At 62.8% G+C, this 55,399-nt stretch carries 59 protein-coding genes and 2 pseudogenes (2 of these 61 cut by a window edge); 22 read left to right on the plus strand and 39 right to left on the minus strand.

Translation table 11 applies throughout. The features are described from left to right. The 3 genes from modB to RNZ50_01725 all read right to left on the minus strand — a co-directional run. On the minus strand, positions 1–27 hold the 5' portion of the coding sequence (modB, locus tag RNZ50_01715; GenBank protein ID MDT8853768.1) for a molybdate ABC transporter permease subunit. It extends 642 nt beyond the left edge of the window; the window shows 27 of its 669 coding nt (coding positions 1–27); the start codon lies at positions 25–27; its stop codon lies off the left edge, out of view. 3 nt (positions 28–30) lie between these two features. Continuing rightward, a complete protein-coding gene (modA, locus tag RNZ50_01720) occupies positions 31–813 on the minus strand; it encodes a molybdate ABC transporter substrate-binding protein (GenBank protein MDT8853769.1) in 783 nt (260 codons plus the stop codon). Positions 814–879: 66 nt separating this feature from the next. Beyond that, on the minus strand, positions 880–1,398 hold the full coding sequence (locus tag RNZ50_01725) for a LysR family transcriptional regulator (protein ID MDT8853770.1): 519 nt from the start codon (positions 1,396–1,398) through the stop codon (positions 880–882). A gap of 207 nt (positions 1,399–1,605) precedes the next feature. On the opposite strand from RNZ50_01725, the gene RNZ50_01730 reads away from it, so the two are divergent. From RNZ50_01730 to RNZ50_01775, 10 genes are all read left to right on the plus strand, one after another. Beyond that, complete coding sequence (locus RNZ50_01730; protein ID MDT8853771.1) at positions 1,606–1,983, plus strand: metalloregulator ArsR/SmtB family transcription factor; 378 nt, start codon at positions 1,606–1,608, stop codon at positions 1,981–1,983. Further along, positions 1,980–2,423 (plus strand): arsenite efflux transporter metallochaperone ArsD, encoded by a 444-nt coding sequence (gene arsD / locus RNZ50_01735; GenBank protein ID MDT8853772.1) that lies wholly within the window; start codon positions 1,980–1,982, stop codon positions 2,421–2,423. Before RNZ50_01730 ends, arsD begins: the two co-directional genes overlap by 4 nt. A 72-nt stretch (positions 2,424–2,495) precedes the next feature. Next, positions 2,496–4,247, plus strand: coding sequence for an arsenical pump-driving ATPase (gene arsA, locus RNZ50_01740; GenBank protein ID MDT8853773.1), 1,752 nt, complete (start codon positions 2,496–2,498; stop codon positions 4,245–4,247). A 21-nt stretch (positions 4,248–4,268) separates the two neighbouring features. Continuing rightward, positions 4,269–5,345 carry an ACR3 family arsenite efflux transporter gene (arsB, locus tag RNZ50_01745; GenBank protein ID MDT8853774.1) on the plus strand — a complete coding sequence of 359 codons (1,077 nt, stop codon included), beginning with the start codon at positions 4,269–4,271 and terminating at the stop codon, positions 5,343–5,345. 330 nt (positions 5,346–5,675) lie between these two features. Beyond that, positions 5,676–5,966 (plus strand): metalloregulator ArsR/SmtB family transcription factor, encoded by a 291-nt coding sequence (locus tag RNZ50_01750; protein ID MDT8853775.1) that lies wholly within the window; start codon positions 5,676–5,678, stop codon positions 5,964–5,966. After that, positions 5,963–7,027, plus strand: a complete 1,065-nt coding sequence (locus RNZ50_01755) for a permease (GenBank protein MDT8853776.1) — start codon at positions 5,963–5,965, stop codon at positions 7,025–7,027. Before RNZ50_01750 ends, RNZ50_01755 begins: the two co-directional genes overlap by 4 nt. Before the next feature lie 11 nt (positions 7,028–7,038). Further along, a complete protein-coding gene (locus tag RNZ50_01760; protein MDT8853777.1) occupies positions 7,039–7,269 on the plus strand; it encodes a thioredoxin family protein in 231 nt (76 codons plus the stop codon). Positions 7,270–7,280: 11 nt separating this feature from the next. Beyond that, positions 7,281–7,739, plus strand: a complete 459-nt coding sequence (locus tag RNZ50_01765; GenBank protein ID MDT8853778.1) for a rhodanese-like domain-containing protein — start codon at positions 7,281–7,283, stop codon at positions 7,737–7,739. Between the two features lie 128 nt (positions 7,740–7,867). Continuing rightward, positions 7,868–8,272, plus strand: a complete 405-nt coding sequence (locus tag RNZ50_01770) for an OsmC family protein (GenBank protein ID MDT8853779.1) — start codon at positions 7,868–7,870, stop codon at positions 8,270–8,272. A 3-nt stretch (positions 8,273–8,275) separates the two neighbouring features. Continuing rightward, the gene (locus RNZ50_01775; protein MDT8853780.1) at positions 8,276–9,169 is read left to right on the plus strand and encodes a cation diffusion facilitator family transporter; all 894 of its coding nucleotides are present in this window, start codon (positions 8,276–8,278) and stop codon (positions 9,167–9,169) included. 271 nt (positions 9,170–9,440) lie between these two features. Here the strand turns inward: RNZ50_01775 and phnE (RNZ50_01780) are convergent, their stop codons facing one another. From phnE (RNZ50_01780) to RNZ50_01810, 7 genes are all read right to left on the minus strand, one after another. Continuing rightward, positions 9,441–10,250: a phosphonate ABC transporter, permease protein PhnE gene (phnE, locus tag RNZ50_01780; GenBank protein MDT8853781.1), complete on the minus strand. Its 810-nt coding sequence runs from the start codon at positions 10,248–10,250 to the stop codon at positions 9,441–9,443. Beyond that, positions 10,247–11,056, minus strand: coding sequence for a phosphonate ABC transporter, permease protein PhnE (gene phnE, locus RNZ50_01785; GenBank protein ID MDT8853782.1), 810 nt, complete (start codon positions 11,054–11,056; stop codon positions 10,247–10,249). Before phnE (RNZ50_01785) ends, phnE (RNZ50_01780) begins: the two co-directional genes overlap by 4 nt. Next, positions 11,056–11,874 carry a phosphonate ABC transporter ATP-binding protein gene (gene phnC, locus RNZ50_01790; protein MDT8853783.1) on the minus strand — a complete coding sequence of 273 codons (819 nt, stop codon included), beginning with the start codon at positions 11,872–11,874 and terminating at the stop codon, positions 11,056–11,058. Before phnC ends, phnE (RNZ50_01785) begins: the two co-directional genes overlap by 1 nt. Before the next feature lie 67 nt (positions 11,875–11,941). Next, complete coding sequence (gene phnD / locus RNZ50_01795) at positions 11,942–12,889, minus strand: phosphate/phosphite/phosphonate ABC transporter substrate-binding protein (GenBank protein MDT8853784.1); 948 nt, start codon at positions 12,887–12,889, stop codon at positions 11,942–11,944. 255 nt (positions 12,890–13,144) lie between these two features. Then, a complete protein-coding gene (locus tag RNZ50_01800; GenBank protein MDT8853785.1) occupies positions 13,145–14,302 on the minus strand; it encodes an MFS transporter in 1,158 nt (385 codons plus the stop codon). Positions 14,303–14,336: 34 nt separating this feature from the next. After that, positions 14,337–15,386: a permease gene (locus RNZ50_01805; GenBank protein MDT8853786.1), complete on the minus strand. Its 1,050-nt coding sequence runs from the start codon at positions 15,384–15,386 to the stop codon at positions 14,337–14,339. Between the two features lie 54 nt (positions 15,387–15,440). Further along, positions 15,441–15,758 (minus strand): metalloregulator ArsR/SmtB family transcription factor, encoded by a 318-nt coding sequence (locus RNZ50_01810; protein MDT8853787.1) that lies wholly within the window; start codon positions 15,756–15,758, stop codon positions 15,441–15,443. Positions 15,759–15,841: 83 nt separating this feature from the next. Between RNZ50_01810 and RNZ50_01815 the strand changes: the two are divergent. The 3 genes and pseudogenes from RNZ50_01815 to istB (RNZ50_01825) all read left to right on the plus strand — a co-directional run bounded on the left by RNZ50_01815 (position 15,842) and on the right by istB (RNZ50_01825) (position 18,996). Next, positions 15,842–16,285, plus strand: a pseudogene (locus RNZ50_01815) (IS5 family transposase). A gap of 398 nt (positions 16,286–16,683) precedes the next feature. Further along, positions 16,684–18,222, plus strand: a complete 1,539-nt coding sequence (gene istA, locus RNZ50_01820; GenBank protein ID MDT8853788.1) for an IS21 family transposase — start codon at positions 16,684–16,686, stop codon at positions 18,220–18,222. 12 nt (positions 18,223–18,234) lie between these two features. Next, positions 18,235–18,996, plus strand: a complete 762-nt coding sequence (gene istB / locus RNZ50_01825) for an IS21-like element helper ATPase IstB (GenBank protein MDT8853789.1) — start codon at positions 18,235–18,237, stop codon at positions 18,994–18,996. A 112-nt stretch (positions 18,997–19,108) separates the two neighbouring features. Here istB (RNZ50_01825) and RNZ50_01830 read toward each other — a convergent pair. The 6 genes and pseudogenes from RNZ50_01830 to RNZ50_01855 all read right to left on the minus strand — a co-directional run bounded on the left by RNZ50_01830 (position 19,109) and on the right by RNZ50_01855 (position 25,816). Then, positions 19,109–20,248: pseudogene (locus RNZ50_01830) on the minus strand (IS256 family transposase). Positions 20,249–20,553: 305 nt separating this feature from the next. After that, on the minus strand, positions 20,554–21,597 hold the full coding sequence (locus RNZ50_01835; protein MDT8853790.1) for an IS5 family transposase: 1,044 nt from the start codon (positions 21,595–21,597) through the stop codon (positions 20,554–20,556). A 29-nt stretch (positions 21,598–21,626) separates the two neighbouring features. Next, positions 21,627–22,010: a hypothetical protein gene (locus RNZ50_01840; protein ID MDT8853791.1), complete on the minus strand. Its 384-nt coding sequence runs from the start codon at positions 22,008–22,010 to the stop codon at positions 21,627–21,629. 69 nt (positions 22,011–22,079) lie between these two features. Further along, on the minus strand, positions 22,080–22,895 hold the full coding sequence (gene istB, locus RNZ50_01845) for an IS21-like element helper ATPase IstB (GenBank protein ID MDT8853792.1): 816 nt from the start codon (positions 22,893–22,895) through the stop codon (positions 22,080–22,082). Continuing rightward, positions 22,892–24,400, minus strand: a complete 1,509-nt coding sequence (gene istA / locus RNZ50_01850; GenBank protein ID MDT8853793.1) for an IS21 family transposase — start codon at positions 24,398–24,400, stop codon at positions 22,892–22,894. Before istA (RNZ50_01850) ends, istB (RNZ50_01845) begins: the two co-directional genes overlap by 4 nt. Positions 24,401–25,114: 714 nt before the next feature. Beyond that, complete coding sequence (locus RNZ50_01855; protein ID MDT8853794.1) at positions 25,115–25,816, minus strand: hypothetical protein; 702 nt, start codon at positions 25,814–25,816, stop codon at positions 25,115–25,117. A 77-nt stretch (positions 25,817–25,893) separates the two neighbouring features. On the opposite strand from RNZ50_01855, the gene RNZ50_01860 reads away from it, so the two are divergent. Beyond that, positions 25,894–26,937: an IS5 family transposase gene (locus tag RNZ50_01860; GenBank protein MDT8853795.1), complete on the plus strand. Its 1,044-nt coding sequence runs from the start codon at positions 25,894–25,896 to the stop codon at positions 26,935–26,937. A 112-nt stretch (positions 26,938–27,049) separates the two neighbouring features. Here RNZ50_01860 and RNZ50_01865 read toward each other — a convergent pair whose 3' ends face one another. The 3 genes from RNZ50_01865 to RNZ50_01875 are packed head-to-tail and all read right to left on the minus strand — an operon-like array spanning position 27,050 to position 29,459. Beyond that, positions 27,050–27,943 (minus strand): TniQ family protein, encoded by an 894-nt coding sequence (locus RNZ50_01865; GenBank protein ID MDT8853796.1) that lies wholly within the window; start codon positions 27,941–27,943, stop codon positions 27,050–27,052. Further along, positions 27,940–28,941, minus strand: coding sequence for a TniB family NTP-binding protein (locus tag RNZ50_01870; protein ID MDT8853797.1), 1,002 nt, complete (start codon positions 28,939–28,941; stop codon positions 27,940–27,942). The genes RNZ50_01865 and RNZ50_01870 overlap by 4 nt, the downstream gene beginning before the upstream one ends. Continuing rightward, positions 28,938–29,459 carry a hypothetical protein gene (locus RNZ50_01875; GenBank protein MDT8853798.1) on the minus strand — a complete coding sequence of 174 codons (522 nt, stop codon included), beginning with the start codon at positions 29,457–29,459 and terminating at the stop codon, positions 28,938–28,940. Before RNZ50_01875 ends, RNZ50_01870 begins: the two co-directional genes overlap by 4 nt. A 51-nt stretch (positions 29,460–29,510) precedes the next feature. On the opposite strand from RNZ50_01875, the gene RNZ50_01880 reads away from it, so the two are divergent. After that, positions 29,511–30,554 carry an IS5 family transposase gene (locus RNZ50_01880; GenBank protein ID MDT8853799.1) on the plus strand — a complete coding sequence of 348 codons (1,044 nt, stop codon included), beginning with the start codon at positions 29,511–29,513 and terminating at the stop codon, positions 30,552–30,554. Between the two features lie 173 nt (positions 30,555–30,727). Here the strand turns inward: RNZ50_01880 and drt3b are convergent, their stop codons facing one another. From drt3b to RNZ50_01945, 13 genes are all read right to left on the minus strand, one after another. Continuing rightward, positions 30,728–31,642: an antiviral reverse transcriptase Drt3b gene (gene drt3b / locus RNZ50_01885; protein MDT8853800.1), complete on the minus strand. Its 915-nt coding sequence runs from the start codon at positions 31,640–31,642 to the stop codon at positions 30,728–30,730. Further along, positions 31,635–32,861, minus strand: a complete 1,227-nt coding sequence (drt3a, locus tag RNZ50_01890; GenBank protein ID MDT8853801.1) for an antiviral reverse transcriptase Drt3a — start codon at positions 32,859–32,861, stop codon at positions 31,635–31,637. Before drt3a ends, drt3b begins: the two co-directional genes overlap by 8 nt. Before the next feature lie 476 nt (positions 32,862–33,337). Next, positions 33,338–36,292, minus strand: a complete 2,955-nt coding sequence (locus tag RNZ50_01895; protein MDT8853802.1) for a phage tail protein — start codon at positions 36,290–36,292, stop codon at positions 33,338–33,340. Between the two features lie 510 nt (positions 36,293–36,802). After that, a complete protein-coding gene (locus RNZ50_01900) occupies positions 36,803–37,363 on the minus strand; it encodes a hypothetical protein (GenBank protein MDT8853803.1) in 561 nt (186 codons plus the stop codon). An 18-nt stretch (positions 37,364–37,381) separates the two neighbouring features. Continuing rightward, the gene (locus tag RNZ50_01905; GenBank protein ID MDT8853804.1) at positions 37,382–37,969 is read right to left on the minus strand and encodes a hypothetical protein; all 588 of its coding nucleotides are present in this window, start codon (positions 37,967–37,969) and stop codon (positions 37,382–37,384) included. Beyond that, the gene (locus tag RNZ50_01910; GenBank protein MDT8853805.1) at positions 37,966–39,510 is read right to left on the minus strand and encodes a phage tail tape measure C-terminal domain-containing protein; all 1,545 of its coding nucleotides are present in this window, start codon (positions 39,508–39,510) and stop codon (positions 37,966–37,968) included. Before RNZ50_01910 ends, RNZ50_01905 begins: the two co-directional genes overlap by 4 nt. Beyond that, complete coding sequence (locus RNZ50_01915) at positions 39,501–40,196, minus strand: hypothetical protein (protein MDT8853806.1); 696 nt, start codon at positions 40,194–40,196, stop codon at positions 39,501–39,503. Before RNZ50_01915 ends, RNZ50_01910 begins: the two co-directional genes overlap by 10 nt. Before the next feature lie 203 nt (positions 40,197–40,399). After that, positions 40,400–40,594 carry a hypothetical protein gene (locus tag RNZ50_01920; GenBank protein MDT8853807.1) on the minus strand — a complete coding sequence of 65 codons (195 nt, stop codon included), beginning with the start codon at positions 40,592–40,594 and terminating at the stop codon, positions 40,400–40,402. Positions 40,595–40,635: 41 nt separating this feature from the next. Beyond that, entirely contained in the window at positions 40,636–41,073 is a 438-nt protein-coding gene (locus tag RNZ50_01925; protein MDT8853808.1) for a hypothetical protein, read from the minus strand. After that, positions 41,070–42,011 carry a phage tail tube protein gene (locus tag RNZ50_01930; GenBank protein MDT8853809.1) on the minus strand — a complete coding sequence of 314 codons (942 nt, stop codon included), beginning with the start codon at positions 42,009–42,011 and terminating at the stop codon, positions 41,070–41,072. Before RNZ50_01930 ends, RNZ50_01925 begins: the two co-directional genes overlap by 4 nt. A gap of 26 nt (positions 42,012–42,037) precedes the next feature. After that, entirely contained in the window at positions 42,038–42,454 is a 417-nt protein-coding gene (locus tag RNZ50_01935) for an acyl-CoA transferase (protein MDT8853810.1), read from the minus strand. Next, the gene (locus RNZ50_01940; GenBank protein ID MDT8853811.1) at positions 42,454–43,083 is read right to left on the minus strand and encodes a DUF6441 family protein; all 630 of its coding nucleotides are present in this window, start codon (positions 43,081–43,083) and stop codon (positions 42,454–42,456) included. Before RNZ50_01940 ends, RNZ50_01935 begins: the two co-directional genes overlap by 1 nt. Beyond that, positions 43,080–43,427, minus strand: coding sequence for a hypothetical protein (locus RNZ50_01945; GenBank protein MDT8853812.1), 348 nt, complete (start codon positions 43,425–43,427; stop codon positions 43,080–43,082). The genes RNZ50_01940 and RNZ50_01945 overlap by 4 nt, the downstream gene beginning before the upstream one ends. A 96-nt stretch (positions 43,428–43,523) precedes the next feature. Here RNZ50_01945 and istA (RNZ50_01950) point away from each other — a divergent pair, with 96 nt between their 5' ends. Further along, entirely contained in the window at positions 43,524–45,062 is a 1,539-nt protein-coding gene (istA, locus tag RNZ50_01950; GenBank protein ID MDT8853813.1) for an IS21 family transposase, read from the plus strand. 12 nt (positions 45,063–45,074) lie between these two features. Further along, positions 45,075–45,836 carry an IS21-like element helper ATPase IstB gene (istB, locus tag RNZ50_01955; GenBank protein MDT8853814.1) on the plus strand — a complete coding sequence of 254 codons (762 nt, stop codon included), beginning with the start codon at positions 45,075–45,077 and terminating at the stop codon, positions 45,834–45,836. 139 nt (positions 45,837–45,975) lie between these two features. Here the strand turns inward: istB (RNZ50_01955) and RNZ50_01960 are convergent, their stop codons facing one another. The 5 genes from RNZ50_01960 to RNZ50_01980 form a co-directional block, all read right to left on the minus strand. After that, positions 45,976–46,989 carry a major capsid protein gene (locus tag RNZ50_01960; GenBank protein MDT8853815.1) on the minus strand — a complete coding sequence of 338 codons (1,014 nt, stop codon included), beginning with the start codon at positions 46,987–46,989 and terminating at the stop codon, positions 45,976–45,978. A 47-nt stretch (positions 46,990–47,036) separates the two neighbouring features. Then, on the minus strand, positions 47,037–47,408 hold the full coding sequence (locus tag RNZ50_01965; protein MDT8853816.1) for a head decoration protein: 372 nt from the start codon (positions 47,406–47,408) through the stop codon (positions 47,037–47,039). Positions 47,409–47,414: 6 nt separating this feature from the next. After that, the gene (locus tag RNZ50_01970) at positions 47,415–48,551 is read right to left on the minus strand and encodes an ATP-dependent Clp protease proteolytic subunit (protein MDT8853817.1); all 1,137 of its coding nucleotides are present in this window, start codon (positions 48,549–48,551) and stop codon (positions 47,415–47,417) included. Between the two features lie 4 nt (positions 48,552–48,555). Next, a complete protein-coding gene (locus RNZ50_01975) occupies positions 48,556–50,028 on the minus strand; it encodes a phage portal protein (GenBank protein MDT8853818.1) in 1,473 nt (490 codons plus the stop codon). A 78-nt stretch (positions 50,029–50,106) separates the two neighbouring features. Next, complete coding sequence (locus tag RNZ50_01980; GenBank protein MDT8853819.1) at positions 50,107–50,322, minus strand: hypothetical protein; 216 nt, start codon at positions 50,320–50,322, stop codon at positions 50,107–50,109. Between the two features lie 65 nt (positions 50,323–50,387). On the opposite strand from RNZ50_01980, the gene RNZ50_01985 reads away from it, so the two are divergent. Then, on the plus strand, positions 50,388–51,281 hold the full coding sequence (locus RNZ50_01985; protein ID MDT8853820.1) for a DUF1186 domain-containing protein: 894 nt from the start codon (positions 50,388–50,390) through the stop codon (positions 51,279–51,281). A gap of 22 nt (positions 51,282–51,303) precedes the next feature. Here the strand turns inward: RNZ50_01985 and RNZ50_01990 are convergent, their stop codons facing one another. Both RNZ50_01990 and RNZ50_01995 read right to left on the minus strand, forming a co-directional pair. Then, positions 51,304–53,298: a phage terminase large subunit family protein gene (locus RNZ50_01990; GenBank protein MDT8853821.1), complete on the minus strand. Its 1,995-nt coding sequence runs from the start codon at positions 53,296–53,298 to the stop codon at positions 51,304–51,306. Then, positions 53,246–53,842 (minus strand): hypothetical protein, encoded by a 597-nt coding sequence (locus RNZ50_01995; GenBank protein MDT8853822.1) that lies wholly within the window; start codon positions 53,840–53,842, stop codon positions 53,246–53,248. The genes RNZ50_01990 and RNZ50_01995 overlap by 53 nt, the downstream gene beginning before the upstream one ends. Positions 53,843–53,955: 113 nt before the next feature. Between RNZ50_01995 and RNZ50_02000 the strand changes: the two genes are divergently transcribed. The 4 genes from RNZ50_02000 to RNZ50_02015 all read left to right on the plus strand — a co-directional run. Beyond that, a complete protein-coding gene (locus RNZ50_02000) occupies positions 53,956–54,174 on the plus strand; it encodes a hypothetical protein (GenBank protein ID MDT8853823.1) in 219 nt (72 codons plus the stop codon). Between the two features lie 14 nt (positions 54,175–54,188). Then, positions 54,189–54,503, plus strand: coding sequence for a hypothetical protein (locus RNZ50_02005; protein ID MDT8853824.1), 315 nt, complete (start codon positions 54,189–54,191; stop codon positions 54,501–54,503). Positions 54,504–54,576: 73 nt separating this feature from the next. Beyond that, entirely contained in the window at positions 54,577–54,801 is a 225-nt protein-coding gene (locus RNZ50_02010; protein ID MDT8853825.1) for a hypothetical protein, read from the plus strand. A gap of 87 nt (positions 54,802–54,888) precedes the next feature. Beyond that, positions 54,889–55,399, plus strand: partial view of a DUF3489 domain-containing protein gene (locus tag RNZ50_02015; protein MDT8853826.1) — the 5' portion only. The gene runs 56 nt beyond the window's last position; 511 of the gene's 567 nt are visible here — the first part of the coding sequence; the start codon lies at positions 54,889–54,891; its stop codon lies off the right edge, out of view.

The raw sequence follows: 55,399 nt of genomic DNA on the forward strand, positions 1-55,399 counted from the left end.
CGAAAGAAACAGCGATGTCCAGTCCAATTCTCACTCACCCGGCAGAACGAAGCCGTATTTCTTCATGATCTCGCGCGCGGCGGGGGCGTTGACGAAGGTGTAGAATTCTTCCGCGACCGGCCCGGCGCTTTTCAGCAGCACCATGCGCTGGTTCAGCGGCTGATGCCAGTCTGCCGGGATCAGTTCGTAGGTGCCCAGTTTCGACACGTCCGCCGCCAGGGCCAGCGAATAGGCGATGATGCCGCCCTGCGCATCGCCCGAGGTGGCGAATTGCGCGGCCTGGCTGACATTCTCGCCCAGCACCAGCCGGGGCTGCACCGCCTCCCAGATGCCCTTGTGCTGCAAAGCCTCCATCGCGCGCACGCCGTATGGGGCATGGTCGGGGTTTGCGATGGCGAAGTGCGTGATCCTGCCCGCCTCCAGCGCGGCCTTCAGGCTTTCCAGCGTGCCATCCGCCGTCAGCGGCGAGCCGTGCGGGACCATCATCACGATGCGACCCTGCCCATAAAGGGCGCCCTCGTCGCGGGTAAGGCCTTCTGCCGCCAGCGCGGCCACATAGGTTTCGTCAGCGGCCATATACATCTGGAACGGCGCGCCCTCGCGGATCTGCGTGGCAAAGTTGCCGGTCGATCCGAAGGTCACCTCAACCCTATTGCCGGTCTCGGCCTCGAACGCCGCCGCAATCTCGGTGACGGCGAACTTCAGGTCGGCCGCTGCGGCGATGACGGGCGCTTTGGCCTGGGCAAGGACGGTCTGGCCCGGCAGCAGGGCCAGCAGCGCGCTGGCGAGGACAAGGGCGCGGCGGTCGATCATCGAGGGGCTCTCCGGCTGATATGGTCAGCCGGAAATATCCCCTTGGGCGCCGCCCTGAGTCAACCGTTATTTTCCACCGGGAATATCCCGCATCAGGGCCTGCATTTCCGCCAATGGCCCGGCGCCGGCCGTGGCTGCCTGCGCCTCGAATGCACGGAAAAGCGCCAGAACCTGCTGCCCCGTCCCGGTCAGCACCGCGCCGCCGCCACCCGGCCCGCCCCGCGTGCTTTCGACCACCGGCGCGCGGAACATGGCGTTCAGCGTCTCGATCAGCATCCAGGCCCGCTTGTAGCTCATCCCCATCTCGCGCCCCGCGGCGGCGATGGACCCGGTGCGCGCGATCCGCTCAAGGAGTTCGGCCTTGCCCGGCCCCATCATCTCAGCTTCGCTGAAATGGATGCGGATACGCAGACGCGGACCGGGAGGGCGTTCGGTTTCCAAAGTCATATCGGCAGGTATTGCGGGAAACCGTCCTGCCTGCAAGTCCTCAACTCCCGACGGTGTTCCGGCCGCTGTGGCGTGGCGGAAACCACAGCAGGCCAACACACCGGCCAGTTCGACAACCGACTGGAACACGATCACCACCCCGGCCCCCTCGGCCAGGAATGTCGTGAAGCGATCACCGCGCAGTCGCCCGGCCCGGCGGGCGGGAGGTTTGGTTCCATGGCGGCGAGACGGCACCAGACCACACGGCACCTCGACGAAGATAGCCGTTTCATCAACCGATTTCCCTTGCATCGTCGCCGGACGATCAATATCTATCGGCAATCAACGATACACGGAGCGATCAAGATGCTCGACCAGACCGCCGTGCCGCTGCCCCCCTCGTTCGAGGCGGAGTCGATCGTGTCGCTTGCCAAGGCGCTGGCACATCCGGCGCGCGTCAGGATCATCGCGTTCCTACTGTCAAAACCCGGCTGCATCGGCGGGGACATCGTGGGCGAGGTCGGCCTCGCACAATCGACCGTTTCGGAACACCTGCGCATCCTCAAGGCTTCGGGTATCGTGACGGGCACGATTAACTATCCCCGGATCTGCTATTCGCTCGATCCCTCGGCCCTGACGCCGATGCGGGCGCTGATCGAAGCCATCGCCACGCGGCCGACCGAAGGCGGGGCCGCCTGTTGCTACACCCCCGAGGGCTGCATTCCAAAGGAGACCACCAGATGACCAACCTTGCTGTCTATGACCCGCCCATGTGCTGTTCGACCGGCATCTGCGGCGCACAGGTCGATCAGCGACTTGTCGATCTCGCCGCCGATCTGGACTGGCTGCGGTCGAAGGGCGTAGCCGTGCGGCGCATCAACCTGAGCCAGGAACCCGCCGAATTCGCCGCGAACGCCGCCATCCGCGACCTGATGCAGGCTTCCGAAGGAGACGACCTTCCGGCAATCCTGGTCGACGGCGCGCTGGTGTCGAAAGCGCGGTATCCGTCGCGTGCGGAACTGGCTGGCTGGGTCGGGCTCCCGGCGCCTGAACCGGGCATCGGCGGCATGGATGCATCAACATGCTGTGGCGCGGCACAGGACAAGCCTGCCGCGGCCACAGGCTGCTGCGGTGGTGGCGCGAAATCCGGGCCGGAAACGCAAGGGGCTGGCAACTGCTGCTGACGCAGCCCCGCGCCTGACCGCACCGGCCCGATCAGATGCGCCTGACCGCAACGAGCGGCGAAAGGAATTGCCATGTTCAACGATCTGCCCAGATTCGTCTTCCTCACCGGCAAGGGCGGCGTGGGCAAGACCTCGCTCGCCTGCGCCACCGCGGTCGGCCTCGCCGATGCGGGCAAGCGGGTGCTGCTTGTCAGCACCGACCCGGCCTCGAACGTCGGTCAGGTCTTCGGGATCGAGATCGGCAACCACGTGACCCCGATTGCCGCCGTCCCCGGGCTGGAGGCGCTGGAGATCGACCCCGAGGGTGCCGCGGCCGAATACCGCGAGCGGATCGTCGGGCCGATGCGCGGTGTCTTGCCCGAGAAGGCGCTGAAGGGGATCGAAGAGCAGCTCTCGGGCGCCTGCACCACCGAAATTGCCGCCTTCGACGAGTTCACGGCTCTGCTGACCGATGTCGCGGTGACGGGTGCCTACGACCACATCATCTTCGACACCGCACCGACCGGCCACACGATCCGGATGCTGAAGCTGCCCGGCGCCTGGAGCGGTTTTCTGGAAACGGGCGGCGACGCCTCGTGCCTCGGGCCGCTGGCCGGGCTGGAAAAGCAGCGCACGCGCTATGCCGCCGCGGTGGACAGCCTGTCCGACGCCGCCCGCACGCGGCTGATCCTTGTCGCCCGCCCCCGCGTCAGTTCGCTGGCCGAGGCTGCGCGCACCAGCCGCGAACTGGCGGATATCGGCATCGGCAACCAGCATCTGGCCATCAACGGGTTGATGCCGGATGACGACATGGGCGATGCGCTGGCGGCAAGCCTGATCGCGCGCGACCGTGCGGCGCTGGACGGCATGGACGCGCACCTGGCCGCGCTGCCGCAAACCCGGTTTGCGCTGCGCCCCGAGAACCTCGTGGGCCTTGATGCGCTGCGCCGGATGAACATGCCCGTGACCCTCGCTGCGGCCGTGTCTCGCGTGGCCGACGCCGACCTGCCGCCGCTTTCGGCGCTGGTCGACGGGATCGAAGCCGCAGGCCGCGGGCTGGTGATGACCATGGGCAAGGGCGGCGTCGGCAAGACGACCATCGCCGCCGCCGTGGCGGTGGAACTGGCGGCGCGCGGGCATGAGGTGTTGCTGACCACCACCGACCCGGCCGCCCATCTGACCGAGACGCTGGCGGGCGACGTGCCGCACCTGACCGTCAGCCGGATCGACCCCGAGGCAGAAACGCAGACCTACCGCGACCATATCCTGGCCACGAAGGGTGCCAGCCTCGACGCCCAGGGCCGGGCGATGCTGGAGGAAGACCTGCGCTCGCCCTGCACCGAGGAGATCGCGGTGTTCCAGGCCTTCAGCCGGGTGATCCGCGAGGCGGGGCGCAAGTTCGTGGTGATGGATACCGCGCCCACCGGCCACACGCTGCTGCTGCTGGATGCCACGGGGTCTTACCACCGCGATGTGCTGCGCCACGCGGGCGAGAATGCCAGCCACATGACCACGCCGATGATGCGGCTGCAAGATCCCGACAAGACCAGGATCCTGATCGTGACCCTGCCCGAGGTGACCCCGGTTCTGGAAGCGGCCCGCCTTCAGGAGGATCTGAAGCGCGCCGGCATCACGCCCTGGGCATGGGTCATCAACGCGAGCCTCGCCGCGACCGGGACCACGCATCCGGTGCTGGCCGCCCGGGCCGCGACCGAAGCGCCGGAAATCGCATCGGTCCGGGAAAAATTGGCCACCCGCCATGCCGTGGTGCCGATGCTGGCCGAAGACCCGGTGGGTGCGGAACGCCTGCGCGCCCTGGTCGGCCGCACGCCCGCGATGGCCTGAACCCAGGAGGACGACACCCACATGTCTGCATTTGAACGCTATCTTTCGATCTGGGTCGCGCTGGCGATCGTCGCCGGTCTCGCCCTTGGACAGATCGCGCCGGGGCTGGTGAACTTTCTGGCGTCGCTGGAATACGGCTCGGTCAATTTCGTCGTCGCCGCGCTGATCTGGGCGATGGTCTATCCGATGATGGTGGCTGTCGATTTCCGCGCGCTCGCGCGGGTGCATGAACGCCCCAAGGGGCTGATCATCACGCTGACGGTGAACTGGCTGATCAAGCCCTTCACCATGGCGGCCCTTGGGGTTCTGTTCTTCGACTGGATCTTTGCGCCGCTCATCGAGCCCGGCACATCCGGCCAGTATATCGCGGGCCTGATCCTGCTGGGGGCCGCTCCCTGCACGGCGATGGTGTTCGTGTGGTCGCAACTGACGAAGGGCGATCCGAACTACACCCTGGCGCAGGTGTCGCTGAACGATGCGATCATGGTCTTTGCCTATGCGCCGATCGTCGCGCTGCTGCTGGGGGTCACCGACATCACCGTGCCCTGGGCGACGCTGATCCTGTCGGTCGGCCTTTACATCGTGATCCCGCTGGCGGCCGGCATCGTGACGCGGATGCTGATGACGCGGGGAACCACGAGTCCCGCCGCCGCAGAGGCCGCGGTCGGCGCCTTCACGGCAAGGGTGAAACCGTTCTCGGTTGCGGGCCTGCTGGCGACGGTCGTCCTGCTGTTCGGCTTCCAGGGCTCCGTGATCCTGAGCCAGCCGCTGGTCATCGTGATGATCGCGATCCCGCTTCTGATCCAGTCCTACGGTATCTTCGCGATTTCATACTGGGCGGCGAAGGCCTGGCGCGTGCCGCATAACGTGGCCGCCCCCTGCGCGATGATCGGAACGTCCAACTTCTTCGAACTGGCCGTCGCCGTGGCCATCGGGCTGTTCGGGCTGAACTCGATCGCGGCGCTGGTCACCGTGGTGGGCGTGCTGGTCGAGGTGCCGGTGATGCTGAGCCTCGTGTGGTTCGCCAACCGGACAAGGGCCTGGTTCCCGGCCGAGGAAACTCCCATCCGCGCGCCCAAACCCAAGGAGCAAAGCTGAAGTTTCGCACCGCGTGCCACCCTGCCCTGTCCGAGGCGCGCATCGGTATCTCGCGTCGTCGGTCCGGGCCGCCAGAAGACGTGGCACCGGATCATCCCCGAAACGGCCCGCAGCGGGCACCGGCACAAGGCCACGCCGGGCCGGGCGCGCGGGCGGGTCATCATGCTGTTGCCTGAAGCCCTGCCGGGGGTGAGAACGGCGCCGGGAACGGGAAGCTGGCCCGGGTGCGATGCGCCATGCTGCGTCAGGATGTCCGGCCATCGCATTCCGATTGACGCATGTGTTCTGCGGGTATATTTGCGCCTTGACGCATAAGCGCAGGAGTATCTCATGCCCATCGCCGTTCTTTCCGCCCTGGCCGAACCGACCCGCCTTGGTGCGATCCGCATCCTTGCCGATGGTGGCGAGCATTGCGTCTGTGACCTGATGGCCCGGCTTGATGCGACGCAAAGCCGGATGTCGCGGCACATGCAGATCCTGAAGCAGGCGGGTCTGGTGACGGATCGGCGTGATGCGCAATGGGTGCGCTACCGGCTGAACCCCGCCCTTGCCCCCGCCTCTTGCGCCATTCTGGAGGCGGTGCTGGCCGCCGCCGCACTCGAAGAAAGGATTGCCGCATGAACGCGGACATGACCACGCCGTCCCATCCCGCTCCGCGCCGCGACTGGGTGTGGCACGTCGGACTTGTGGCCTTCGTCGCCGTCTGGTGGCTGGTCTATGGCCAGCTGGTCCCCGTTGCGGAATGGATCACGGCGCTGTTTCCGGTGGAGCGCGACAGCCATGCAGGCAAGGCGATCGCGTTTTTCCTTTACGACGTGCCCAAGGTGATGATGCTCTTGACGCTGATCGTCTTTGCCATGGGCGTGGTGCGCAGCTACTTCTCGCCCGAACGCACGCGCGCCATGCTGGCAGGCAAACGGGAAGGCGTCGGCAATGTTCTTGCCGCGGGACTGGGCGTGATGACGCCATTCTGTTCGTGCTCGGCGGTGCCGCTTTTCATCGGGCTGGTGTCGGCGGGCGTGCCGCTGGGTGTGACGTTTTCCTTCCTGATCGCGGCGCCGATGGTGAACGAAGTGGCGCTGGCGCTGCTGTTCGGGTTGGTTGGCTGGAAAGTCGCCCTGACCTACGCCGCCTTCGGCCTGATCATCGCGATCCTTGCCGGCTGGGTGATCGGCAAGCTGAAGCTGGAAGGCTGGTTGCAGGATTGGGTGCGCGACATCCACTCTGGTGCGACGGCACCCGACGCCGTCGATGACGCGCCCCGGACCATGGTGAACCGCTACCGCCTTGGCGTCGAGGCGGTGCGCGAGATCTTTGGCCGGGTCTGGATGTGGATCATCCTCGGCATCGGCATGGGCGCGCTGATCCACGGTTATGTGCCCGAGGCACTGATGGCCCGCATCATGGGGGCGGATGCCTGGTGGTCCGTGCCCGCCGCCGTCCTGATCGGCATTCCGATGTACACCAATGCCGCCGGGGTCATCCCGATCGTCGAGGCGCTTCTGGGCAAGGGTGCGGCGCTGGGCACCGTGCTGGCCTTCATGATGGCCGTGATCGCGCTGAGCCTGCCCGAGATGATCATCCTGAAACAGGTGCTGACCCTGCGCCTGATCGCGGTCTTCGCCGGCGTCGTGGGAACGGGCATCCTGGCCGTCGGCTATCTGTTCAACTTTCTGTTCTGAAAGGACAAACCATGGAAATCAAGGTTCTGGGCCCCGGCTGCGCCAAGTGCAAGGCGACGGCCGACATGATCACCCGCGTGGCGGCCGGGGCGGGCAAGGCCGTGGAGATCGAAAAGATCGAGGACATGCGCCAGATCGTCGGCTTCGGCGTGATGACCACCCCCGCCGTCGTGGTTGGCGGCAAGGTCGTGCACAAAGGCTCGGTCCCGTCGCATGACCAGGTGCTGGCATGGCTGACGTGAGGGAGGCCGCGATGAACGAAGTCACCCGGAAAGACCTGACCGAAGCGCGCGAGGTTTGCCCCACCTCGTCGCAGCGGCTGCTGAAGGCGGGCGCGCTGCTGGTCGATGTGCGCGAGCCGACCGAAGTGGCGCAGGTTGGCTTTGCGGGCTGCGAGGTGGTGAACATCCCGCTCAGCCAGTTCGAGGATCGCTGGCACGAGGTGCCGCGCGACCGCGACGTGATCCTGGCCTGTGCCGTGGGCGAGCGCAGCCTGAAGGCCGCCTATTTCCTGATGTATCACGGCTATACCCGCGTCACGAACATGCGTCCCGGCATCGGCCGCTGGGTGGATCGCGGCTTCCCGGTCACCGGCGCGGCAGGCGGCGTCTCATCTCCGGCGTCGGCTTCCACCTGCTGCGGCGACGATGCGCCCACCGCGACAGGGCCATCCTGCTGCGGCGGCTCGCCCGCGACCGGTAGCTGCTGCTGATGAAGGCCCTTGTCGGGGATAAGCATCGCGGCACATTTCGCACGGGGCGTTGATCCGGCCGGTGCGGATGGCTGGACCAGTCTGCCTTCGCCGATCTGAAACAGTCCGACACAGATGGAGTTCGAATGATGCTGGAATACCGCGTTTCCGCCCGCCGCATCGACAGCCACGGGTCCGAGGCCACCGCCAAACAGGCGCGCATCACGCTCGATACCGACATGGCCGGGCGGCCGGATGCCTTCAACCCGGCCGAGATGCTGCTCGCCAGCCTTGCCGCCTGCATCCTGAAGGGCACGGAACGGGTGGTTCCGATGCTGGAGTTCGATCTGCGCGGGATCGAGGTTACCCTGCACGGCATCCGCCAGGACAGCCCGCCGAAAATGATCCGCATCAGCTATGAAATCACGGTGGATACGGGCGAAAGCGACGCCCGCCTGAACCTGCTGCACAAGAACCTGCAGAAATACGGCACCATCTACAACACATTGGCGGGTGCGACCGAGCTTTCCGGCACGATCCGGCGGAAAGGCTGACCCATGGCACATGATCACGCGCACACCCCACCCGCCGACCTTGGCCCGGCCTTCCGCTGGGCCGTGGCGCTCAACACGGCCTATGTCATTGTCGAGGCGACGGCGGGGTTCATGACCGGCTCGCTCGCACTGCTGGCCGATGCTGCGCACAATCTGACCGATGTCGCGGGGCTGCTGATCGCCTGGGGGGCTGCGGTGCTGGCCAGGCGCGCGGGCAGTGCCACCTACACCTTCGGCTATGGCCGCGCCACGATCCTTGCCGCCATGCTGAACGCGGTGGCCATCCTGATCGGGGTGGTCGTGGTGGTCTGGGAGGCGGCGCACCGCTTCCAGACCGTGGTCGAGGTGCCGGGGCTGACGATCCTGCTGGTGGCGCTGGTCGGCATCGGGGTGAACAGCGGATCGGCGCTGCTGTTCATGAAATCGCAAAGGAACGACCTGAACGCCAAGGGGGCCTATCTTCACATGGCGGCGGATGCGGCGGTGTCGGGGGCGGTGGTGCTGGCGGCGGCGGGGATCATGCTGACCGGCTGGCACTGGCTTGACCCCGCGGTGGCAATCGCGGTCAGCCTGCTGATCGCAGTTACCGCCTGGGGCCTGCTGCGCGACTCGCTGCGGCTGGGGCTAGACGGCGTGCCCGAGGCCATCGACCGTCAGGCCGTGGCAGACTGGCTGGGCGCGCAGGCGGGCGTCAGCAACGTGCACGACCTGCACATCTGGGCACTATCCACCACCCGCACGGCGCTGGCGGTGCATCTGGTCTGGGATGGTGCGGATCCCGATGCCTTCCTCGATTACGTCACGGACGAACTGGAGCACGACTTCGCAATCGCCCATGCCACCGTGCAGCTTGAACGCGCGCCCTGCGAACGGGCGGGCACCTGCCTCGCCGCCTGACGTGAATGGCCGCCCCCAAACCGCCGAAAGCCATGTTTCCGGAAGCGCGTTCCGGTGATGCGGCCCGGCACCCATCGCTGATCGGATTTTTCTTCCACGGTCTCGTTTGCGCGGGTCGGGTCGCCCTGCAACAGGCGCGTCGTTCGAACCGCGCGCCGGATGCGCAAAGGCCCCCGCAGGCAGCGGCACCAGTGCCGTGGCACCGATCGGGGAAAAGCGTCTGGTCATTTTCCGCCTTCTGGTCGGGCCATGCAGGGGCATGGCGGGCCAGTCAGATGATGGCTTGGCGGACCCTGGCGGACACCCATTCCGACAGGATGACGGTGGCGAGGATCACCAGCAGGATCATGGTCACCTGCGGCCAGGCGAGCACGTTCAGCGAGCCCTGGAGTTTCAGGCCAAGCCCGCCCGCCCCCACAAGGCCGAGGATCGCGCTTTCGCGGATGTTGATGTCCCAGCGGAACACGGTGATGCCCCAGAAGGCGGGCAGCACCTGCGGCACGATGGCATAGTCAAGGATCTGCGCGCGGCCGGCCCCGGTGGCGGTGACGGCCTCGACCGGGCCGACATCGACTTCCTCGATCGCCTCGTAAAGCAGCTTGCCGATGAACCCGATCGAGCGCAGGCCGATGGCGATGATACCGGCCAGCAGGCCGGGCCCCATGATCGCCACCAGCAGCAGCGCCCAGATCAGCGAGTTGATGGAACGCGAGGCCACGATCACGAACAGCGCCACGGGCCGCAGCACCGCCGCCGAGGGCGTGGTGTTGCGCGCGGCAAGAAAGGCAACCGGCACCGCCAGGATCACGCCCAGCACGGTGCCGAGCGTCGCCATGTTCAGCGTGTCCCACAGCGGCACCATCAGTTCGGGCAGGTAGGACCAGCGTGGCGGCATCATTCGGCTGCCGATGTCGGCGGCCTGTCGCGGCGCGTCCCAGACAAAGGCCCAGATCGTGCCGCGGTTCATCACCTGCCAGCAGAAGACGAACAGCGCCACCAGCGCGAACCAGCCGGCCCAGATCAGCAGGGCCGTGCGCGGCGTGCGCCTGCGCCAGACGGCGGGAGGGGCGGTATCGGTCATTGCAGGAACTTCCGCAGGTAGGAGGAGCCGTATTCCGACACCATCACCAGAGCGATGATGATCAGCAGGATCGCCCCGGCGCTGTCATATTCATAGCGATCGATGGCGGTGTTCAGGGTGGCCCCGATCCCGCCCGCGCCGACGATCCCGATCACCGAGCTTTCGCGGAAGTTGATGTCGAGCCGGTAGAGCGACAGGCCGATCAGCCGCGGCATGACCTGCGGCTGGATCGCATAGTTGATCATCTGTGCCCAGGAGGCGCCGGTGGCGCGGATCGCCTCGGCCTGCGCCTCGTCGATGTCCTCGATATCCTCGGCCAGCAGCTTGGACAGGAAGCCGATGGTCCCGAAGGCCAGCGTCAGGAACCCCGCGAACGGGCCGAAACCGAACATGGCGACAAAGAAGATCGCCACGATGATCTCCTGCAGCGCGCGGCTGGCGGCGATGATGCCGCGGCAGATATAGTAGACCCAGGCCGGGGCCACGTTGCGCGCCGCCCCGATGCCGATCGGCACCGAGATCAGGATGCCCACCACCGTCGAGGTCAGCGTCATCGTCAGGCTTTCGACCAGCCCGTTCGAGATGTCCTTCCAGCGCGAGGTGAAATCGGGTTGCAGGAAGCCGCCGACGAACCGCATCCCGCGTTCCCAGCCCTGTGCGATCCGGGCCCAGTTGGCGTCGATGCTGCCAAGCGCCAGCACCAGATAGATCGCGGCCCCCCAGAACAGCACGACGCGCCACAAGGAGTTGGTGAATATCTGTGGCGGCCGTTTCCAGCGCGCGGGGTAAGCGGCGGGGGCGGCCATCAGAGGATCGTCGCCATGCGCCGGGCGGCGTCGCGGTCGGCGGCGGCGTCCTCGTCGCTGCCCTTGCGCATCGCGGCCCAGTCCTCGGCGCCGTAGATCGATGTCAGCGCCTCGTGCGTCAGCTGGTCGGACGTGCCGTCGAACACCACGCGGCCCGCGCGCAGGCCGATGATGCGCGCCACGAACTGCTGCGCCAGGGGCACGTCATGGATGTTGACGATGGCGGGCAGGCCGGCCTCGTCGCAGATCTCGATCAGCAGGCGCATGATCTGGCGGCTGGTCTTGGGGTCAAGGCTGGCGGTCGGCTCGTCCACCAGCAGCAGTTCGGGTTCCTGCGCCAGTGCGCGCGCGATGCCGACGCGCTGCCGCTGCCCGCCCGACAGCGCATCGGCGCGCTTGTCGGCCTGATCCATCAGGCCCACCCTGTCGAGCAGGCGATAGGCGCGACGGATGTCGTCCGCGCCAAAGCGGCGCGTCAGGCTGGTCCAGAAGCCGACGTAGCCCAGCCGCCCGGACAGCACGTTTTCCATCACCGTCAGGCGCTCGACCAGCGCATATTCCTGAAAGATCATCCCGATCCGCCGCCGCATCCGGCGCAGATCGCCCGTTCCCAGCCCTGTGATCGGCTGGCCCGACAGCGTGATGCTGCCCGAAGTGGGTTCAACCAGCCGGTTGATGCAGCGGATCAGCGTCGATTTCCCGGCACCCGAAGGGCCGATCAGGCCCACGACCTGCCCCTTTGGCACGGCGAGGGTCACGTCCGACAGCGCCTTGTCGCCGGTCTTGTAGGTCTTGGTCAGGCTGGCAATTTCGAGCATCTGTCCCCGCCGCAAATGAAACGCGCGGGCGGAACCTGTCCGTCCGCGCGGGTTCTGTCAGATCAGGTTACTGGCAGGCGTAGGACACGCCGGTGGCTTCGTCGATCTGCCGGATCACCGCCCAGTTGTCCTTGAAGGTGATCGGGATGAACTGCTCTTCGCCGGACTTGGAGAATTCCTCGGCCAGGGTGGAGCCTTCCCACGGGAAGCCGAAGAAGCCCTCCTTGATCTTTTCCTGCAGTTCCGGCGTCAGGTTGTGCGCCACGCCGTAGCCGGTGGTCGGGAAGGTTTCCGACTTGTAGATCGAGACCACCTGATCGGCATTGATCACGCCACGCTCGATCATCCGGGCCATCACCGAATTGGCGATGGCGGCGGCCGGATAATCCTTGTTGGCCACGCCCAGCACCGAGTTGTCGTGCTTGCCCGAGAACACCGGCTCGAAATCGGTGCCCGCGACAAGGTTGTATTCCGCCTTCAGCAGGGCCGACGGCGCCTTGAAGCCAGAGTTCGAGGTTTCGGCCGTGAAGGCCAGCTTCTTGCCCTTAAGGTCTTCGACCTTTTCGATGCCCGAACCGGGATGGGTGATGATCTCCATCTCGTAGCCGAAGCTGCCATCCTTGGCCGCCATCATCGCGAAGGGGCGGAAGCCCGCGCAGGCCACCGCCAGCGGGTTCGAGCCGGTGTTGAAGCCGGAAATGTGCAGACGGCCCGCGCGCATCGCCTCGATCTGGGCGGCGTTGCTGTCGATCGGGAAGAACTGCACCTTCTTGCCGGTGACGCCTTCCATGTGGGTGATGAAATCGGTCCAGGCCTCGGCATAGACCGCCGGGTCCTCGACCGGGGTATAGGCGAAGATCAGCGTGTCGGGATCGACCAGTTGCGCCGCATCGGTCGGGATGTCGGCGATCATGTCACCGTCGGCATCGGCATAGCGCGCGTCCAGCTTGAACTCGGCCAGCGCCGGGGCGGCCAGGCAGACAAGCGCGGTCGCTGTCATGATGTGTCGCAGCATCTCGGTCTCCTAAGGTTAATTCCCCGGACCGCGTAGCGCTGTTTTGTGACAGGCACGCGACACGGTGGGTATGCGCCGGCGGGTTTGCTGCCCGCTGCCGATCAGTTGAACCCTCGGGTCAAGTTCAGCCGGGTCGTTGCGCCCGGTGGTGGAGCAGGTGAGGCGTGGTCGCCCTGCACCCGGTGCCGGGAAATCCTTTGGCACCGAGGCACAGGCGAACGCGGCGGTGGCGGCAGTCTCACCGGCAGAGCAGCACTACGCCCGCCTGAGGAAGAACAGCGCCACCAGCGCGGAAAGTCCGACCCCCGCCGTCAGCCAGACGGCAGAAAGCCCCCAGGCCGAAAGCGCGGCCCCGAAGATCAGCGGCGCCGCCGCCTGCAGGATGCGGGCCGGTGCATTCAACCAGCCGAGGCGCCGCCCGTATCCCGCCGCGCCGAACAAGGCCAGCGGCAGGGTGCCCTTCGCGATGGTCAGAATTCCGTTGCCCGCGCCATGCAGCAGCGCGAAGGCATAGGCGGCCGGGCCGCCGAACGTCACCAGTGCCACGGCCGCCACCGGATGCGCCGCGGCCGCAAACCGGGTGGAGACAAGCGGGTGGAACCGGCGCAGCAGTCCGAATTCCAGCACCCGTGCCGCCACCTGTGCCGGGCCGATCAGCGCGCCAGCCGCGATGGCCACGGCTGTGCTGGCCCCGGCCTCCTGCAGCAGCCCCGGCAGATGCGCGGCCATGGCGGTCGAATTGAACCACGTCGCCGCGAAAACGAAGGCCAGAAGCACCAGCGCCATGCGCGGCGGAGGCGCGCGTTCCTCGGGTCGCGTATCGGGCCCGACCACCCTTTCGGTCGCCTTTGGCAGCAGGGCATTCAGCGGCAGGGCGAGGCAAAGGTGAATCAGCGCCCAGCCGACGCAGGCTTCGCGCCAGCCCCAGGTTGCCAGCATCAGACCCGACAGGGGCCAGCCCACGGTGCTTGCAAACCCGGCGATCAGCGTGATTCCGGTGATCGGCCCGCGCGCGTCCTTGCCGTAAATCCCGGCCAGCGTGGCGAAACCTGCCTCATAGAGGCCAATTCCCATGCCGACCCCGATGACCGCCCATCCGGCAAACAGCACGGCGGGCGATTGGGCCAGCGCCAGCAACCCGAGGCCGGCCGCGAAGACGAGGTTGGACAGCATCAGCACACCCCGCCCGCCAAAGCCGTCGATCCGCGCCCCGGCCCAGGGGCCGATCATGGCAGAGACCACCATCGCCATGGAGAAGGCTCCGAAGACCCAGACCGGCGACAGGCCAAGATCCTGCGCCATCGGCACCGCCAGAACGGCGGGGATGTAATAGCTCGACGCCCATCCGACCGTCTGGGCGGTGCCGAGAGCGGCAACGACATGGCCGCGCCGCCCCGGGGAAAGTCTGGCCATCATCCGGCGGGCGTCAGGATGGAAGTCCGCGCCCTCATGCCATGCTCCAGAACTGGAACAGAAGCCCCGACAGGAAGGCGCCCGTCAGCGACAGCGCGAGGTAAAGCGCAAAGACCTGCGGCCGGGCCAGTGCCCAGACCGCCATCGCCGCGGGGATCGACGTGACACCGCCTGCAACCAGAAAGGCCAGCCCCGCCCCCGGCGCCATGCCCTGCCCGATCAGCCCGCCCACCAGCGGCAGGGCAGCATATCCGTTCAGATAGGCCGGGATTCCCACCAGCGTCGCCGTGACGATGGGAAGCAGCCCCTCGCCGCCCAGCACGGCCGTCACCGTCTCGGCCGGGATCCAGGCCAGCATCAGGCTTTCGAGGATGAAGGCCAGCGTCAGCCACTTCGCCAGGAAAAGCGTCGTGGTCCGGGCGGTCTTGCCGAACCGGGCACGGCGTTCCCGGTCCTGCCAGAAGCGCCAGACCACCGGCTTTGGCACGCGCACCCTCGCCCCCCCGCAGCCGCCGTTGCCGACGCCCTCGCGCAGCGGGTCCGCCAGCGCGCCGCGGCGCGACAGAAAATGCACCACCAACCCGCCCAACACCCCCAGCCCGATGGCGGCCATGGTCTTGGCCACCGCGAATTCCAGACCAAGCACCCCCGCCGTCAGCACGAACATCGACGGGTCCATGATCGGCGACGCCAGCCAGAAGGCCATGACCGCCGAAAGCGGCACGCCCATCGCCAGCAACGCCGCGATCAGCGGAATGACCCCGCAGGAACAGAAAGGCGAGATGGCCCCCACCAGCGCGCCCAGCCCGATCATCAGAAGCGGGGCGCCGGTGAAGGCCCGGGCGATCAGGTTGTCGGCCCCCGTCGCACCCGCCCCTGCGGCGATGGCGATCGAGAGCACCAGAAAGGGCGCCGTGTGCCACAGGGACGCCCCGGCAAACAGCGCGCTGGCTGCGGCTTGCGGCGGGTCCACCACCACCAGTGCCAGAAGGATCAGCGCCGACACCAGCCAGACCCGCTCGCCTTGCCAGAGATGCCGCAGGACAGACCGGAGGCCGGTCGGGAAAAGTGTCGCGTCAGTCATCACCAAGACTCCGGGTTTCTGGTTGTTTCAGGGCAGGAAAATCGGTCGCGCGCATCACGCAGCATCCTCCGCTGGCTTGACCGTCACACCCGCGCAGCATTCCGAGGTCAGGAAGGTCACGACGCTGCGCATGGCCGGAAAATCCACCCGGTTCAACACCTCGCGCCCCTGCCTCTCCTGCACGACGAGACCCGCATCGACGAGCGCCGAAAGATGATGCGACAGCGTCGATGGCGCCAGACCGAGATGGTCACCGATATCGCTGACCCGCAATCCCTCCTCCCCCGCCCTCACCAGAAGGCGAAAGATCGACAGGCGGGCATCGTGGCCAAGGGCGGCAAGCGCGCGGGCGTTGGGGCTGGTGGTGGTCATCATGCAAAAATAACTACATTGCCGGTTTTGTAAATGATTCGAGCTGATGAGATGGCCCGCTTCCCGAGCGTTCCTCGTCGTGCAAAAGGGGGACACCGAGACAGGGTTTCGGCCGTTCGAGGGGTGGCTTCACGACCAAGATCCACCTGCGCGTCAACGGCGCAGGCCTGCCTATGAGGTCGGACATCACGCCGGGCAGACATCGGACTATCCGGGCTTTGATCTGGTCATGGACGACACCCTTCCCGAACCGAGCGTTCTGCTGGCAGATCGCGGCTATGACTCTGACAAGGTTCGAAAAACCATGGAAGCACGCAACGTCGTGCCGGTGATACCCATGCGTTAATCCCGAAAGCTGCGCGTCGCAGTTGATCGCAGACTCTACATACTGCGCAACCTCGTCGAGAGGTGCTTCAACAAAGAATGCCCGACGCGTTGCCACCCGCTACGACAAGACGGCTGAAAGGTTCCTGGGCTTCATCGACATCACGTCCATCCGCCTCTGGCTCCGCCATTTGTCAACATGACCTAGAATTTGCGTCGCCCGTTGGGGTTCTTCGAACAGTGGGCTGTGTGCGGAATTGTCGAACGAATAGAAACCCTTTACCGGGTCGTGTCGCGAATGCTGTGGAAATTCCCTGGCGGCGTGGTCCGGGCATGTGAAGGTTCGGTTTCTCAGGCGGCTGCGAGGTCAAGAGGTATCGGGTCGAGGGGCTGGGAAAGCGTCTCCCAGCCGTCGACCTTGCGCATCTGGATCTGGCCGGAAGCCAGCAGCGTGCGTGTTTCGCTTGATGGTGGGCATCGATTTCACGGGATCATGGGCAGTCATTTCGCGTGAAGCTGGGCACTGATTTCGCGGGATCGCGGGCAGGTCTGGTCGGCAAATTGAGGATAGTTGCGCCTTCAGGAATGAAGGGGTGGCTTGATGCCGACAGGACGATTGAACATGCGCCGGATACGAGATGTTTTGCGATTGAAGCTTGGGCAAGGCCTGAGCGAGCGGTCCATTGCCGCTTCCCTCGGTCTGAGCAAGGGGAGCGTCGGAAGCTACACCCAACGGGCGCGTCATGCCGGGCTCACGTGGCCCTTGCCGGAGGGGATCGATGACGACAGCCTTGAACTTCTTTTGTTTCCAGCCCCGCCCACGGTGCCGGACGCGGAGCGGCTTGTGCCCGACTGGGCGGAGATTGACCGCGAGTTGCGCCGCCCTGGGGTGACGCGGATGCTGCTCTGGGAAGAATACCGTGCCGCGCACCCCGGGGGTTTTGCCTATACTTGGTTTTGCACGCATTACGAGGCTTGGAAGGGTCGGGTGCGCCCGACGATGCGCCAGACACATGTGGGCGGCGAGAAGGTGTTCGTTGACTTTGCCGGCGACACCATCGACGTGATCGACCCCACGACCGGCGAAGCGCGGGCCATGAAGCTGTTCGTGGCGGCAATGGGGGCATCGAATCACACCTATGCCGAGGCGGTGGCATCGGAGGGGTTGGAAGATTGGATCCTCGCGCATATCCGGATGTTCGCCTTTCTGGGCGGCGTGCCAAAGGCGGTGGTTCCGGACAATCTGAAGTCCGCCGTGATCAAGGCAGACCGGTTTGATCCGGGGCTGAACCGGACCTATGCCGAGATGGCGGCGCATTATGGCACCGCCGTTCTGCCCGCCCGGCCGCGCAAACCCCGGGACAAGGCGAAGGTGGAAGTGGCTGTCCAAGTGGCACAACGCTGGATTCTGGCGCGGCTGCGGAACCACCGGTTCTTCTCATTGGCCGAGTTGAACGTGGCGATCCGGCGGCTGCTGGACGAGTTGAACATGCGCGTGATGCGCGGCTATGGCGCCAGCCGCGCCGATCTGTTTGCCACTTTGGATCGGCCCAATCTTCAGCCCCTACCGCCCGAACCTTATGTCTTCGCCCGCTGGAAGCGCGCCCGCGTGGCACCCGACTATCACGTTGAGGTCGACAGCTCATGGTATTCCGTGCCCTTCGCGCTGATCAAACAAGAGGTCGATGTTCGCACAAGCGGCCAGACGGTCGAGATATTCCATCGTGGTCAGAGGGTTGCGAGCCACGTGCGCACCCCGGGGCGGCGCAGCCATGTCACCGTGGCCGACCATATGCCATCGGCCCATCGTCGCTTTGCCGAATGGACCCCGGCCAGAATGCTGGCGCAGGCAACCAAGACCGGCCCCGCCGTCGCCGCCTTTTGCGAGATGGTGATGGCTGACCGCCCCCATCCTGAACAGGGGTTCCGCACCTGCCTGGGTGTGCTGGCCTTGGTCAAAACCTATGGGCCGGAGCGCGTTGATGCGGCCTGCCAGCGGGGTGTGACCATCCGGGCCCGCACCGTCACCTCCATTCGTTCGATCCTCAAGACCGGCCTCGATCGCGCCTTCCTGGAAGGCTCCGAAGAGGTCGCCCCCCTCCAGCACGCCAACATTCGTGGCGGCAGCTATTACCATTGAGAAAGGACTAAAATGCTGACCCATCCCACCCACGACCGACTGTTGGCGCTCGGCCTGACCGGCATTGCATCGGCGCTCGAAGAACAACGCAGGTCAACCGCCTTCGACGCCCTCTCGTTCGAAGAGCGTCTCGGCCTGCTGGTCGACCGCGAGGCTGCAGAGCGCGACACCAAGAAACTGGCCTCCCGGCTCAAGTTTGCGGCTCTGCGCCAAGATGCCAGCGTCGAGGATCTGGACCTGCGCAGCCCACGTGGTCTTGACCGCAGTGTCATGGCGCATCTTGCCGATGGCGGCTGGATCGCCCGGCACGAGAACCTGCTGATAACCGGGCCGACCGGTTTGGGCAAAAGCTGGATCGCCTGCGCCCTTGGCCACAAGGCGTGCCGGGATGGGCGGCCCGTCCTCTATCAACGTGCGCCGCGCATGTTCGAGGCCCTTGCTCTGGCCCGTGGCGATGGCCGCCATGAACGCATCCTCAAAACCATCGCCCGCATGGATGTGCTGATCATTGACGATTGGGGCCTCGCCGTCCTCACCGCCCCGGAGCGCCGTGACCTGCTGGAAATCCTCGAAGACCGCCACGGCCGCGCTTCCACCATCGTCACAAGCCAACTCCCCGTTGACCAGTGGCACGAAGCCATCGGCGACCCAACGCTCGCAGATGCCATCCTCGACCGCCTCGTTCACAACGCACACCGCCTCACCCTCTCAGGTGAAAGCCTGCGCAGGCGCTCCGCCGTCACAAAAAAGCTTGACCAAATCGTTCAAGCCTGACTCCATGAAAGCGTCGGCCAGCCTGCCCACGATCCCGTGAAATGACTGCCCAGAATGGCGCGAAACGCGTGCCCACGATCGCGCGAAATCAGCGCCCATTCTCCGCGAAATCCGCAAGCAGCGCCCAGAGCAGCATCGGCACGGTCTCGGCGCAGGGCAGCACGGTCTGGGTCTTGACGCGGCGACGGAACTCCTCGTTCAGCCGTTCGATGGCGTTGGTGGTCCGGGCCGACTTCCATTGCGAGGGATCGAGGCGGGTGAAGCTGAAGAGCCGGTCCCCTGCTTCCTCGAGGCTGTCGGCAACGGCCTTGCACTTGAGCTGCCACTTGCGCAGGAATGCCTTGCGGCGGGTCTCGATCCCGGCGGCGGTGTCGGCGCAGATCATGTCCCGGTAGTCCTCGGTCAGCTCGTCGTGCAGGTGCCTGGGCGCGTGCGCCAGCAGGTTGCGGTGCTTGTGGACCGTGCAGCGCCGGATCGGCAGAGCCTCGCCCCACAGCGCGACCAGAGCGGCTTCAAGCCCGGGAGCGCCGTCAACAATGACGAACTCGGGCCGCTTCAGACCGCGGGCGTCGAGGTCGTCGAGGAACTGGCGCCAGGCAGATGTGCTCTCTCCGCCCATGTTCTTGATGGATAACAATACCTTCTGCCCGTCGCGGCGGATGCCGATCGCCGCCAGCACCGAGATGTTGGTGGCCTTGCGGTCCAGCCGGGTCCGGATCACGGTGCCGTCGAGGATCAGCCGGACGATGTCCTCGTCGGCCAGGCTGCGGGCGCACCAGGCTTCCCAGTCCACCTTCACCTTGCGCCAGGCCCGGCTGACCACATCCTTGCTGACGGCGCCCTCGAACAGCCCGAACAGCGCCCGCTTGACGCGCCGGGTGTTGGTCCCGGCAAGATAGACCGCCGCGATCAGCGCCTCGGCCTTCTTCGTCAGCCGCTGGTAGCGCGGCAGCGCCTTCGAGCGCCATTCCTTAGCCTTGCCGTCCTCGTCCTCGACCCGGGCGCGGGGCACGCGCACCGTTTCGGTGCCGAAGGTGCCGGTCAGCTGCCGCTCGCGGTGCCCGTGGCGATAGCCCTTCGCCTTCTCGTCGCCGCGACCGTAGCGCATGCGGCCGAGAAACTCGGCCAGTTCCTCTTCAAACATGGTCTCGATGGTCGCGCGGACGCTTGCCCGCAGGCGCTCCTCGATCGGGTCATACCCGGTCGTGTCGGGCAGTAGCGAAAAGGCCGAGCTGTCGGTAATGTCGTTCATGGCGTGATCTCCCTGGCGGTTGGCGCCGCCGGCTGGGTGGGTTTCAGTTCACCCGGAGATTACGCCGCCTTCAAATTTCCACCACTCCCGCGACACCACCTATCAGCATGATCGGGACCACAAGGCATTCAGCGACTATCATGAGGGCACCTCGATTTTTCCTTGTTCTCCGCTGTTCAGGGCTGGTTTGGCGGCCTGAAGGCTGCGGGAAGCGGCTTGCTGTAGTTTTCGGCGGCGTAGTTGGGGGCCATTCCGCCCGGCTATGGCGGGCCGCGGCCTCTTCGGCCTGAAGTCCGCGCCCCGGATTACGCCGGACATGGGTTCAGGCGGCGGAGCTGGGCGAGGCGGCGCATGTTGTAAGCGAGGTTCTTCATGCCGATCTTGGCCTTCGCACGCACGATGCCGATGGTGCGCACCAGCGTCCCACCCATGTCGTTGGTCTGTGCGCCGAAGACATGTTCGACCCGGGCGCGTACGGCGGACTTGGTCCGGTTGCTGGCCTTGCCCTGCTCGCTCAGCGGTTTGCCGCGCTTTCCCTTGCGGTGGATGCGGCTCCTCAGGCCCTGGGCGCGCAGCTTGGCCTCCATCTCCTCGGACCGATAGGCCGGATCGGCCCAGACGTCCGAGCCGGTGTTGCCTTGCATCAGGAGGTGATCCACTGCCTGGCTGTCATGCAGCGCTGCATCGCTGACATGGTAGCGGCGCACCAGCTTATGCTGACGGTCCACATTCACGTGGTTCTTGTAGCCGTAGTGGGATTTCCCGTGCTTCTTGGTCCAGCGCGCATTGGTATCTTTCTGCGACCGCATGGCGGGCTTGTCGGCCCAGCCCTCCGGCACCTCGCCGTTCTTGATCGCCTTGTTCTCATCCCGCTTGTTATGGTTGCGCGGCACCGGCACGATGGAGGCGTCCAGGATCTGCCCGCCGCGCGCGATATAACCCTGCCGCGCCAGATACCCGTCGAATTGCTTGAACAGCGCATCGACCACACCCGCCTGCGCCAGACCCTCGCGATACAGCCAGACGGTCTTGGCGTCGGGCACCCGGTCCTCGAGCCCCAGACCAAGAAACCGCATGAGGGACAGCCGGTCGCGCACCTGATACTCCATCTTGTCATCGGACAGGTTGTAGAGCGCGCCCAGCACCAGCGTCTTGAACATCACCACCGCGTCCATCGGCTTGCGCCCTGCCCGCGACTTCCGCTCCGCCTCAGGCTTCCGCCAGACCCGCTCCAGCGTCGGACGAAACTCCTCCCAAGGCACGATGGCGTCGATCTCGACCAACGGGTCCCGCTTGGCATCAAGGCTCGCGTAACGGTCTGAAAGATCAAAGAACCCCATCTGCGCCATCGTTATCCTCCAGTAGCCAAACGCCCCCTTCATCCTACAAAGGCAGCGTCGTCACGGCAATTTTTCGAGGTGCCCTCAAGTGAATCTGGTGCCAGAACCGCTTTGATCGAAAGGGCTTCGACGTCCTCAGGGGCCTTCTCATCTTTCAGGGTTGAAGATGCCGCATGCCAGCCCCGGAGGAGCAGACCGTAGCGGCTTTCGACGAGGAATTCATCCGGCAGATCAACAAGTGTAGTGATGATCTCAACTGGCCGGGCAGTATCACAATCATAGAAATCCGCGTCTGTTCCGGAGAAACCATATCGCGGTGACAACCCTATCTCAACTGCATCCAAGATGGTGGTTTTCGCCGTGTCGCCCGGACCGATCAGACAATTTAGGTTCGGACTGGGGTGTAGCGCGTCAACCAGCATGTCCGTGACCGTCAACCACGTTGGCCGGTTTTAGGCCGCTGGGTTGGCGTATCTGGAATTGTTTTTCGCTCAGCCTTCTCCTTTGTCCTTGTTGTCGGCGATGGTTGTCGTTGGCGGTCTGCTCAGCGCCTCTTTGTTGGAGGCGGCCGCGCGCTGGCGGAAGCTTTCGGCATTCATCTCCAGGATCGCTGCGTGATGAACCAGCCGGTCGATGGCCGCGACGGTCATCGCCTTGTCCGGGAAGATCTGGTCCCAGCCGCTGAAGGGCTGGTTGGCGGCGATGGCGATGCTGCGGCATTCGTAGCGCCGGGCGATCAGCTCGAAGAGCACGCCTGTCTCGGCCTGATCCTTGTGGGCGTAGGTGATGTCGTCGAGGATGATCAGGTCGAACTTGTCGAGCTTGGCGAGCGCGGCTTCGAGCACCAGATCGCGGCGGGCGGCCTGAAGTCGCTGCACCAGATCGCTGGTGCGGGTATAGAACACGCGGTGTCCCCGCTCGATCAGGGCATGGCCTATCGCGCAGAGAATGTGCGTTTTGCCCGTGCCGGAATTGCCGATGGCGATCAGGTTGCCGCCGCCCTCCAGCCAGTCGCCGGCCGCCAGAGCTTCCACCCGGGCACGCGGCAGGGTTGGCAGCGCCTTGAAGTCGAAGGTCGCCAGCGTCTTGCCAGCCGGTAGCTGTGCCTCGTTCATGTGGCGCTGAATGCGGCGCATGTCGCGCTCGGCCAGTTCGTATTCCGCGAGGACAGCCAGAAAGCGGGCAGCGGGCCAGCCTTCGGTGTCGGCACGGGTGGCGATGTCGGCCCAAAGCTTGTGGAAGCTGGGCAGGCGCAGCGCGGTCAGCATGCCGGGCAGCGTGTGGATGTCGATCTCGCGGGAGGTCATGCGCAGGCTCCCAGAAGGGCATCGAAGCTGTCGAGCGAGGGATGGGCGACGGCAACATCTCTCGGCAGCGCCGTTTGCCGCGGGTTCAAGCAGGATGCCAGAGGTCCGGGATCGGGCACCCGGCCCGCGTCCAATTCTGCTGCCAGCAGATGCGCCAGCTCCGCCTCGCAGGCCTGGTCGTGGGCGATGAACAGCAGGTCGACCATGCGGCGGCAGGCGTCGCGGCGGGGCAGATCGCGCTGCAGCACCTGCCAGGCTGCAGCGTATTCGGTCCGCGGGAACAGGCTGTCGCGGTAGATCGAACTCCACAGGGCTTGCGGTTTGCGCCGCAGGGCATGGATGACGTGATGGTAGTTGATGACATGCACGCGATGGCCGTCGCCGCGACCACGCGCCCTTGTATGGCTGACGACCAGGGTGCTGCCGAGAAAGGCCTCAAGGCGATCGTCGTAAAGGTGGACCCGCAAGCGCTGCCCGATCAGCTGCGACGGGGCGCTGTAGAAGATGCTCTTGACCAGAAAGCCGCTGGTGCGGGTGACGGGCACCACGATCTCGGTGAAGTCGGTGGTGCGCCGGCGCGGCAGGGGCTTCAGATGCGCCCGTTCCACCTGCGTGGCCGCCGCCCGCTGCCGGTTGCGCCGTGCCACCAGAATGTCGATGAAGCGGCGGTAGTCCTCGATGCTGGCGAAGTCGCGGCTGCCGCGCAGGATCAGCGCCTGTTCGATGGCCTTCTTCAGGTGCCGGTTCTGGGATTCCACCGCGCCGTTCTCATGAGCTTCCCCGCGGTTGTTGCGACTGGCCTCCATGCCGTAATGGCCGACGAAGGCATTGTAGCGCGTGGTGATATCCTGGCGCTGGTCAGCCGTCAGGTTGCGGAAAGCGGCCGAGAGGCTGTCGGTGCGATGCTCCTGTGGTGCCCCGCCGAGCGACCAGAGCGCCTGCTGCAGGTTCTCGGCCAGGGCCGTGAAGCTCTCCCCGCCCAGGACCACCCCGACATGCTCCCACCGGCTGTAGACCATGACGAAGTGGTAGAGCAGATGCGGGAATAGCTGGCCCGCGATCGTCACCTCCAGCTCCTCGGCATGAGTGAAGTCGGACTGGGCCATGCGGCCCGGCTCCGGCGTCTGGCGGAAGATGATGTCGCGCTCGGGCCCGTTCAACGCCCGCCACTGCCGCACCCGCCGTTCCAGGGTGCGCCGGATCCGGTCATCGGGGAAGGCCAGCGGATGCAGGCCCTGAAGGTGGCGCAGCAGGGTGACGGCCTGCAAGGCGCTGTCCCTCTCCAGCAAGGGAAGGATGTCGCCCTCCCAAAAGCCTTCGAGGGGATCGGCCACCGTGCGCCCGTGAACGATCTTGCGGTTCGAGGGCAGCGTCGGATTGGCATCGAACCGTCGGGCCGTGCGCTCACTGAACCCGGCGCGGGCGGCCGACGTGCGCTGACTGTGCTTCTGGAGGTCGGACATGTATAATCTCAATTGCTGGTCGTTGATGGGTTTGTAGGCCAACCCGGATCCTCCGTTTGACGGCAGAGGAACCCGGCTTACCAACCCGCAGCGACCAGCACCTTCCCCGAAATCAATCAGGCCGGTGCGGCTGCCCTCCAGACGGGCATGCCCGTCTTCCGTTCAGCCCCACCGGCCAAGGTGGTTGTCGGCACCGGCCAAGATGGTTGTCGCTGAACACTGGGGGTCCATTCCAGCGACCGGATGCCTCTGAAACGAGAGATCGATAGATGTGCGATCTTCAAAGGATACCTCGGATGAACTGGTGTCAGAAAGAGGGAACTGAAGCAGTTGGCGTCTAGACCGCATTTATGCCATGGACATTGACTACCGCCCTATCAAGCATTGGCATCTACGGGCCGAACCAAGTGAGGACAGGGCGTCGCTGCAACGTGTTCAGCCGCAAGAACCTCAATATATGGAAAAGCCCTTGTTTCCATGGGCTTTTCCAATGATTTTTACGATCGTGCGCAGGGCTAAGTCGGCCAATTTGCGCTAACTATGCCTCGTTTTACAAGGACAACATTCTGTCCCTGCGGCCATAGTTCTTCTGGAAGGCCCTAAATAATCCTTTAGAATCAATAGGCCAATACTACCGTGGGAGTAGAGCTTTTCCGTTTTCGGGGTAAAGGTTTTCTGCATTGCAGAATCGGCCCCTGTTCAAGAAAAAAAGTCCGCCGAAGCGGACTTTTTTACAAGGGCAATCTGGAAGTAGATTTAGTCAGGTATTTCGACGGATCTTGGCTGCCGTGTCCGGATAGGGTCGAGGTCTGACAAATCAAACCTGATGGCGTGGACAAATACCTGACGCCCGTCTCGCCAAGCCCTCAGTTCTCCTGAGACGATCCTGGCCATGATGTCACCGGTGCTCCGGCCGGTTCTTTTGCAGGCACTTGTGAAATCGACCAGTTCAGCCTGGCCGGGCAACGCGACAGGCAGCTTTTCAATGATGGAAAGGAAGGCGTCCAGATTTCGGCGGGCAAATGCCAGCTTGCTGATGCCGCGCAAGGCATCCGGTTCGACAACGGGACGCACTACCCCTTCCTGATAAAGGCTCTGGGCCTGCGTCCGTGAACATCCAATTGCATCAGGCAGCTGTTGTAGGGAAACGCTATCCATGATGTCGGCACACAGGCGCTCGGCCTCGGCCACTGGGAAAACCAGCCGGTTCGCTGCGATGTCCCAGGTTTCGTCATCAGTAACGCCTGCCTGCACGAGGATCTTGCGCAGCCGTTTCAGGTGCAGCCTTGTTGCGATGGAGAGGCTGTAGACCGAATGAAGACGACGCTCCTGAACCCGTTCACCAAGCAAAACCTCGTCTGGTTCGATGACCATCGTGTTGAGAATGTTCTCACGCAGCAGGCCGCGGATCGGTCCGGGGTCCGGCACTGGGGAATTATAGGCGAGCCATTCATACATACGGGCACCTCTATAAATTGCCCCATCCCCCGCACTTCGGTATGGTGAGACAGTGAACTGGCATTGGGGATGCAACGATGGCGCAGATGGGTTTTTTCGATCTTTCGGACCGTTACGCGAGCCTCGATGCCAAAAGGGATCCGCTGGTCGAAATTGATGCCGTCGTGCCGTGGGAGGAGTTTCGTCCGGCTCTTGAGCGGGTCTGGCGCAAGCCTGTTGCGGATCGCAAGTCCCGCGCGGGGCGCAAGCCGATAGATGCGGTGCTGATGTTCAAGACGCTGGTTCTGAGCGCGCTTTACAACCTGTCGGATGATCAGATCGAATATCAGGTCCGCGACCGGCTTTCCTTTATGCGCTTCCTGGGGTTGGGCCTTGGTGACCGGGTGCCCGACGCCAAGACGGTGTGGCTGTATCGCGATGCGCTGGCGCAGGCCGGCAAGGTGGAGGAGTTGTTCGGGTTGTTTGACGGTCATTTGGCGCGGCGGGGCTACATTGCGCGCGGCGGTCAGATCCTGGACGCCTCCATCGTGCCGGTGCCGCGCAATCACAACACGCGCGATGAAAACGCAACGATCAAGAAGGGCGAGGTCCCCGAGGATTGGGCTGATAAGCCAGCGAAACGGGTGCAAAAGGATGTGGACGCACGTTGGACGAAAAAGCACGGCAAGAGCCACTACGGCTACAAGAACCATGTGAATGTGGACCGCACGCATAAGCTGGTCCGGCGCTACCACGTCACCGACGCCGCTGTGCATGACAGCCAGGCAGTGGATCATCTGCTGATGCAGGGCAACACCGGGTCTGGCGTGTGGGCGGATGCTGCTTATCGGTCCGAGGAGATGGAGGCCAAACTCCGCGCCTTAAAACTGAAAAGCCACATCCACCGCAAGGGCAATCGGGGCAAGCCGCTGACCGACCAGGCCAAGGGCAGCAACCGCACCAAATCCACCGTGCGGGTCCGGGTTGAGCACATCTTCGGCGCGCAGGCCAACGACATGGGCGGCACCCTGGTGCGCACCATCGGCTTGGTGCGGGCGAAGGCCAAAGTCGGCATGAAGAATCTCGCCTACAACATGCGCCGCCTCGGCCAACTGGGTCGCATCAACCCGCACCCAGCCTGAAAACGGTCGGCCAAGGACGCAGATCGCCCCGCGCATCGCTAAAAACGGCCCTGAACCGAAGGTCCGCGAGGCGAAATGGGCGGCAGATCATAAAAACCAAGGCAACAATCGGTCAGCTGAAGGTCGCTGCCGCGCTTCGGGCAGAACCTGCTATGCCGTTGCCGCGAAAACAGTCAAAAATCGAGGTGCCCATACGACCATAGACGGCCTTCGGGCCTGCCTGACCTGCCGTCGTGGTCGACATCGACGCGATCTGCGACAAGGCTGTCGTCATCGCATCCGCGCCACCGCGCGCAATCTGGAAGCCGGTCTCTCCCGCTTGTCGCCAGTCTTCAGCGGTCAAGGCCTTTGCGGTGAATGTCAGGCCGTGCGTGAGGGTCGCGCCAACCATCTCGCAGGCTCTGATACCCTGTTCCATCGTCTGGGTGTCCAGCCATAGGCCAGCGCCAGAGCTTGCGCCGCTCAATCGGTTCAAGATGCTCTGCTCGAGTGCGGTAGGCACCTGCGGTTCAACCTCGAGCTCACATATTCTCTCCAGCATGATGAACACATCAGAGGGGTCCTTTTCGGCCGCGACGCCATCGGTCTGCACCAAACAGCAATTGTGATACGGACAGGTGTGCAAGGCCCGCATTCGCCATGAGATGCGCCCCTTCGGCGACCACCGATGCCGATCTACTGCATCTTCGCGAAGGCATTCAGGGCAAACCATGGCTCCCTCTGCCCGGACGAACTCAATGCTGACCACTTCGTCCCGGAACTCACGGTATCTGGGCCGGTGTAAAAACATTCCAGCCCTGAGCCGGTGTGCCTCGACGCCCGTTATTTCCGCCAAGGTCGCAAGCGCATCAGCCGCACCGGACGAGAAGTCCCGCAGATCGATGCCGAAATCCGCCAGTAGGTCAGGGCCGCCCCGCCCCGTGTGATACAGGCTCAGCCGGCGCAGATAGGACTCGGTGGTTTCAGTGTCGTCATAAGGAATATAAGGGTGTAGCGGGCCGCTCATGCAGACCACCCTTTCTTTTCCAGAATATCCTTCAGCACCGGCCAGTCCTCAGGATCAAACGGCCCATCGTCACTAAAGCCGCGCTTGAGATCAAAACCGCGCCGGAAATCGTCGAGGGTCAATGTTCTGTCGCCGCGACGCAGCGCCCGATGGACGGCGGAGTGGCAGAACTCGATTGAGCGCCCGATGCTGCCGCGCGTGGCAAACTCCAGTCGCGCGACAAGGTCAGGGTCGGTCACCGGGGAAAGATCTACGAAAGAACAGCAAAGGTCGATGAACTTGCGCAGATCGCGACGTTCCTGGTCTGAACGGATCGGCCCCAGCCGCACGCGCGAAAAGCGTTCGCTGGTTTCGGCGTCGGTCTGAATTTTTTCATCCAGAAACCTGATCCCCGATACGATCAACGCCAGACTGGTTTCCCCCTGCATAAGGGACTTCATACGCCGCAGAACAGCATCCACCTCCTTCGACAGACGGAACATGTGGTGTGCCTCGTCAATCCACAGGATTGTAATCCCCCGCCCCGAAAGACGGTGGATAGCCATATCCCACACCACGGATGTGTTTATCTTTTCCTGAACACGACCATACCCCGTCTCAGTTAGGATTTTTGTCGCGACTCCCTTGAGGGTCGCTTCGGGGGGCACACGAAGGTAGAGCGCCTTGCCCGGTTCAATACCTTCGGTAAGCCCGATAGAAGGATGCCGCGTGAGATTCCGGCGTATTAGTGCCGTCTTGCCGTCCCCCGTATGTCCGACCACCAAAATGCCGCGTGTTTCTTTGATCAAGCCGATACGCTGCGGGCGCGCGGTCAACCGCCCATCATGATCAGTCTCAAGAATTTCCTCGAGAGCGTCGTTGAAGATCGGATCGCGGACAGTTTTCATATAGCGATTCCGAAGCCAGTCGACGCTGGCTGATGCGTCGCTCGGATCGCACGGCAGTTTCAGCGTCGACGCCCCCGAAAGGCTGTCGTCAATTTCTGGTCGGTCGTTCATTCCATGATATCTCCTGCATCCGGTTGTTCCGGGAGTTGAGGTTGAATGCTGCTGTGCGCATCGGGCGAAGTTGCGGACCCATCGAACGGGGTCACGACGCAGTCAAAGAGGTCCGCAGTCGGATAGGGTTCACTGCCCGGATAGCGCACATGCCGGTGAAACTCTTTGGTCCGTGCGGCCAGTTGTTCTGCTGATGGCGCAAGTGGCAAAAGACCACGGAGTCCGGCGCGGGCAGCCGTCATGGCATCGGCTTCCACACGGTAGTTGTCGCGCTCTACCTGTCCGCGATTGTGCTCGGCTTTATCCAGTGCGACCGCTGCAGCCAGATCGGCGTAGGACGCGTCGGCCCATTTGTCGTCTTTACAATGCGCGGTGACCCATTTCCCGTTCGGCAACAGAACCTCGACGCGGCCGATCTTTTTATGCCACCACCAGACCTCAAGATTGCGATCTGCCTCGTTCAGGAACCATTCGGAAATCTCCGGCGCAATATAGGGCACCTCTATAAATTGCCCCATCCCCCGCACTTCGGTATGGTGAGACAGTGAACTGGCATTGGGGATGCAACGATGGCGCAGATGGGTTTTTTCGATCTTTCGGACCGTTACGCGAGCCTCGATGCCAAAAGGGATCCGCTGGTCGAAATTGATGCCGTCGTGCCGTGGGAGGAGTTTCGTCCGGCTCTTGAGCGGGTCTGGCGCAAGCCTGTTGCGGATCGCAAGTCCCGCGCGGGGCGCGAGCCGATAGATGCGGTGCTGATGTTCAAGACGCTGGTTCTGAGCGCGCTTTACAACCTGTCGGATGATCAGATCGAATATCAGGTCCGCGACCGGCTTTCCTTTATGCGCTTCCTGGGGTTGGGCCTTGGTGACCGGGTGCCCGACGCCAAGACGGTGTGGCTGTATCGCGATGCGCTGGCGCAGGCCGGCAAGGTGGAGGAGTTGTTCGGGTTGTTTGACGGTCATTTGGCGCGGCGGGGCTACATTGCGCGCGGCGGTCAGATCCTGGACGCCTCCATCGTGCCGGTGCCGCGCAATCACAACACGCGCGATGAAAACGCAACGATCAAGAAGGGCGAGGTCCCCGAGGATTGGGCTGATAAGCCAGCGAAACGGGTGCAAAAGGATGTGGACGCACGTTGGACGAAAAAGCACGGCAAGAGCCACTACGGCTACAAGAACCATGTGAATGTGGACCGCACGCATAAGCTGGTCCGGCGCTACCACGTCACCGACGCCGCTGTGCATGACAGCCAGGCAGTGGATCATCTGCTGATGCAGGGCAACACCGGGTCTGGCGTGTGGGCGGATGCTGCTTATCGGTCCGAGGAGATGGAGGCCAAACTCCGCGCCTTAAAACTGAAAAGCCACATCCACCGCAAGGGCAATCGGGGCAAGCCGCTGACCGACCAGGCCAAGGGCAGCAACCGCACCAAATCCACCGTGCGGGTCCGGGTTGAGCACATCTTCGGCGCGCAGGCCAACGACATGGGCGGCACCCTGGTGCGCACCATCGGCTTGGTGCGGGCGAAGGCCAAAGTCGGCATGAAGAATCTCGCCTACAACATGCGCCGCCTCGGCCAACTGGGTCGCATCAACCCGCACCCAGCCTGAAAACGGTCGGCCAAGGACGCAGATCGCCCCGCGCATCGCTAAAAACGGCCCTGAACCGAAGGTCCGCGAGGCGAAATGGGCGGCAGATCATAAAAACCAAGGCAACAATCGGTCAGCTGAAGGTCGCTGCCGCGCTTCGGGCAGAACCTGCTATGCCGTTGCCGCGAAAACAGTCAAAAATCGAGGTGCCCTGAATTAAAAGTCGTGCGATTGTTGTAAAAGACATATATATTGTCGACATATCTGAAGATGCTGTAATCAGTTCCATTTTTGAAACCCTGATCCGCGAGAGATGTATGGATATCTAGATCGATTTTGTTGAAGATGATTTCGGCAAATATTCTGCTTACTTCTGGACCTATGATAATACCATTTGTCTCGTTGTAATTCATTGATTGCATTAAGCGATCAAACGCACCGCCAAAGCTTTCTGCGGTCGTTGTGAGTTTCGCTTCCGTCTTCGACTTGAGGGACCAAGAAATGGAGTGTGTATATATACTATCAAAGCACTTATTTACGTCCAGCGACGCCATGTGCCGGAATTTTCTCTCTAAGTTGGAGTATGTTGGTGAATCAAAGAACCTATAGAGACGTCTATACCCTGAATAAGAGAAAACGCTGGCAGCATGTTTCGCTGATCTCTCAGCGCTTTCATCCATGATGTCTTGGGTCTTCACTGCGAACACATCGTCGTTCATTCCTGCACGATAGTAGTGACTTGCAATGCGCTTCGGGCGTCTGAGCGAAAACGGTCCAACTTGCGAGTAGTGCGCAATAAGACTACTGAAACGCTTATAGAAATTCACCACCTCTAGCTGTGCTCGGGGGTGGGGCAAACTTAAGCGTCGAAATGATTCCCGATCCTTAGTAATCTTGTAATTGAATGGTATTGAAAATCTCTTTTTGACGGACGGTGTCAAAAGAATGTTGATTAAAGTGTCAAGCGGTGCATGGCGGTTTTTAGAAATGATATTAAAATAGAATCCGTCATTCGATACAATCACTGGCATTTCTGCTGGAGTTGTTTCACTCAAGAGAACTCGGACCCAATCATTCTTGTCAAGAACAACTCTTTTTCTCTTAAGCATCTCTCCAGCACCTCGTTAAATTAGTAAGCTCACTCGCGGTAAATGAAATATACTTTTTCAGCTGAACATGCTTATTCGGATCAAGTGATAACATGGTGCGAACCGCTGAGCTGGATAGGTGAGACATCTTTAATCTTGGTCTGAGCGGAAACTTTTTACCCACCAGGCAGAACTTATAGAATTCATTCAACTCCAAGAGGGCGTTAGACGGGAAATCTATTTCAGAATAAGTGTTACAGATGCCCGCACTTATAACGCAGTCGGTGGCTGCGTCCCTATAGGTGTATCCACTATTTATTAGGAGGTGCCTCCGCTTTAGGTCATTTTCAGATCCGTCCTTAAGGAACTGCAGTAGTGACTTTACAAAGCGAGTTTTTCTTCTATCAATTTTCGACTTGGCAATGTCAATCAATACCTTCCTTCCTTTGTATTCGGCAGTATTCTCGAACCCGCCTACCAAGAATGAGTAGCCAAGATATTCGAAAGTTCCCTTGGCCTCGGCGGATCTTAACTCAACAAACGTTTTCTTGATCGGGTCATCGTTGAACTTTAGACCTAACGGCAAAAGGCTTTCAGCCGCTGCTATATAATCAGCGCCTGATTTACCTGGTAAGCAAACTAAAATTATGTCATCCACATATCGTGTATAAAAGTTAACTCCTGGAATCTGACGAACTTTCTCATCAAACTCTTGCCTCAAATAGAACTCCGCAAGAGAAGCGGATAATGACAGACCCGTTGGAACGCCACCAATATTAACCCTTGACCATCGCAGGAAAGCTTCGATATTTCGCCTCAGAGCGTAGGTATGCCGAGTTGCATGTGATACTACACTAATTAAATGGTCAATGTTTATACTGTCGTAAAATCGCCTGATATCTAACCTAACTACAGTATATGGGACTTCCTCCGAGCACATGCACTTGATCGATTTAATCGTTTCGCTTCTGCTGATATTTGCAATTTTAGCGACTCTATTAAAATCTGAATTTACCTTGCGAACCAAAATTGTGGTTTCATAATCTGCAGGTGTGCATAGCGTTCTGCTTTTGCTTTTGAAAATTTTGAAGTGGTATGGAAAATCTAGGGAGTTGATCCTACCCCGAAGTATATTTACTCTATCACGAAAGGCGTCCCTATCCGCGATTCCATATTTTGCTCGATCTAATTTTTTATAGAAGTCGTCAAAGGATCCTTGTGTATACGCAAAGCTATGCAAATCTTGCTCCTAGTCTGACTTATCCTGATCGATAGATGACAACTTGCGGAACCACCGCGTCACTCATTTTTCAGTTTTTCTTTTACGAGGTCAAGCTTGTGCAGAAAACGGCTCGTATAGAGAGATTTGCACCCAGATCAATGGCTCAGCAGGTCCATGCAGCCTTCGCTCTGGGACACCTAAGCGCCTTTGGAGTGGGGCTGGGCGATGTAGCGGTCCATTACTCTGAGGCTTTCCAAGGCACACCGGTTCCCTGCTTCACAAGAGCCAGGTCCATCTCTTCGGCGATACTGGACTACAACATCAACGAAGCGATACTCGCGACGGCAATCAACACTCTAATTCGGCGGTTTTCGCCCCCGAAGGCTGAAAACCGCCGATACTGTCCGTCTAGAGAAAACCTTTACTCCCAGATCGGAAATCCTTTACCCGAAACCAGAAGAACTATGCCCTCAGGGACACATTCCCAGCCAACCTCAGCTGCACCCGCTCGTGCCGCCGCAGGTGTTGCACTTCATGCAGGTGCCGTTGCGGACCAGCGTGTAGTTGCCGCATTCCCCGCAGGGGTCGCCTTCGTAGCCCTGCATCTTTGCCTTGGTGCGGGGGTCCATCGACACCGTGCCGGAGGCGAGCGCCGAGGTTGCGGTGTAGGTGGCGGCCGCGTCGGCAAAGCCCATGGCGGCGGTCACGGCGTCCATCCGTTCGGCAAGGGCGGTGGTGCCGTTCATGCCGCCCTGCAGCACCACCAGTTCCTGCGGCAGGCGCTTGCGCAGGTAGCCGGTGGACGAGATCTGGCGCAGCACTTCCAGCCCGCGCGAGGCGGCGGCGTCGGTCACTTCCGAGATGTTGCGCTTGCCTTCCTGATCGCCGCGCCCGAGGTCGTCGAAGGTGGCGCCCGTCGGTTTGACGTGTGCCAGATCGGTGCGGTCCAGGTAGCTGACCGCCAGTTCGCGGAAGATGTAGTCGAGGATCGAGGTCGCGTTCTTGATACTGTCGTTGCCCTGAACCATGCCGGCCGGCTCGAACCGGGTGAAGGTGAAGGCCTCGACAAACTCCTCCAGCGGCACGCCGTATTGCAGGCCGACCGATACCGCGATGGCGAAGTTGTTCATCATGGCGCGGAAGCCCGCACCTTCCTTGTGCATGTCGATGAAGATCTCGCCCAGCGTGCCGTCCCGGTATTCGCCGGTGCGCAGATAGACCTTGTGACCGCCGACGATCGCCTTTTGCGTATAGCCCTTGCGGCGCTCGGGCAGCTTTTCGCGGTGGCTGCGGACGATTTCCTTGATGATCACCTTTTCGATGATCTTCTCGGCCAGAACCACGGCCTTTTCGTGCTGGTTGCCGGAGGCAAGGATCTCCTCGGCCTCCTCGTCGTCGTCGATCAGGGCAGAGGCAAGCGGCTGGCTGAGCTTCGATCCGTCGCGGTACAGCGCGTTGGCCTTGATGCCGAGGCTCCACGACAATTCATAGGCCGCCAGCGTTTCGGCGATGCTGGCCGAGTTCGGCATGTTGATGGTCTTGGAGATCGCTCCGGAAATGAACGACTGCGCCGCCGCCATCATGTGGATGTGGCTTTCCACCGAAAGATACCGCTTGCCAGTCTTGCCGCAGGCATTGGCGCAATCGAACACGCTCAGGTGCGCGGGCTTGAGGAAGGGCGCGCCTTCCAGCGTCATGGTGCCGCAGACATGGTCGTTGGCGGCGTCGATCTGCGCCTTGGTGAAGCCGAGGTGGCGCAGCAGGTCGAAGGCCGGGTCGGCCAGCTTCTCGTCGGGGATACCAAGGGTGCCCTTGCAGAAATCGGCGCCCAGTGTCCACTGGTTGAAGACAAAGCGGATGTCGAAGGCCGAGGGCAGCGCGCCTTCGATCTTTTCCAGTTCGCGCGGGCCGAAGCCGTGGCCGATCAGCGAGGTGTGGTTGATGCCGGGGCAGTTGCCCAGGCTGCCATGGCCCACGGCATGGGCCACCATTTCGGCAATCTGCGCCGAGCCGTAGCCGAGCTTCTCCAGCGCCGCCGGAACCGACTGGTTGATGATCTTGAAGTAGCCGCCGCCCGCCAGCTTCTTGAACTTGACCAGCGCAAAGTCGGGCTCGATGCCGGTGGTGTCGCAATCCATCACAAGGCCGATGGTGCCGGTGGGGGCGATGACGGTGGTCTGCGCGTTGCGAAAGCCATGCGCCTCGCCGAGCGTAGCCTCGCCGCCGCCCACCCGGTCCATCGAATAGCTGTCCGACCAAGTCGCCGTGACTTCTTTCGAATGGCGGATCACGATATTGCCGCCAACCCGCACATCAGGATCAACGGAGCGGGCCCATTTCAGGATGGCAAGACCACCGGCGGTTTGCAGCGTGACGCTGCCCAGCCCGGCTGGGGGTGCTGTCAGGCCCAGAATTTCGACTGACGCGGTTTGCCAGACCGACGACACGCCCAGCACCGAGATCGCTTTCACCCGGAATTGCCATGCGCCGGGCGCAACATCACGGATCTCAAGGCTGGTACCATCGGTGCGGCCATAATCCAGCCAATCACCGCCTTCACTCTGCCGTGCCTGCAGTTGATAGCCCGCAACAAAGCCCGAAGGGGCGGCCTCCCAGGCAACGCGCGCCAGAACCTTGAGCCCGCCACCATCGCGGGTAATATAAAGATCCTCTGTAACCGTGGGCGGCCCCGGAGCTGGAATATCAAAAGCATTCGGCAACGCCGTGCGTGGGGCGGCCGCATATATCTGTGCCTCGCTTGCAGCCCAGTCGTACACCAGCGGCGAGGTTTCGCGCAGGACCAGTTCTGGCAGCAGCAGTGCCGCATTACCCGAGGCCGCAAGATCAAGGCTGACGCCCTGCACCTCAAACGGTTTGGCAGCAAAGCCCCAACGATCATAGGACAGGGTCACCACATCGCCGACTGTGGCCGCCCAAGCGGACAGCTTGCCCGACAGCCGTACCGTCATTTGACGCCGCGCGCGTTCCAGCTCAATCTTGGCCAGTCGCTGCGCCATCGTGGCCGAGATGGTGAAGGGCAGCGAGATATCGCGCCATTTCTGCTCTCCGCCGTCCTCCGCCAAATAGGCAGCACTGGCATAGGCCGGAAAGTCATCGGGCTGCCAGTCGTTCTCTGGGGAAACGAACTGTCCGCGCACCCCGTTGAAGTTTGACGACATCGTCACCCGCGTGGCCAAGGTCAGACCGGCCTCGCGAACATGGTCGGAGGTCAGCGCCACGGACGGTGCGCGCCACGCCCCTGCATGAATGCGCCAAGACCCGCCCGAGAAAGCGCAACGCCCGGCAAAGGATGTCAGCAACCCCTCGATGATGGTTTTGGGAACCTCAGAAAGCGTGATGACCCCGTTGCAGGCATAGCGCAGCTCCACCCCACCCCCTGCGAGTGCCACCGGCTCGTCGCAGATATTGGCCGCCTCAATGAGGGCCATCTCATCAATGCCGTCCGGCTGACGCGCGCGCCGCCAAGCGCAGTGCTGTAGCGTCCGCGCCAGAGGGCGGCCACATCCGCGCCGTCCGTGAGCTGGCTTCGGATCCCAAAAGCAAATGTTCCACAGTCTTGAAGGCCCCAAGCGAAGGGTTTTACACGTGCGATGTCGATTGCCTCTGCGAGGTGGCGTTCCCAATTGTCGATGTGAGACATCATTTTCCCTTGCCCATCTAAGCGTGGCGCGCCAACTTTGCGGCATGCGCGCCTTTGATTTCCCCTTTGAGACTGTCGAGATCAGCTGCCCTGTCTGCGGTCGCTTCGGGCGCTATTCCAAAGAACGTTTTGTGGAGCGTGTTGGCGCGAATACGCCGCTGCCCACAGCGCTCGACATCATTGCCAAAGATTGCCCCGAAGACCGGCCTAGCCTCACGAACATGCAGGGCCGCTGCCGGGCCAGCTATCCACAGCTTATCCAGATGAATAGTCCCTCAAACCCGGCCAACTCCGCAAATTAACCGCGTCCCCAGGTAATCTCCCGGTCTTGAATGGCGGTGACATATTCAAAGCCAAGATCACCCGGATACAGCACCTGCTGGCTTTCATGGGTATAGCGCCACGTCCGCGCCACGGTCAGGTCAATCAACCGGCTTTCATAGCTGATGGTAATCGTGCAGCTGTCAGCATCATCCTTGATTTCTGGTACATCAAGACGGCCCGAGAAGGCCTGCACCGGATCGGCGATAATCTGGCCTGTTTCAGACAAAAGCCCGAGCCAGATCCGGCCCGGCAAACCTTGCCGCGCCTCTGCAATGGCCATTTGCACCAGATCGAGCGGTACGCCAGACAACGAGACCGCCGTGCCACCCGCCACGACCTCGCCGGTTTCATCAAGAGAACCGATGCCTAGAAGCGACCCCGCGCCAGCCCAACTCTCGTCGTTCCAGCCGGTCTCGCCCAGCCCCGACCAAATCCGCACCCAGCCTGTGGCGAATTGGCCCTCGAAGAAGATCACCGGGCGAAGGTGTTGCTCTGCCAGTGCCGCAGCAAAAGCGCCGGTTACATCTCGGCTCATGTCAAATGTCCTCGCAGTTCAAAGCGCCTCTCGGGCTGAGATCGTAAACCGATGCTGATCCGCCCGGCCAATGACCGTCGGCACCGGCGCCGTTAGCCGAAGAAGAACGGATGGGGCATTCAGGCCGATCGTCGTGCCGAGCTGAACGGTACTGCGCAGGGATGGTACAAACGCCAGCTCCGCCTCGCTGCCAACCGGCGTCACATCCGCCGTCAGTTGATAAAGCCGCGTCGTGGCCTCGGACCCTAGCTGAAAGAAATCCCCTGCGCGCAGACCAAGTCCCCGGCCTGCGGTGCGCAGGCTCAAAGCATCCGCCGCCTGCGTCTCGGTAACATAAGGATTACCCACCCCGACCAGCACTTCAATCGTTGGGTCAGGAAACAAAAACCGCCCCCGCAAACCGCCCAAAGCGGCAAAGAACGCAGACAGGCTGCGGCCATTGGCACCTTGCGTTACCGCCATCTCAATCTGGTACTCCCACCATGATGCGCCCCAGTCTTGGATTTGCGACGTGCCGGTAAAGGGTGAGCGTGCCTCGGCCACGGAGGTAACCAGACGCCGTTCAAGTGCGGACACCAGCACCAGTGGCAACACTGCAATTGTCATATCGCCTGACCCCGTCGCCGCCCATCCGCGACGCTTTGCTTGGCGATGCGCGCGATTTCAGGAAGTGCCGCGCGCAGGCGGGCCTCAATCTGTTCGGCCACGCCAATTTGTGCGCCGCGCGCGTCAATTGAGATCGACATGTTTGGTGCCGCCCCGCCTGCGCCATAGCCCGCTGCCTGCCTGCGGCTTAACACCCGCTCGCCGCGCTGCAAGATTGCGGGCACCTCATCGGGTTTCAGACCCGCCCAGCCTCCAGCATGCATGCGCGGTGCTGCGGCAAAGGCCAGCGCTGGAACCCTGCGGCTGGTTCCGCCAGTCCCGACCATGCCGCCTGCATGCAAAACCGAGCCAAATATATCCCCACCGCCAAACGCCCCCGACAGCGCACTGGCAATGGGTCCCAAAACTGCGCGCTTGAACGCCAGCGTTGCCAGATCAGCGAGGATTGAAGACACCAAGGACTTGAAGTCGAACTTGCCGGTGGTGATAAATTGCTTGAACGCAGTTTCAGCCGATTGAAAGCCGCTGACCAAAGTGCTGCCAAGGCCCTTGCCCCAGTCCATCGCCTGCTTGGAATAGTCCGCCAAGGATTGTGAGACGGCCGCCCAGCCGGTTTTGGCCACTTCGGCGGCGCTCTTGACCGCCCCACCTGCAGAGTTTGCCGCGCTTGTTGCACCGTCCAGCGCCTCCGCAACGCCTGAGGCCGATGCCTGTGCCTCATCAAGCGCATCAGCCCCCGCAGCAGCACTGCCGCTTACGGCATCTTTGAGCGCCTGCCAACTTGCAAGCGGCGCTGTGGCCCCTGCGGCCAGATCAGTCGCTGCCTGGCGGTAGCTGTTCGCAGTCGCAAGCGCGTCAGTGGCAAGGCCGCTCAGACCAAGATCAGGGGCGGTCAGGGGGTTTTTGGCAAAGGCGCGCTGGAACGCTTCTGCCGCCACCGTGCCCGCCTCGGCCGAGGCCCCCGCAAAGGGGTTTGTAATATCACCAAGACTGATTTCGCCAATCTGGCCAAAGGTGGTCTCAATCCCTACGGCTGCCAGCGCATCCCGGATCTTGCCGGTAAAAGCATCAATCCGCCCGAGGGCTCCGTTCAGCATTGCCTCAATGCCGTCGAGCATGCGGTTGGCCGCTGTGAACACCAGATCGCCAATCACGCCAGGCAGGCGCGACCAGATTGCCTTCACGGCCAGAAGAGCGCCTTCAAAGGTGTTGGCTGTCGCATTACCAAACCCCACCACGCTTTCAATTGCGGACGCCATGCCCATGGCCGCATCCGCTTTCAGATCGTAGAACATCGCGGTGGCCGCGGCCCCAGCTGAGCTCGCGGCCATTCTAATGCGGCTCCAGACCTCGACCGCGACGTCGTTCAAAAGCCCCATCGCGGCGCCAAAGCCGCCAGCACCTGTAACAAGCCGGGTGAACCAATAGACCAACTCACCAGCGCCCACGATCAGCGCGCCAATGCCGGTGCGGATCAGCGCGCCCCGCAAAATGACAAGGGCTGTGGCAAGCCCGCGCACCGACAGCGCCGCTATCGCCATTGCGGCAACCAGCGTCCCGCAAGGAAGGCCGCAAAGGTTGCCGCATAAGCACCAAGCCTGCCAAGGTTGTCAAAGACACCCGCAATCGCTTGGCCCAGCGGTCCCGTGGTTTTGGATACCGCCGCCAGTGCATTGGCCACCGCCTCAAGGCCCGGGGCCGCAGCCACTGCCAGCTGGTTTGACACACCCCGCCAGATCAGTCCGAGGCGCGACAGCGCATCATTGGTGCGCTCAATCTGGTCTGCGTCCTGCTCGGAGACAACAATGCCAAAATCATTCACGTCAGCGGTGGCTTGGCGCAGCGTGGCGGTATCAATGCGCGTAAACACCAAAGCTGCGCGGTCGCCAAAGAGCTGTGACGCAACCGCCGCGCGCTCGGCCTCGGGCACAAACTCCGCCAGCCGGTCCTGGATCAAGGCAATGCGCTGATCAAGCGGCAGGCTTTGCAGCGCGCTGACAGACAGACCAAGGCGGTCAAGCGCTTGGACGGCAGGGCCAGCACCTGCCGCTGCCTGGCTTAGGCGCCTTGTCAGCTGCACCGTGGCCTGCTCGACATTGCCCATCGAGACGCCAGAGAGATCAGCGGCCCGGTCCAGCACTTGCAGACTTTCCACCGTGGTGCCCAGAGATTGCGCCATTTTGGCCTGCGCATCGACGGTTTGCAGGCCAGAGCGGATCATGGCCACTCCCGCCACCACTGTGGCCGCAGCCATAACGCCCGCGGCAAGGGCCGCCCGGCGCGATAAGGCCGCAAGCCGCGCATTGGCCAGATCCATCTCCCGGCTCAGCCTACCAAAGCCGCGGCTGCCCGCATCGCCCACACCTTCCAGCTCGGCGCGCACTTGCCGTCCGCCGCTGGCCGAGAGGCGCACAGAGACCCGTTTTTCGGTCATAGCCCTTGTTCCATTCTCTCGTTAAGTTTCTGAACCATCACCGCCTCTACAGCCGGTAGCATCTCGGCCACAGCCAGCGGCGAAAGCCCAAGCGCAGAGGCCAGCGCAAAGGCTGCCGCCATGTCCCAGCCAATCACCGCATTGCCTGACGGCCCTTGCGCCAGCCGCAGCTGGCCGCCCAAGCGCTGCACCAGGTCCCAAACCTGCCAGCCTTCATACGTCTGCGGTGCGTTTACGCGGCTGGGGCAGTCGAGGCAGTCTTGCTGGCAGGCGGCGCAATAGGCGTCACCCCCGCCGAAGGACCACTCGGCAAGGGCGCAAAGCCGTTTTTTTCCGCATCGATCAACAGACCTTTGGCGACGTATTGGGTCTGGAACGCCTCGAACACCGGCCAAAGATCCAGCAGGGCATCAATGGCAGCCTCAGAAGGTGGAAGATGCACACCGCTCGCATCGCCCACCCCCTCCCATTCGAGAATGGCCAAGCGGGCCAGCGCTTTGGCAAAGGCCACGGCGCGTTCATCATCACTGGCACCAGTGGCAAGGCCTTGGATCGCAGGGTCCGCGCGCGCGGCCACCATCAGCGAGGTGGTCAGCGGGCGCAGCTGCAAACGCAGGCCTGCGATGAGATCAAGCCACTTCGGCCCGTTGGAAAGGTTAAGTTCTATCATGCATAGCTCGCGACTGAGTTGGTGAGGACAATGGTGCAAAGCCGTGCAGGCGTCGTCCCCTTCGCCGCCTGCCAATCAAACGAGGCTTGAATGCCCTGCGGCCCTTGGATCTCGATCCGGGGCCGGGGCAGATAGACCGCATGGGCCGTAAAGCTGAGGCTGGCACTGGCCCCAAGGCTGTAGCTGAACTCCAACTCGCAAGGCGCGCCATCAATGGCTTGGGTCACCAGCGCGCTGTCAGCAAAGCGCACATCAATCTTGCCCGTCAAAGCCGCCATCGCCGGATCCGCCCCATCGATCTTGCCATCTGCTCGGATGGTCTCCACCCGCTCAAGGTTGTTGGCATAGGTAATCTCTGCCGAGACCACATGGCCAAGGGCTGTGCCATTGCGCTTGATGGAGCCGTTAAAGTGGCCAAAACGCTGCAGCGCGATTGCGTTCGGCGTACCCGCACCTGATGCGGTGGCAATCGTCTCGCCCTGCGCGATGATCTTGGCCGTCGCTGTCAACAGCCCCGAGCGCTGCATGGTCCAGCTCAGCTGATCCAACATGCAGCCCGAATACATCGCATAGCGCGGTACCTCCGGCATGCCGGTTTCCACCGAGAAGCTCGGCAGTGCCCAAGACCCTGAGGTGAAGGTGTGCGTTTTGGGCGTGGTGCCGCTGGTAACGGGCGCGCCAAAGGCGGCCTTGAGCCAAAACCCGAACGCCTCGATATCAATCGGCACCGAGACATCACCGTCCGCCGTCACCGCATCTTTGATCGGGGCCAGCGGATCGCGACCATAACCCAAGAGGTCCGAGGCCAGCAGCGGTTGCTCAGCCCCAAGCGAGGTGCTGGCAAAGGGCATCAGCTTGAACCCCGTGGTCGGGGCGGTGCCATAAATAGTCTCAAACGCCAGCGCCATCTGCGCCCGCGCGCCTTGCGCACGTGCCATGGGGGTCTCCTCATTATTGTGGGGTGTCAGGCCAGTGGGCCGGTGGTGGTGTAATGCAGGACGATGGTGATCACCGCCGCCTTCAGGCTCGCAGCGCCCTCGACGGGCAGATCCACCGGGCGCGGCGCTTCCGCTTCAATCCAATCGCAGAGGCCACCAAGCGTGTGATCGCCAGAGATCACAGCGCCAATCTGGCCGCAGCGCGTGGCAAAAGCAGCATCTCGGGCCACGCCCTGCACGATGACCTCCAGCTCCGCGCGATGTTGGAAGTGATATAAAAGCGGCGACAGCGTCACCGCTGGATCGCCCGGATCACCGTCGCGCAGGATCAAAAGGCCAGCTGCTGGCACGCGTTCAGGCAGGACCTCGCCGCGCAGAACCGGCACGAACGGGATCAGCCGCAAGAGATCCGCAAGAGCGGTCAGGATGGTTTCGCGTGTCATCAGACTTTGCCCTCAACCCAGTTCGCTACAATCAACCCTGGCACGCGGTCCACGGCCCGCTCTGCATCGCGCGCCAGATCAAGGCGTTTCGCCAGCTTTACCTGTGGCACCAACAAAAAGATCGGCATGGTTGCGACGCCGCGCCCGGTCTTTGACTTTGACGCGACACCCAACCCACGGCTGTTCAGCCGCCCTTCAGCCACCAGCAAACTGGGTCCCCGCCTGCGATAGACAAACTGCAACTTCAGACCTTGCCTGCGTTCCCATTCCCCGGGTGTGATGCGCCCACCACGGGCTGACTTGCCCGCGGCCGCTGTCGGGATCGCCAGCCAAAACCCGTCCTTGGACCGGATCAGCGGACCGGTGTCATGCGCGCGGAGGATCACCGGCGCTTGCGACCACACCAAGGCGGCCGCACTCAGGCTGTCACCAGATTTGGGATAGCTGGCGAGCCGGATTGAGTTGCCAAGTCGCCGCCCAAGCCCGGCCCCGGTGATCTGAGCGCGCCAAGCGGTCTTCAGCCCCGTTCCAGCCTCATACATGGCGGTTGAGACTGCCTTTTCGCCTGCCTTGATCTCGGCCGCCATCGCCGCGATCAGATCAGGCGCAAGATCGAGCTTGATCTTCATGCGGGGCTCAGTTCCAAGGTCCAGATCAGTTTTTCCCGATCGCGGCGAGGTTCACCTTGGATCAGGAATGTCTCATCCCCGATCAGGATTTGCTCTTGCGGATGCAGGGTGGGGATATCGGCCACGCGCAGATCAATGCGCGTTGTTTCCGACCAAAGCCGCGCGGACCCGAACTCGGTGATCTCATCGGGTCGTCGCAGGATGCCCCGCGCACGGGTAAAGCGCCCCTCCCCGTCTCGGTGCCAGATTTCCACCGACATATTGGGATCAGCAAACAGCGCACCGATAGCATGCGTGTTTCGCTTGATGGTGGGCATCGATTTCACGGGATCATGGGCAGTCATTTCGCGTGAAGCTGGGCACTGATTTCGCGGGATCGCGGGCAGGTCTGGTCGGCAAATTGAGGATAGTTGCGCCTTCAGGAATGAAGGGGTGGCTTGATGCCGACAGGACGATTGAACATGCGCCGGATACGAGATGTTTTGCGATTGAAGCTTGGGCAAGGCCTGAGCGAGCGGTCCATTGCCGCTTCCCTCGGTCTGAGCAAGGGGAGCGTCGGAAGCTACACCCAACGGGCGCGTCATGCCGGGCTCACGTGGCCCTTGCCGGAGGGGATCGATGACGACAGCCTTGAACTTCTTTTGTTTCCAGCCCCGCCCACGGTGCCGGACGCGGAGCGGCTTGTGCCCGACTGGGCGGAGATTGACCGCGAGTTGCGCCGCCCTGGGGTGACGCGGATGCTGCTCTGGGAAGAATACCGTGCCGCGCACCCCGGGGGTTTTGCCTATACTTGGTTTTGCACGCATTACGAGGCTTGGAAGGGTCGGGTGCGCCCGACGATGCGCCAGACACATGTGGGCGGCGAGAAGGTGTTCGTTGACTTTGCCGGCGACACCATCGACGTGATCGACCCCACGACCGGCGAAGCGCGGGCCATGAAGCTGTTCGTGGCGGCAATGGGGGCATCGAATCACACCTATGCCGAGGCGGTGGCATCGGAGGGGTTGGAAGATTGGATCCTCGCGCATATCCGGATGTTCGCCTTTCTGGGCGGCGTGCCAAAGGCGGTGGTTCCGGACAATCTGAAGTCCGCCGTGATCAAGGCAGACCGGTTTGATCCGGGGCTGAACCGGACCTATGCCGAGATGGCGGCGCATTATGGCACCGCCGTTCTGCCCGCCCGGCCGCGCAAACCCCGGGACAAGGCGAAGGTGGAAGTGGCTGTCCAAGTGGCACAACGCTGGATTCTGGCGCGGCTGCGGAACCACCGGTTCTTCTCATTGGCCGAGTTGAACGTGGCGATCCGGCGGCTGCTGGACGAGTTGAACATGCGCGTGATGCGCGGCTATGGCGCCAGCCGCGCCGATCTGTTTGCCACTTTGGATCGGCCCAATCTTCAGCCCCTACCGCCCGAACCTTATGTCTTCGCCCGCTGGAAGCGCGCCCGCGTGGCACCCGACTATCACGTTGAGGTCGACAGCTCATGGTATTCCGTGCCCTTCGCGCTGATCAAACAAGAGGTCGATGTTCGCACAAGCGGCCAGACGGTCGAGATATTCCATCGTGGTCAGAGGGTTGCGAGCCACGTGCGCACCCCGGGGCGGCGCAGCCATGTCACCGTGGCCGACCATATGCCATCGGCCCATCGTCGCTTTGCCGAATGGACCCCGGCCAGAATGCTGGCGCAGGCAACCAAGACCGGCCCCGCCGTCGCCGCCTTTTGCGAGATGGTGATGGCTGACCGCCCCCATCCTGAACAGGGGTTCCGCACCTGCCTGGGTGTGCTGGCCTTGGTCAAAACCTATGGGCCGGAGCGCGTTGATGCGGCCTGCCAGCGGGGTGTGACCATCCGGGCCCGCACCGTCACCTCCATTCGTTCGATCCTCAAGACCGGCCTCGATCGCGCCTTCCTGGAAGGCTCCGAAGAGGTCGCCCCCCTCCAGCACGCCAACATTCGTGGCGGCAGCTATTACCATTGAGAAAGGACTAAAATGCTGACCCATCCCACCCACGACCGACTGTTGGCGCTCGGCCTGACCGGCATTGCATCGGCGCTCGAAGAACAACGCAGGTCAACCGCCTTCGACGCCCTCTCGTTCGAAGAGCGTCTCGGCCTGCTGGTCGACCGCGAGGCTGCAGAGCGCGACACCAAGAAACTGGCCTCCCGGCTCAAGTTTGCGGCTCTGCGCCAAGATGCCAGCGTCGAGGATCTGGACCTGCGCAGCCCACGTGGTCTTGACCGCAGTGTCATGGCGCATCTTGCCGATGGCGGCTGGATCGCCCGGCACGAGAACCTGCTGATAACCGGGCCGACCGGTTTGGGCAAAAGCTGGATCGCCTGCGCCCTTGGCCACAAGGCGTGCCGGGATGGGCGGCCCGTCCTCTATCAACGTGCGCCGCGCATGTTCGAGGCCCTTGCTCTGGCCCGTGGCGATGGCCGCCATGAACGCATCCTCAAAACCATCGCCCGCATGGATGTGCTGATCATTGACGATTGGGGCCTCGCCGTCCTCACCGCCCCGGAGCGCCGTGACCTGCTGGAAATCCTCGAAGACCGCCACGGCCGCGCTTCCACCATCGTCACAAGCCAACTCCCCGTTGACCAGTGGCACGAAGCCATCGGCGACCCAACGCTCGCAGATGCCATCCTCGACCGCCTCGTTCACAACGCACACCGCCTCACCCTCTCAGGTGAAAGCCTGCGCAGGCGCTCCGCCGTCACAAAAAAGCTTGACCAAATCGTTCAAGCCTGACTCCATGAAAGCGTCGGCCAGCCTGCCCACGATCCCGTGAAATGACTGCCCAGAATGGCGCGAAACGCGTGCCCACGATCGCGCGAAATCAGCGCCCATTCTCCGCGAAATCCGCAGATAGCAGCAGCAAAGGCCGTCATCAGGTTCGCCGTGCTGAGCGCAGCACCTGCGGGCGGGTGCAGATCGGCAGCGGGTTCGACTCAATCTCCAAGCGCACCCATTCGTCGCGATCCCGGTCAGGGATCATCCGCGCGTAGAGTGGCTGGCCCAGCGTGTTGACCGTCTCGAAGGTGTCAGCGGGGGCGTAGTAAATCTCAAACAGCCCGTCGACGCCTTCAGGATAAAAATAGGCCTTGTCAGTCGGCACGCCAAATCCAAGGCCGCCGCGGTAGCGGTGGAAGCTGATACCGCCAAAGCTGACCGCTTCACCGACGCGGCCCCGCAGATCAGCTGCGGCCGCCGTGTTCAGATAGGTCTCGCGCACTTCCTTATGGGCGACCAGATCAGCAAAGAAGCCCGAACCGCATTCAGCGCGAAGTTGTACCTGGCCAGCGGCGAGGCCGCCAAGACTGTCCTCAACACTTTCGATCAGGGCTTGGCAGCGTTTGCGCAGCGCCCCCGAGCCGGGGGTGGCATTGTCGAGGTCAAAATCCACTTCCGCCGCAGGCGCGATGCCAAACTCGGTGTAGTAGTTGATCACGGTCACACCGTCCTTGGGGTCTTTCACCACCCCTTGAATCCCGTTGAAGAGATGGAACTCAAAGGTGGCCTCAGCGTCATTCCTGAGCCGCCCCATCTTGCGCGCCACCTCTGCTTGCACCTGTTGAGTTGCGGTTTCCGAGCCAAAGTCACGGATGCCCTGGATCTCTGAGGCCCAGAGCACATCCTGCTTTTTAAACTGTCGGCAGACAAAGGCCCGCATGTCGCGCCGCGCGGGAACCTGTTGTTCGTAAGCCGAGCCGCGCTCCGAGAACGGGATCAACGACAGCGTGCCATTGCGGCTCTCAATCATAATCGTACGCGCCCGCACACCGCGCGCGCCAAACAGGTTTGCCCCCGAGAGGATCGCAGGTTTGAAGGGGATGTTTTCGAGCGCGCGGGTCAACTCGATGATGCTGAAGGCGTCGCCTTCAAAGATGTCCATGGTGGCCATGAGCCGACCTCCTATTCAGGTGGGGATGATGGGTCTGCGCCGATCGCTCAGCGCAAAATGATGCCAAGGGCTGCCAATGCCGTGATGGCAGCGTTGATCTGCGCCTCAGTGGCGCCCTCGGGCAGGATGATCTCAGCGCGGTTCACGATGGCAGGGCCGCGCAAGATCACCACGCTGGCCGTGTCGGCGTCCGTTGCATCGATCGCAGCCCAGAGAATGCCAGCCGCGTTTTGGCTGCCATTTGTAGCTGCGGGTGCGAGGCCGGTGTATTTACCACCCGTGGTGATTTTGCCGAGCACTGTGCCGGGAGCAAGTTTGCCCGCGCCAGAGGCGATGGTGGTGGTTTCACGGGTATAATCGCGCAGCACTTCCCAAACGAGGAAGCCGCCCGAGTGTGGGCCTTCGGTGAGCGTGGTCATGCAAATTTATCCTTTCAACTTGAAGGTGCGGGCGATCACATCGCCCCAAGGATGGGTGGAACTTGCCAAGCCCGGTTGGGCATGGGCGCTGCTGATATCAGGATCGGTATCTGCCTTGGCGGCCAGAAGGGCTGCGCGAATGCAATCAAGACCTCTGTCCTCTTCCAAGAACCGTCCCGCCATTTGCGGCTGACCGGCGAGGCGGCACAGATCAATCACAGAGCGCGCATGCGCGATGGCCTCTGCGCGGATGGCGCTGGCGTCGGCAGCAGTGTTGGCAACTCCAACAGTGCTTCGTCCCTCAGAGGGGGGAGCTGGTTCTGGACCCAGATCAAAAGTCTTGTCAGCCGCAAGAGTTTCTGGATCCGGCGCGGGTTCCGCGTCTGGACCTGCTTCAAGGTCAGCCTCGGCAGCTTCGACGCTCTTATTGGGGTCCGTAACGGTGGAACCGGACTCACGCGACAGCGGATCGCTGATCTGAATACCGTCGTGACTATCAACAGTTTCACCCACCCCAATCTCTGCCGCCTCGACGGCCTCGACAAGCACTGGCGGTGCATTACGGAAGCGCCCGATGTCGAAGCTGGCGGCAATACGGACTGGCTCTGCCATCCGCGTGGCCAGCCCCAGATCCAATGCGTCCTGCGCATCGAACCATGTCTCTGCAGCCATCAGGGCTGCAATCTCCGTCTCAGGCTTGCCAGATTTGCCGGCATAACCCCGGGTCATGCTCCCCGCAATCTTGTCCAGCGTGTCAGCCATCCCTCGCATCTCAGTGGCTGTGCCCATGACAAGGCCGGAGGGATCATGGATCATCATGAAAGCATTCTCCGGCATGACGATCTCGTCACCGGCCATTGCAATGTAGCTGGCAGCCGAAGCCGCAATCCCGTCGATCCAGACGGTGATCTCGCCGGCATGACGCTTCAGCGCATTGTAGATCGCCACCGCGTCGAAGACTGAACCGCCCGGGCTGTTGATCCGCAAGGCCAGAGGCGTGGTATCCGGCAGCGCGCCCAGCTCCGCCAAAAACCCCTTGGCCGAGACGCCATAGGCTCCGATTTCGTCGTAGATCAGCACCTCCGCGCCCATCGCTTGGGCTTGGGTTTGGGCTTGGGCCCGGATCGTGTACCAGCTGTTCATGATGTTACTCCTGTTGTGTGGCGGGATCGGACGCCGTTGCGCCATCGTCCCCGTCATTGCCGCTGTCATCACCATTGCCATTGCCCGGGTCAGGACGGGTGGCGGGCGTGGCCCGCGCGCCCTGCGTCTCGCCAGGGCTGGTGCGGTACTGCAGGCCCAGTGCTTTCACGCGCGCCGCGTCGGCTGCGTTTTCGCGGTCGATTTCCTCGACGTCGTAGCCCGTCGCCTCAACAACCTTGCGGCGTGAGACAATCCCGGCCTCCATCGCCAGAACCTGCGCCTGGATGTCCTTCAGCGGATCGACCCAATCCCAGCGTGGCGGGATCCAGTTCACGGCGCGGTACCGCGCAGGCGCGCCCGCAAAGCCTGGCAAGTCCAAGGCGCCCGACAGCACCGCCGTTTCCAACCAGCGTGCCCAAACCCTGCGGCAAAGCTGATGCGCGACAACACCGTGCTGCAGCTGTTCAACCCTTCGGCGGAATTCGACCAACTCTGCGCGCAGGCTGGAATAGTTCGCTTGGCGCACGTCACCCGTGACCAGATGGTAGGGCAGACCGAGCGAGGCTGAGACCGACAGCAGTGTCCGGTATTGAAACGCCTCGTAGCCGCCACCGACATCGGCGGGGCTGGAGAATTTGACGTCTTCGCCCGGAAGCAGCACCTGCAGCGTACCGGGTTCCAGACTGACGGTGGCACCACTGTCATCGGTCGCCTCAATCTCACCCATAAGCTGCTCTTCTGGTGCTGTCTTGGTGATGAAACCTGCAAACATCGCAGCCGTTTTCTTGCGATCCAGTTCGGCGTCATCATATTGGTCGAGCAAAAACAGCCGCACCATGGCAGGCGCCATATGCGGCAACCCCCGGATTTGCCCCGCGTCAATGGGGCGGTAGATGTGCAGAACATCCTCGGCTGGCACCCGGGTCGTCAGCGGCACTGGCATGGTCTGGTCCGTGCTGTCGCCGGGGTGACGGCGCCGGAAGTGATACGCCACACGCCGTCCGATCAGGTCAAACTCAATCCCGCAACGGATTGGGTTGCCGTTGGCGGCGGTCTCTGTCTTCTCGAAGGGAAGCATCTCAGACTGCAATAGCTGCAGCTGGATCGGCACCAACAGGCCATCCTCGGACCGGCGCGGGCGCATCCGCACAAAGCATTCGCCAGCAACGAACATCTCGCGCGCCACCATCGCTTGCAACCCGTAGAAGTCGGTCAGACCGTCAGCATCCGCCTCATCGGTCCAGGCAAGCCAGAGCCGCTGCACCTGATCACGCAAGGCCGGATCATCAATCAGCGACGACGGCTTGATCCCGTCGCCCACCAGGTTCGATGCAAAAGCCTCGCAGGCATTTGCCGCATAGCCATTGGTCACCACCAACTCGCGCGACCGCGCCAGCAGACGCGAGCCGCCCGAGGCGACCAGCGAGTTGATATTCTCCAAGGGCGGTTGCCAGCCCCGCAAGCGTCGCTGCGACATTGCCCCTTCCAGTCTCGCTCGCAAGTCTTTTGGACCGCCAGTTCCCCGGCGGCGAAAGCCATCAAACCAGCCCATGCGTTACAGCCCTTTGCTGGTGATCACGCGCACTTGGCGGATAATCTTGCGCCCCTCGGCCGCTGCGATCTCGCGGTCCAGCACCTCGATGGCCCGGTCGATTTCGGCGATGCTGCGGTAATCCACGGTCTTGCCGTCGTAACTGACCCGCGCCACGCCTGAGGAACGCTGCGCCGAGAGGGCGTCACGGCGGGTTTTAAGGTCGGTAATTGTCGTCATATGAATTGACCCTTGGGTGAAAAGTGTTTCAGTTGATGGGCCTGCCCTCCATTGAAAGCAAACCCATGACCCCCTCCGAAATCATGCGCGACCTCGCGCGGGACGACATTTTCCCAAAGGCCGCGATGGCCGCTGCAGGCGAGCAACGCGAAGCAATAACGCCGATCTTCCTCGAACTGGTTGCGCGGCTCGGACGCCAACACGTGTCCGCCATGCGCGGCGCTGATCTGATGGCACTAATCCCGGTCTTCTATCTGCTAGGCGAATGGCGGGTCACGCATGCCTATCGCCCTTTGCTTCACATGCTGCGCCGCCCGACAAAAACCATCGATCACACCCTGGGCGATGCGGTGACGGAAGTCAGTTTTCGCGTCATCGCGGGCACCTTCGATGGCGATCTGCAGCCCTTGTTCGAGGCAATTCTTGATCTGCAAGCCGACGATTTCGCGCGCAGCTCCCTGATGAGCGCCCTTGTCCTGATCGCACACATCCATCCTGATCAGCGCCCCGCGATCGAGGATTTCAACCGGACCTTCCGGACGCGCCACCCCAAGGCATCGACTGATGTGCTGATGGGGTGGACCGAAACCATTGCCGATCTTGGTCTTGATGACATGACTGAAGCAGTTCGTGAACTTTTCGACAAAGGCCTGATCCCCAAGGATTACTGCGACTTCTCGCATTTTCTGGAAGATTTGCAGGCGACGCGTGATGCGAACGGTGCACCAGGCAACCCCCGTTATGGCGAGGGACTGATCACCGATTCCATCGCTGAACTGTCGAAATGGCACTGCTACACAGATGCATTCTTCGAGCAGCAAAAGGTGCGCAAGGTCAGTAACGACCTGCGCGTGGCTCCTTGGACCGAGTTCTTAAAGAACCCTGCACCTTCCGTTGGCCGCAACGACCCATGTCTCTGCGGCAGCGGCAAGAAGTTCAAGAAATGCTGTCTGCAATGAAGCAGCATCAGACTCGGGTCGATCACCGCATGTAATTCGACGTCACGGTCCTGCGCCGCGCCGGACTGCGCACCGCACGGATGGATCCTGCTGCGGCTTTGTCTTGTGAAGCATCATCCTTGTCGTCCCCTACCACCTGCGCCTCCAGATCCACCCAGCGCGCCTCTGGCCAGCGATCCGCTCCGATAATCCAGGCAGCCGCGCGGGCGTAGACCCGGCAATCCAGCGCCTCGTTGCGCTCGCGCAGCTTTTGCCATTCAAGCCGGGCAAAGCCGCGTTTGGTGCGCACCGTGACCAGTTCCTCGGCCACCAACTGCTTGAGCCATTCGCTGTCCACCCAATCGGGCAGATGCACCGTGCCGGGCGGGAACGTTACGCCCTCGGCCAATTCTTCCTTAGTCGGGCGCGGCAGACCGAGATGGCGGTAGGTTTCCGCCTTGAAGGTGGACACCGCCACGGTCCAAAGCCGAGCACCCCGGCGCAGGCGTTTGCCCGCGTCGGTCACATCGACATAAGTCGGGCCCGACACCGGGCTAGAACGGTTGAACCCTTCGACGCCTTTGACCGGTGCGACCTGCGCCACCCCTTGCCGCCGCGACCAGGAATAGACGGCTGGAGCCTCATAGCCGGTGTCGATGGCGAGCTTGGCCAGCCGGAGCTGCGCGCCGTTTTGATGGATCCACGTCCGGTCAAGAAGCTTTGTCAGCTCGGCCCACGCGCCCTGATGGTCGGGACCACCCTCGATCACGATGTGGTCGACCAGCCAGCTTGTGCCGCCCCGGCCCCAGGCCCAGACGTCAACCTCGATCCGGTCTTTCTGCACATCGGCCCCGGCGGTCAGGAACAGCCCGCCCGCAGGCACGATGCCCGGCTTCCATGTTTCACGGCGATCATAGAGCCGCGACCAGTCCGGCGCTTCGCCGGTTTCCACCCATGTTTCGCCAAGGATCGTGTTCTTGAAGGCCCGGATCGCCTCGTCTGAGCCTTGTGCTGCCTCCCATGCCCGCACGATCCGCTCCCAGCTCAGCCAGCCGATCGGCGAATACAGCGCCGAGAGATGATAGCCGACGGTGCCGGGATCGGCGGCGACAGCAGTTGCCCGCCATTCGCCCGCTTCCAACAGTGCCGTCTTGTGATGTTCGGCGATGGCGCGGTCGCAGCCCTCGCAATGGTATGCCGCCGCCTCGGGTCGCCCCTTTTCCCAGCGCAGCCGCTCGAACGTCAGCCACTGGAACTGGCTGCAATGCGGGCACGGCACAAAAAACCGGCGCTGATCACTGGTCTTATATTCCCGTTCGATCCGGCTCAGCCCCCGGATCGTCGGGGTCGAGACCAAGAAGATCTTGCGCCGGTGTGCGAAGGTCAGTGACCGCGCCTCGGCCAGACTGACCGGGTCGCCTTCCTCGTCGGCCGAGGCGGGATAGGCGTCGACCTCGTCCAGAAAGATGTAGCGCGCCGGGGTGGACCGCAGGCCGACCGCCGAGTTCGCCCCGGTCATGATCAGGATGCCGCCCGCGAATTCCTTCGACAGCATCGTGTTGCCTGCATCACGCGAGCGCGCTGGTTTGACCCGTTCGCGCAGCTCCGGGCTTTCCTCGATCAGCGGATCTATCCGTTGGCGCGAGTTGCGCTTGGCCAGTTCCACAGTTGGCTGCACCGCAAGCATCGGCCCCGGTGCCTGGTGGATGGCAAACCCGATCCAGTTGTTCCCGGCTTCAGTCGCGCCGACCTGTGCGGCCTTCATGAACACGATCCGCTGGACAGCGGAACTCGGCGACAGCGCATCCATGATCTCACGCATATACGGCGTGCGCGATGTGCGATAGCGCCCCGGCTCGGCGCTGGCACGCGACCCCAGCATCCGGTGCGCATCGGCCCATTGCGACACCGTCAGATCAGCATCGGGCTGGAGGCCCCGGCCCCAGCTGCGCAGCAGTTGATCAGAACCATCAAATCTATCGTTCTCAGCGAAGGTCGATGCGGACCTCGGCGAGGCTTTCGAGTTGGGCACGGACATGGGCTTCCAGCACCTTCTGCATCATGACGGGCTCCAGACTTCCCTGATCCGCGATCATCACCCCCAGTTCCGACGCCATCAGCGCCGCCGCCCGCGCGGGCCAAGTCACCCAGGCGTCGCGTTCTTCCCGCGCCAGCCGGAAGACCAGCCCCACCGCGCGGTCGCGGTCGATCAACTCGCCCTTCAGCTTCGCCAGCTTCAGCTTGCGCTCCTGCGCCTTAAGCACCTCGTTGGCGGTCTTTGCCTGCAGGAAGGTTGTGCCGCCGCCAGTGACTGGGGCGGGCAACCCTTCCTCGCGCAATGTCTCACCCACGGTCGACACCGCGGTGTCGGGGACCGGCTTTAGTTTGGGTGCGGGTGCATTTCTTGCCTCACCACGTTGCTTGGCGGGGTCCGTCATTGCAGCGCGCCGCACATCGGACGCGGCCGCATCAATCGACCCATCCGTGTGATGAACCAGCCGCCCCCCCTCCTTGGCCTTCTGGATAGCGCCCCGCGACAGGCCAACATGGGCGGCATACTGGCGCTCGCTCATCCCCTGCATCGCACGCCCTTTGCCGTTCATAAAGCAATGATATTGCTTTGAAATGAGTTGATTACACCCTGCGATGGAGCGATTCTTAGATCAGGAAATCAATCCTGATCGGAGACCAAATCATGACCGCAATAACAACCATCCGCATAGACCACGCAGCGATTCCCGCACACTTCGACCGCTCGCGCCCGAACGCCGTCGCCGAGACCATCGAGGCCGCGCTGCGCGAAGACGGGATCACCGCCGAAGCCTCGGACGTGATCTCGCATCTCAAGATTGAGCTGCCGACCACCCAGCTTGCCGCCGCCAGCGCTGTGCTGGCCAGCTTGCACCTGATCTGAGGGAGAGCAGAAACATGAGCACACGCGCGCAAATCGCCATCCAAATCGGTCCCGACGCTTGGGCCCATGTTTATTGCCATTATGATGGCTACCCCAGCCACATGCTGCCCGCACTGGCGCGCTGGACGCCCGCGGACATCCTCGCCGCCAAAGAAATCCGGCAGGTGCGCGCTGACGCGCTGGACTGTTTTGATCCACCGCGCGAACCACAAATCCTGCCGCATCCGACCTGCGAGCTGTGCCACCTTTATCTCTGGCAGGACGGTGGCTGGGTAGATGCCACCGACCGCGCCAAGGGATCGGAAAGCAATGTTATTGCTGTGAATTGACTACGATAATCAACCCATCAGAGCGATGATTGTCTCAGGAAAACGATGCAACTCGCTCAAGGAGCAACCCCCTATGACCCGCCGCGCCACCGATAACACCAAAGCCCTCGCCGCCTTCCTCGCCACCAAAGGCGAGATCGACGCGATGCTCAAACGCCTGACAGCCCTCAGCGCGGACCATTTTGACGCCCACCCCGACAAGATCAACTGGGGCCATGTCGGAAGCCTGAACAACTACGCCAGCTTGCTGCGACAGATCAGCGACGGTGCGTTCCGCGAGGGCGAACACACCGAGTGACCCTTCGGCAATCGCGCCAGCCCCGCCGTGCGGGGCTTGGCCTCGTAGAAGGGCCCGCATCCCGCGCGCCCCGATACGGAGACGACAGTGACCCAGCTTACCGACACCCAAACCCTGATCCTGAGCGCCGCCGCAGGGCGGTCCGAACACATCGCCCTGCCACTGCCCGACAGTCTGCGCGGCGGTGCTGCCGCCAAGGTGGTCGGCGCGATGATCGCCAAGGGCTTGATCAAAGAAGTCGATGCCAACATGCGCAAGGGCGAGCCCGTCTGGCGCGAGACCGGCGATGGCCACGGCGTCACGCTGGTCGCCACCGATGCAGGGCTCTCCGCCATCGGCATCGAACAGGTGGACGCAAACATCGCGCCTGCAAGCGCGATGAACGCGACAACCAACACGCCTGCGCCGGACACCCCCGCCAAGACCGAGACCGCGCCCAAAGCGCACACGCCGCGTACAGGCACAAAGCAGGCCGCACTAATTGACATGCTGCGCTCGCCGGACGGCGCGACCATCGACGAGATCGCCACTGCCCTGCAGTGGGCGCCGCACACTGCTAGGGGTGTCATGTCCGGCGCGCTCAAGAAAAAGCTTGGCC

It is taken from the genome of Paracoccaceae bacterium Fryx2, assembly GCA_032334235.1.
GTDB lineage: Bacteria > Pseudomonadota > Alphaproteobacteria > Rhodobacterales > Rhodobacteraceae > JAVSGI01.

Coding starts and splice junctions, on each gene's coding strand:
- modA (MDT8853769.1), bottom strand. CDS start 813: ATGATCGACCGCCGCGCCCTTGTCCTCGCCAGCGCGCTGCTGGCCCTG.
- RNZ50_01730 (MDT8853771.1), top strand. CDS start 1,606: ATGCTCGACCAGACCGCCGTGCCGCTGCCCCCCTCGTTCGAGGCGGAG.
- arsD (MDT8853772.1), top strand. CDS start 1,980: ATGACCAACCTTGCTGTCTATGACCCGCCCATGTGCTGTTCGACCGGC.
- arsA (MDT8853773.1), top strand. CDS start 2,496: ATGTTCAACGATCTGCCCAGATTCGTCTTCCTCACCGGCAAGGGCGGC.
- arsB (MDT8853774.1), top strand. CDS start 4,269: ATGTCTGCATTTGAACGCTATCTTTCGATCTGGGTCGCGCTGGCGATC.
- RNZ50_01750 (MDT8853775.1), top strand. CDS start 5,676: ATGCCCATCGCCGTTCTTTCCGCCCTGGCCGAACCGACCCGCCTTGGT.
- RNZ50_01755 (MDT8853776.1), top strand. CDS start 5,963: ATGAACGCGGACATGACCACGCCGTCCCATCCCGCTCCGCGCCGCGAC.
- RNZ50_01760 (MDT8853777.1), top strand. CDS start 7,039: ATGGAAATCAAGGTTCTGGGCCCCGGCTGCGCCAAGTGCAAGGCGACG.
- RNZ50_01765 (MDT8853778.1), top strand. CDS start 7,281: ATGAACGAAGTCACCCGGAAAGACCTGACCGAAGCGCGCGAGGTTTGC.
- RNZ50_01770 (MDT8853779.1), top strand. CDS start 7,868: ATGCTGGAATACCGCGTTTCCGCCCGCCGCATCGACAGCCACGGGTCC.
- RNZ50_01775 (MDT8853780.1), top strand. CDS start 8,276: ATGGCACATGATCACGCGCACACCCCACCCGCCGACCTTGGCCCGGCC.
- phnE (MDT8853781.1), bottom strand. CDS start 10,250: ATGACCGATACCGCCCCTCCCGCCGTCTGGCGCAGGCGCACGCCGCGC.
- phnE (MDT8853782.1), bottom strand. CDS start 11,056: ATGGCCGCCCCCGCCGCTTACCCCGCGCGCTGGAAACGGCCGCCACAG.
- phnC (MDT8853783.1), bottom strand. CDS start 11,874: ATGCTCGAAATTGCCAGCCTGACCAAGACCTACAAGACCGGCGACAAG.
- phnD (MDT8853784.1), bottom strand. CDS start 12,889: ATGCTGCGACACATCATGACAGCGACCGCGCTTGTCTGCCTGGCCGCC.
- RNZ50_01800 (MDT8853785.1), bottom strand. CDS start 14,302: ATGGCCAGACTTTCCCCGGGGCGGCGCGGCCATGTCGTTGCCGCTCTC.
- RNZ50_01805 (MDT8853786.1), bottom strand. CDS start 15,386: ATGACTGACGCGACACTTTTCCCGACCGGCCTCCGGTCTGTCCTGCGG.
- RNZ50_01810 (MDT8853787.1), bottom strand. CDS start 15,758: ATGACCACCACCAGCCCCAACGCCCGCGCGCTTGCCGCCCTTGGCCAC.
- istA (MDT8853788.1), top strand. CDS start 16,684: ATGCCGACAGGACGATTGAACATGCGCCGGATACGAGATGTTTTGCGA.
- istB (MDT8853789.1), top strand. CDS start 18,235: ATGCTGACCCATCCCACCCACGACCGACTGTTGGCGCTCGGCCTGACC.
- RNZ50_01835 (MDT8853790.1), bottom strand. CDS start 21,597: ATGGCGCAGATGGGGTTCTTTGATCTTTCAGACCGTTACGCGAGCCTT.
- RNZ50_01840 (MDT8853791.1), bottom strand. CDS start 22,010: ATGCTGGTTGACGCGCTACACCCCAGTCCGAACCTAAATTGTCTGATC.
- istB (MDT8853792.1), bottom strand. CDS start 22,895: ATGACCTCCCGCGAGATCGACATCCACACGCTGCCCGGCATGCTGACC.
- RNZ50_01855 (MDT8853794.1), bottom strand. CDS start 25,816: ATGTATGAATGGCTCGCCTATAATTCCCCAGTGCCGGACCCCGGACCG.
- RNZ50_01860 (MDT8853795.1), top strand. CDS start 25,894: ATGGCGCAGATGGGTTTTTTCGATCTTTCGGACCGTTACGCGAGCCTC.
- RNZ50_01865 (MDT8853796.1), bottom strand. CDS start 27,943: ATGAGCGGCCCGCTACACCCTTATATTCCTTATGACGACACTGAAACC.
- RNZ50_01870 (MDT8853797.1), bottom strand. CDS start 28,941: ATGAACGACCGACCAGAAATTGACGACAGCCTTTCGGGGGCGTCGACG.
- RNZ50_01875 (MDT8853798.1), bottom strand. CDS start 29,459: ATGGGGCAATTTATAGAGGTGCCCTATATTGCGCCGGAGATTTCCGAA.
- RNZ50_01880 (MDT8853799.1), top strand. CDS start 29,511: ATGGCGCAGATGGGTTTTTTCGATCTTTCGGACCGTTACGCGAGCCTC.
- drt3b (MDT8853800.1), bottom strand. CDS start 31,642: ATGCTTAAGAGAAAAAGAGTTGTTCTTGACAAGAATGATTGGGTCCGA.
- RNZ50_01895 (MDT8853802.1), bottom strand. CDS start 36,292: ATGGCCCTCATTGAGGCGGCCAATATCTGCGACGAGCCGGTGGCACTC.
- RNZ50_01900 (MDT8853803.1), bottom strand. CDS start 37,363: ATGAGCCGAGATGTAACCGGCGCTTTTGCTGCGGCACTGGCAGAGCAA.
- RNZ50_01905 (MDT8853804.1), bottom strand. CDS start 37,969: ATGACAATTGCAGTGTTGCCACTGGTGCTGGTGTCCGCACTTGAACGG.
- RNZ50_01910 (MDT8853805.1), bottom strand. CDS start 39,510: ATGGCGATAGCGGCGCTGTCGGTGCGCGGGCTTGCCACAGCCCTTGTC.
- RNZ50_01925 (MDT8853808.1), bottom strand. CDS start 41,073: ATGATAGAACTTAACCTTTCCAACGGGCCGAAGTGGCTTGATCTCATC.
- RNZ50_01930 (MDT8853809.1), bottom strand. CDS start 42,011: ATGGCACGTGCGCAAGGCGCGCGGGCGCAGATGGCGCTGGCGTTTGAG.
- RNZ50_01935 (MDT8853810.1), bottom strand. CDS start 42,454: ATGACACGCGAAACCATCCTGACCGCTCTTGCGGATCTCTTGCGGCTG.
- RNZ50_01940 (MDT8853811.1), bottom strand. CDS start 43,083: ATGAAGATCAAGCTCGATCTTGCGCCTGATCTGATCGCGGCGATGGCG.
- RNZ50_01945 (MDT8853812.1), bottom strand. CDS start 43,427: ATGACTGCCCATGATCCCGTGAAATCGATGCCCACCATCAAGCGAAAC.
- istA (MDT8853813.1), top strand. CDS start 43,524: ATGCCGACAGGACGATTGAACATGCGCCGGATACGAGATGTTTTGCGA.
- istB (MDT8853814.1), top strand. CDS start 45,075: ATGCTGACCCATCCCACCCACGACCGACTGTTGGCGCTCGGCCTGACC.
- RNZ50_01960 (MDT8853815.1), bottom strand. CDS start 46,989: ATGGCCACCATGGACATCTTTGAAGGCGACGCCTTCAGCATCATCGAG.
- RNZ50_01965 (MDT8853816.1), bottom strand. CDS start 47,408: ATGACCACGCTCACCGAAGGCCCACACTCGGGCGGCTTCCTCGTTTGG.
- RNZ50_01970 (MDT8853817.1), bottom strand. CDS start 48,551: ATGAACAGCTGGTACACGATCCGGGCCCAAGCCCAAACCCAAGCCCAA.
- RNZ50_01975 (MDT8853818.1), bottom strand. CDS start 50,028: ATGTCGCAGCGACGCTTGCGGGGCTGGCAACCGCCCTTGGAGAATATC.
- RNZ50_01980 (MDT8853819.1), bottom strand. CDS start 50,322: ATGACGACAATTACCGACCTTAAAACCCGCCGTGACGCCCTCTCGGCG.
- RNZ50_01985 (MDT8853820.1), top strand. CDS start 50,388: ATGACCCCCTCCGAAATCATGCGCGACCTCGCGCGGGACGACATTTTC.
- RNZ50_01990 (MDT8853821.1), bottom strand. CDS start 53,298: ATGTCCGTGCCCAACTCGAAAGCCTCGCCGAGGTCCGCATCGACCTTC.
- RNZ50_01995 (MDT8853822.1), bottom strand. CDS start 53,842: ATGCAGGGGATGAGCGAGCGCCAGTATGCCGCCCATGTTGGCCTGTCG.
- RNZ50_02000 (MDT8853823.1), top strand. CDS start 53,956: ATGACCGCAATAACAACCATCCGCATAGACCACGCAGCGATTCCCGCA.
- RNZ50_02005 (MDT8853824.1), top strand. CDS start 54,189: ATGAGCACACGCGCGCAAATCGCCATCCAAATCGGTCCCGACGCTTGG.
- RNZ50_02010 (MDT8853825.1), top strand. CDS start 54,577: ATGACCCGCCGCGCCACCGATAACACCAAAGCCCTCGCCGCCTTCCTC.